The organism is Microbacterium sp. BG28 (assembly GCF_034044005.1).
GTDB lineage: Bacteria > Actinomycetota > Actinomycetes > Actinomycetales > Microbacteriaceae > Microbacterium.
On record NZ_JAXCHA010000003.1, the window covers coordinates 1 to 56,428 of the forward strand.

General features: G+C 69.7%; 57 protein-coding genes (1 of these 57 cut by a window edge). 38 read left to right on the top strand and 19 right to left on the bottom strand.

The window, feature by feature from the left end; translation table 11 throughout:
• Nucleotides 1-608: hypothetical protein (locus SK224_RS11125; protein ID WP_320434756.1), on the top strand; the 608-nt coding region annotated here is incomplete at its 5' end.
• Between the two features lie 362 nt (nt 609-970).
• On the opposite strand, the gene SK224_RS11130 is transcribed toward SK224_RS11125, so the two are convergent.
• A complete protein-coding gene (locus SK224_RS11130; protein ID WP_320434757.1) occupies nt 971-1,243 on the bottom strand; it encodes a hypothetical protein in 273 nt (90 codons plus the stop codon).
• Between the two features lie 68 nt (nt 1,244-1,311).
• Nucleotides 1,312-1,761 carry a hypothetical protein gene (locus SK224_RS11135; RefSeq protein ID WP_320434758.1) on the bottom strand — a complete coding sequence of 150 codons (450 nt, stop codon included), beginning with the start codon at nt 1,759-1,761 and terminating at the stop codon, nt 1,312-1,314.
• Between the two features lie 277 nt (nt 1,762-2,038).
• Between SK224_RS11135 and dcd the strand changes: the two genes are divergently transcribed.
• A complete protein-coding gene (dcd, locus tag SK224_RS11140; protein WP_234073992.1) occupies nt 2,039-2,644 on the top strand; it encodes a dCTP deaminase in 606 nt (201 codons plus the stop codon).
• A 6-nt stretch (nt 2,645-2,650) separates the two neighbouring features.
• On the opposite strand, the gene SK224_RS11145 is transcribed toward dcd, so the two are convergent.
• On the bottom strand, nt 2,651-5,200 hold the full coding sequence (locus SK224_RS11145; protein ID WP_320434759.1) for a rhomboid family intramembrane serine protease: 2,550 nt from the start codon (nt 5,198-5,200) through the stop codon (nt 2,651-2,653).
• Between the two features lie 105 nt (nt 5,201-5,305).
• Between SK224_RS11145 and SK224_RS11150 the strand changes: the two genes are divergently transcribed.
• The 4 genes from SK224_RS11150 (at nt 5,306) to SK224_RS11165 (ending at nt 9,363) form a co-directional block, all read left to right on the top strand.
• The gene (locus SK224_RS11150) at nt 5,306-6,487 is read left to right on the top strand and encodes a sensor histidine kinase (RefSeq protein ID WP_320434760.1); all 1,182 of its coding nucleotides are present in this window, start codon (nt 5,306-5,308) and stop codon (nt 6,485-6,487) included.
• A 73-nt stretch (nt 6,488-6,560) separates the two neighbouring features.
• Nucleotides 6,561-8,234, top strand: coding sequence for a BCCT family transporter (locus tag SK224_RS11155; RefSeq protein ID WP_320434761.1), 1,674 nt, complete (start codon nt 6,561-6,563; stop codon nt 8,232-8,234).
• Nucleotides 8,231-8,689, top strand: coding sequence for a GNAT family N-acetyltransferase (locus SK224_RS11160; protein ID WP_320434762.1), 459 nt, complete (start codon nt 8,231-8,233; stop codon nt 8,687-8,689). The genes SK224_RS11155 and SK224_RS11160 overlap by 4 nt, the downstream gene beginning before the upstream one ends.
• A gap of 38 nt (nt 8,690-8,727) precedes the next feature.
• On the top strand, nt 8,728-9,363 hold the full coding sequence (locus SK224_RS11165; protein WP_320434763.1) for an NADPH-dependent F420 reductase: 636 nt from the start codon (nt 8,728-8,730) through the stop codon (nt 9,361-9,363).
• Between the two features lie 157 nt (nt 9,364-9,520).
• On the opposite strand, the gene SK224_RS11170 is transcribed toward SK224_RS11165, so the two are convergent.
• Complete coding sequence (locus SK224_RS11170) at nt 9,521-10,882, bottom strand: MFS transporter (protein WP_320434764.1); 1,362 nt, start codon at nt 10,880-10,882, stop codon at nt 9,521-9,523.
• A 261-nt stretch (nt 10,883-11,143) separates the two neighbouring features.
• On the opposite strand from SK224_RS11170, the gene dnaK reads away from it, so the two are divergent.
• The 16 genes from dnaK (at nt 11,144) to SK224_RS11250 (ending at nt 29,149) form a co-directional block, all read left to right on the top strand.
• Entirely contained in the window at nt 11,144-13,015 is a 1,872-nt protein-coding gene (gene dnaK / locus SK224_RS11175; protein WP_309733928.1) for a molecular chaperone DnaK, read from the top strand.
• An 11-nt stretch (nt 13,016-13,026) separates the two neighbouring features.
• Nucleotides 13,027-13,599 (top strand): nucleotide exchange factor GrpE, encoded by a 573-nt coding sequence (locus SK224_RS11180; RefSeq protein ID WP_320434765.1) that lies wholly within the window; start codon nt 13,027-13,029, stop codon nt 13,597-13,599.
• Between the two features lie 9 nt (nt 13,600-13,608).
• A complete protein-coding gene (locus SK224_RS11185; protein WP_320434766.1) occupies nt 13,609-14,601 on the top strand; it encodes a DnaJ C-terminal domain-containing protein in 993 nt (330 codons plus the stop codon).
• A gap of 82 nt (nt 14,602-14,683) precedes the next feature.
• Complete coding sequence (locus tag SK224_RS11190) at nt 14,684-15,127, top strand: heat shock protein transcriptional repressor HspR (RefSeq protein ID WP_307320963.1); 444 nt, start codon at nt 14,684-14,686, stop codon at nt 15,125-15,127.
• A 77-nt stretch (nt 15,128-15,204) separates the two neighbouring features.
• Nucleotides 15,205-15,864 (top strand): GntR family transcriptional regulator, encoded by a 660-nt coding sequence (locus tag SK224_RS11195; protein WP_234073982.1) that lies wholly within the window; start codon nt 15,205-15,207, stop codon nt 15,862-15,864.
• Nucleotides 15,865-16,012: 148 nt separating this feature from the next.
• Nucleotides 16,013-17,005, top strand: coding sequence for a phosphoglycerate dehydrogenase (locus SK224_RS11200; RefSeq protein ID WP_320434767.1), 993 nt, complete (start codon nt 16,013-16,015; stop codon nt 17,003-17,005).
• A gap of 41 nt (nt 17,006-17,046) precedes the next feature.
• On the top strand, nt 17,047-18,354 hold the full coding sequence (locus SK224_RS11205) for a sugar ABC transporter substrate-binding protein (protein ID WP_320434768.1): 1,308 nt from the start codon (nt 17,047-17,049) through the stop codon (nt 18,352-18,354).
• Between the two features lie 57 nt (nt 18,355-18,411).
• On the top strand, nt 18,412-19,338 hold the full coding sequence (locus tag SK224_RS11210; protein ID WP_320434769.1) for a sugar ABC transporter permease: 927 nt from the start codon (nt 18,412-18,414) through the stop codon (nt 19,336-19,338).
• Nucleotides 19,335-20,228, top strand: a complete 894-nt coding sequence (locus SK224_RS11215) for a carbohydrate ABC transporter permease (RefSeq protein WP_320434770.1) — start codon at nt 19,335-19,337, stop codon at nt 20,226-20,228. Before SK224_RS11210 ends, SK224_RS11215 begins: the two co-directional genes overlap by 4 nt.
• A 1-nt stretch (nt 20,229) precedes the next feature.
• Entirely contained in the window at nt 20,230-20,967 is a 738-nt protein-coding gene (locus SK224_RS11220; RefSeq protein ID WP_320434771.1) for an SDR family oxidoreductase, read from the top strand.
• Nucleotides 20,964-21,872 (top strand): dihydrodipicolinate synthase family protein, encoded by a 909-nt coding sequence (locus SK224_RS11225; RefSeq protein ID WP_320434772.1) that lies wholly within the window; start codon nt 20,964-20,966, stop codon nt 21,870-21,872. Before SK224_RS11220 ends, SK224_RS11225 begins: the two co-directional genes overlap by 4 nt.
• A gap of 7 nt (nt 21,873-21,879) precedes the next feature.
• On the top strand, nt 21,880-22,785 hold the full coding sequence (locus SK224_RS11230) for a ribokinase (protein WP_320434773.1): 906 nt from the start codon (nt 21,880-21,882) through the stop codon (nt 22,783-22,785).
• Nucleotides 22,782-24,413, top strand: coding sequence for a fucose isomerase (locus tag SK224_RS11235; RefSeq protein WP_320434774.1), 1,632 nt, complete (start codon nt 22,782-22,784; stop codon nt 24,411-24,413). The genes SK224_RS11230 and SK224_RS11235 overlap by 4 nt, the downstream gene beginning before the upstream one ends.
• Nucleotides 24,414-24,442: 29 nt before the next feature.
• A complete protein-coding gene (locus SK224_RS11240) occupies nt 24,443-25,216 on the top strand; it encodes a potassium channel family protein (RefSeq protein ID WP_320434775.1) in 774 nt (257 codons plus the stop codon).
• A 91-nt stretch (nt 25,217-25,307) separates the two neighbouring features.
• Nucleotides 25,308-27,035 (top strand): ABC transporter ATP-binding protein, encoded by a 1,728-nt coding sequence (locus tag SK224_RS11245; RefSeq protein WP_320434776.1) that lies wholly within the window; start codon nt 25,308-25,310, stop codon nt 27,033-27,035.
• A complete protein-coding gene (locus SK224_RS11250) occupies nt 27,032-29,149 on the top strand; it encodes an ABC transporter ATP-binding protein (RefSeq protein WP_320434777.1) in 2,118 nt (705 codons plus the stop codon). Before SK224_RS11245 ends, SK224_RS11250 begins: the two co-directional genes overlap by 4 nt.
• A gap of 32 nt (nt 29,150-29,181) precedes the next feature.
• Here SK224_RS11250 and SK224_RS11255 read toward each other — a convergent pair whose 3' ends face one another.
• Nucleotides 29,182-29,775, bottom strand: a complete 594-nt coding sequence (locus tag SK224_RS11255) for a hypothetical protein (protein WP_320434778.1) — start codon at nt 29,773-29,775, stop codon at nt 29,182-29,184.
• Between the two features lie 107 nt (nt 29,776-29,882).
• Here SK224_RS11255 and SK224_RS11260 point away from each other — a divergent pair, with 107 nt between their 5' ends.
• The gene (locus SK224_RS11260) at nt 29,883-31,100 is read left to right on the top strand and encodes a glycosyltransferase (protein ID WP_320434779.1); all 1,218 of its coding nucleotides are present in this window, start codon (nt 29,883-29,885) and stop codon (nt 31,098-31,100) included.
• On the top strand, nt 31,097-32,230 hold the full coding sequence (locus tag SK224_RS11265) for a glycosyltransferase family 1 protein (protein WP_320434780.1): 1,134 nt from the start codon (nt 31,097-31,099) through the stop codon (nt 32,228-32,230). The genes SK224_RS11260 and SK224_RS11265 overlap by 4 nt, the downstream gene beginning before the upstream one ends.
• A gap of 174 nt (nt 32,231-32,404) precedes the next feature.
• Here SK224_RS11265 and SK224_RS11270 read toward each other — a convergent pair whose 3' ends face one another.
• Nucleotides 32,405-32,785: a hypothetical protein gene (locus tag SK224_RS11270; protein WP_320434781.1), complete on the bottom strand. Its 381-nt coding sequence runs from the start codon at nt 32,783-32,785 to the stop codon at nt 32,405-32,407.
• Between the two features lie 85 nt (nt 32,786-32,870).
• Here SK224_RS11270 and SK224_RS11275 point away from each other — a divergent pair, with 85 nt between their 5' ends.
• The gene (locus tag SK224_RS11275; protein WP_320434782.1) at nt 32,871-33,848 is read left to right on the top strand and encodes a helix-turn-helix domain-containing protein; all 978 of its coding nucleotides are present in this window, start codon (nt 32,871-32,873) and stop codon (nt 33,846-33,848) included.
• 90 nt (nt 33,849-33,938) lie between these two features.
• Nucleotides 33,939-36,146, top strand: coding sequence for an ATP-dependent Clp protease ATP-binding subunit (locus SK224_RS11280; RefSeq protein WP_320434783.1), 2,208 nt, complete (start codon nt 33,939-33,941; stop codon nt 36,144-36,146).
• 48 nt (nt 36,147-36,194) lie between these two features.
• Here the strand turns inward: SK224_RS11280 and SK224_RS11285 are convergent, their stop codons facing one another.
• Nucleotides 36,195-36,701 carry a small multidrug efflux protein gene (locus SK224_RS11285; protein WP_320434784.1) on the bottom strand — a complete coding sequence of 169 codons (507 nt, stop codon included), beginning with the start codon at nt 36,699-36,701 and terminating at the stop codon, nt 36,195-36,197.
• Nucleotides 36,702-36,852: 151 nt separating this feature from the next.
• On the opposite strand from SK224_RS11285, the gene SK224_RS11290 reads away from it, so the two are divergent.
• From SK224_RS11290 to SK224_RS11310, 5 genes are read left to right on the top strand one after another with little or no spacing between them, the layout of a single operon-like run.
• Complete coding sequence (locus SK224_RS11290; protein ID WP_320434785.1) at nt 36,853-38,025, top strand: sensor histidine kinase; 1,173 nt, start codon at nt 36,853-36,855, stop codon at nt 38,023-38,025.
• Nucleotides 38,022-38,624: a response regulator transcription factor gene (locus SK224_RS11295; RefSeq protein ID WP_320434786.1), complete on the top strand. Its 603-nt coding sequence runs from the start codon at nt 38,022-38,024 to the stop codon at nt 38,622-38,624. Before SK224_RS11290 ends, SK224_RS11295 begins: the two co-directional genes overlap by 4 nt.
• 39 nt (nt 38,625-38,663) lie before the next feature.
• A complete protein-coding gene (locus SK224_RS11300) occupies nt 38,664-39,014 on the top strand; it encodes a hypothetical protein (RefSeq protein ID WP_413816798.1) in 351 nt (116 codons plus the stop codon).
• Nucleotides 39,015-39,023: 9 nt separating this feature from the next.
• Entirely contained in the window at nt 39,024-39,557 is a 534-nt protein-coding gene (locus SK224_RS11305; RefSeq protein ID WP_320434788.1) for a putative immunity protein, read from the top strand.
• A gap of 58 nt (nt 39,558-39,615) precedes the next feature.
• Entirely contained in the window at nt 39,616-40,461 is an 846-nt protein-coding gene (locus tag SK224_RS11310; RefSeq protein WP_320434789.1) for a UbiA family prenyltransferase, read from the top strand.
• A gap of 6 nt (nt 40,462-40,467) precedes the next feature.
• On the opposite strand, the gene SK224_RS11315 is transcribed toward SK224_RS11310, so the two are convergent.
• The 5 genes from SK224_RS11315 to SK224_RS11335 form a co-directional block, all read right to left on the bottom strand.
• Complete coding sequence (locus tag SK224_RS11315) at nt 40,468-40,989, bottom strand: hypothetical protein (RefSeq protein WP_320435631.1); 522 nt, start codon at nt 40,987-40,989, stop codon at nt 40,468-40,470.
• A 54-nt stretch (nt 40,990-41,043) separates the two neighbouring features.
• Nucleotides 41,044-42,174 carry an NAD(P)/FAD-dependent oxidoreductase gene (locus tag SK224_RS11320; RefSeq protein ID WP_320434790.1) on the bottom strand — a complete coding sequence of 377 codons (1,131 nt, stop codon included), beginning with the start codon at nt 42,172-42,174 and terminating at the stop codon, nt 41,044-41,046.
• On the bottom strand, nt 42,167-42,859 hold the full coding sequence (locus tag SK224_RS11325) for a methyltransferase domain-containing protein (protein ID WP_320434791.1): 693 nt from the start codon (nt 42,857-42,859) through the stop codon (nt 42,167-42,169). The genes SK224_RS11320 and SK224_RS11325 overlap by 8 nt, the downstream gene beginning before the upstream one ends.
• On the bottom strand, nt 42,856-43,938 hold the full coding sequence (locus SK224_RS11330; protein ID WP_320434792.1) for a type III polyketide synthase: 1,083 nt from the start codon (nt 43,936-43,938) through the stop codon (nt 42,856-42,858). The genes SK224_RS11325 and SK224_RS11330 overlap by 4 nt, the downstream gene beginning before the upstream one ends.
• 174 nt (nt 43,939-44,112) lie before the next feature.
• Entirely contained in the window at nt 44,113-44,694 is a 582-nt protein-coding gene (locus tag SK224_RS11335) for a nitroreductase family protein (protein ID WP_320434793.1), read from the bottom strand.
• A gap of 164 nt (nt 44,695-44,858) precedes the next feature.
• Between SK224_RS11335 and rraA the strand changes: the two genes are divergently transcribed.
• Nucleotides 44,859-45,326 (top strand): ribonuclease E activity regulator RraA, encoded by a 468-nt coding sequence (gene rraA / locus SK224_RS11340; RefSeq protein WP_320434794.1) that lies wholly within the window; start codon nt 44,859-44,861, stop codon nt 45,324-45,326.
• 70 nt (nt 45,327-45,396) lie between these two features.
• Nucleotides 45,397-45,780: a VOC family protein gene (locus SK224_RS11345; RefSeq protein WP_320434795.1), complete on the top strand. Its 384-nt coding sequence runs from the start codon at nt 45,397-45,399 to the stop codon at nt 45,778-45,780.
• A gap of 6 nt (nt 45,781-45,786) precedes the next feature.
• Here SK224_RS11345 and SK224_RS11350 read toward each other — a convergent pair whose 3' ends face one another.
• Entirely contained in the window at nt 45,787-47,148 is a 1,362-nt protein-coding gene (locus SK224_RS11350; protein ID WP_320434796.1) for a glucose-6-phosphate dehydrogenase, read from the bottom strand.
• A gap of 76 nt (nt 47,149-47,224) precedes the next feature.
• Between SK224_RS11350 and SK224_RS11355 the strand changes: the two genes are divergently transcribed.
• A complete protein-coding gene (locus SK224_RS11355) occupies nt 47,225-49,018 on the top strand; it encodes a glycoside hydrolase family 15 protein (protein WP_320434797.1) in 1,794 nt (597 codons plus the stop codon).
• 41 nt (nt 49,019-49,059) lie between these two features.
• Here the strand turns inward: SK224_RS11355 and SK224_RS11360 are convergent, their stop codons facing one another.
• The 4 genes from SK224_RS11360 to SK224_RS11375 all read right to left on the bottom strand — a co-directional run bounded on the left by SK224_RS11360 (nt 49,060) and on the right by SK224_RS11375 (nt 53,076).
• A complete protein-coding gene (locus SK224_RS11360; protein ID WP_320434798.1) occupies nt 49,060-50,181 on the bottom strand; it encodes an ABC transporter permease in 1,122 nt (373 codons plus the stop codon).
• A complete protein-coding gene (locus SK224_RS11365) occupies nt 50,178-51,059 on the bottom strand; it encodes an ABC transporter ATP-binding protein (RefSeq protein ID WP_320434799.1) in 882 nt (293 codons plus the stop codon). Before SK224_RS11365 ends, SK224_RS11360 begins: the two co-directional genes overlap by 4 nt.
• A gap of 116 nt (nt 51,060-51,175) precedes the next feature.
• A complete protein-coding gene (locus tag SK224_RS11370; RefSeq protein WP_320434800.1) occupies nt 51,176-51,838 on the bottom strand; it encodes a response regulator transcription factor in 663 nt (220 codons plus the stop codon).
• Nucleotides 51,835-53,076 carry a sensor histidine kinase gene (locus SK224_RS11375; protein WP_320434801.1) on the bottom strand — a complete coding sequence of 414 codons (1,242 nt, stop codon included), beginning with the start codon at nt 53,074-53,076 and terminating at the stop codon, nt 51,835-51,837. The genes SK224_RS11370 and SK224_RS11375 overlap by 4 nt, the downstream gene beginning before the upstream one ends.
• A 129-nt stretch (nt 53,077-53,205) precedes the next feature.
• On the opposite strand from SK224_RS11375, the gene SK224_RS11380 reads away from it, so the two are divergent.
• Entirely contained in the window at nt 53,206-53,607 is a 402-nt protein-coding gene (locus SK224_RS11380; protein ID WP_320434802.1) for a VOC family protein, read from the top strand.
• 188 nt (nt 53,608-53,795) lie between these two features.
• Here SK224_RS11380 and SK224_RS11385 read toward each other — a convergent pair whose 3' ends face one another.
• Entirely contained in the window at nt 53,796-54,641 is an 846-nt protein-coding gene (locus SK224_RS11385; RefSeq protein ID WP_320434803.1) for an exodeoxyribonuclease III, read from the bottom strand.
• A gap of 118 nt (nt 54,642-54,759) precedes the next feature.
• Here SK224_RS11385 and SK224_RS11390 point away from each other — a divergent pair, with 118 nt between their 5' ends.
• Together SK224_RS11390 and SK224_RS11395 are read left to right on the top strand one after the other, a co-directional pair.
• A complete protein-coding gene (locus tag SK224_RS11390) occupies nt 54,760-55,242 on the top strand; it encodes a hypothetical protein (RefSeq protein WP_320434804.1) in 483 nt (160 codons plus the stop codon).
• Between the two features lie 45 nt (nt 55,243-55,287).
• On the top strand, nt 55,288-55,632 hold the full coding sequence (locus SK224_RS11395; RefSeq protein ID WP_320434805.1) for a DUF4190 domain-containing protein: 345 nt from the start codon (nt 55,288-55,290) through the stop codon (nt 55,630-55,632).
• Between the two features lie 36 nt (nt 55,633-55,668).
• On the opposite strand, the gene SK224_RS11400 is transcribed toward SK224_RS11395, so the two are convergent.
• Nucleotides 55,669-56,064, bottom strand: coding sequence for a GNAT family N-acetyltransferase (locus SK224_RS11400; RefSeq protein ID WP_320434806.1), 396 nt, complete (start codon nt 56,062-56,064; stop codon nt 55,669-55,671).
• A 76-nt stretch (nt 56,065-56,140) separates the two neighbouring features.
• Between SK224_RS11400 and SK224_RS11405 the strand changes: the two genes are divergently transcribed.
• A protein-coding gene (locus SK224_RS11405) for a hypothetical protein (RefSeq protein WP_320434807.1) crosses the window boundary here: on the top strand, nt 56,141-56,428 show its 5' portion. The gene runs 129 nt beyond the window's last position; only the first 288 of its 417 coding nucleotides appear in the window; its start codon is at nt 56,141-56,143; its stop codon lies off the right edge, out of view.

Here is a 56,428-nt window from a genome sequence, read left to right on the forward strand (position 1 = left end):
CACGCTGGATCGCTGCGGACATCGACGGCGCTGACGGCACCGCGGTCACGTCGTGGCGAGACATCGTCAACGGGCGCCTGCTGAACGTGCTCACCGGCTCCCCGACGCTGCGCGTCGCATCCGGCGACAAGTACGTGCAGCTGGACGGGGACGACGTCCTCCAGCAGGCCGACACGTTCGCGTCAGCTCTGAAGACGCTGATCGTGCTCGCTCGGATCCCGACGGCCACAAGCCCGAACGGGTCGCTCGGCATCTACGGATCGTCCGGGTACGTGTGGCAGTACGGGTCGGGTTCCACGTTGGACGTGAACGCTGGATCCGGCGGCGGCGGCGTCACGGTGCAGGCGGGTGGTCTCGTCCGTGACGCGTGGTCCATGCTCGGCGCGGTGCAGAACGGTGCCTCGTCGATCGTCGCGAAGGACGCCACACAGGTCACGGGCACGCTCGGAACCGGGGCCTTGTCGCAGCTGGTCGTCGGCCGGCGTGTGTCGGGCGGCACGATCTACCGTTTCGACGTGGCCGAGATCATCGGCTACACCGACATCCTCACCGGCTCGCAGCTCAACGCCATCCGAGCGGCGCTGCAAGCCAACTACGCGCTGTACTGACCTCACCAAAGCACGAAATACTCACCCCCTTCCGGCTCCGGCCGGGAGGGGGTGCATCGTGGCGTCTGGGGTGCATGCGATCCTTGCCGCGTGGCTGAGTGGCACCCGATCATGACTGCGCAGGAGGTTGAGCCTGGCGTGTGGGTGCTCAGTGATCCCGCGGGGAAGCCGTACGGCAGCATTCAGATCCGCCGGACGGTGGACGGGCCGCGCTACCGCACCGAGTATCGCGGTGAGCTGATCGGGTGGGGGGCGACCCTTCGCGAGTCGTGCATGAGGCTGCATCAGATGATGCTCCGCTCGAGCACGCCGAGCTTGCCGGCGACGAGCCCGTGGCCGGATCGTGACGGCCGGAAGCTGCCTTAGAGTCGACGCACGCTGAGCAGGCGCCAACCCTCCGGCACCTTCGCTTCGAGCGCGGCCATGTCGTCGGCCTCGATCTCTTCGACGGTCGTCGCGGTGTAGGTGCCCGTGGCGGATAGCTCAGTGGTGGCTTTCGCCATGCGCACGGGGCCGGCGGCCAGCATGAAGCCCGGAGGAGTCTTCGCGACGAGCTGCTGATGTACGTCCTCGAGCGTGTGCCCGGTGACGTCGACCGTCTGGGTTTTCCGAGGTTGAACGAGTCCGGCGAGCATTCTCTCAGCCTATGCGGGGGCGTCGTGGGGATCCGCGCGAAGCGTCGTTGGTGGCCGCCGCCTACGCGTCACCAATCCCAGCGGGCCGCCGTATGAATCTCGGCGGCGAACTGTCGAGCCTCTGCGCCGAGCTTCGGGTCGATCGACTCGACCCAGTAGAAGTCGGGGCCTTCGACGTGCACGTACAGCTCGCGCTCATCCTGCCGCTTACGTGCGATGGCGCCGACGATCGCGCCCGGTGCGCCGCCGACGATCATGCCTCCGATGACGCGGGTCGCGGTCGTGCGCTTCGTGACTTGCCCGGTGGCTTCCACGGATGCGCGGATGCCGTCGAGCGACTGGCGCTCGTCGCCGCGCGTGATGTACGACGCGTACAGCGTGAAAGGCCCGAGGTCGGCAAGTCGGTTCCCGGCGCTGAGCCCTGCGGGCGCGCTCGACGGGCGAGGCGCTGAGGCGCTGAAGCGCTCAGGCTGCATTGCGCGAGCCCATGCCCCGGCGTCTTCTGGCGTGCGTGTCATGGTCTGAGGCTAGCGGAGGCGCACGACTGAATAGGTTGCCGATTAGTCTCCGAATTGGAGCAAAGACGCCTATCTAACCCGGTCAAACTCAGTGGACGTCGATCAACCTCGCGACGGGGTGTTTCGCCTAGAGAACGCTGGCATCGGGTCTAAGCCGATCCAACCCCGTCAAACTCCATCTAATGAGAGTCGCAGATGCAGAAGTTCTGCCATTGAACTACAGCCCCGGGGGTACGCGGCCAGCATAGCAAAGGGCATTGCTCGCTAGGCTGGGCCCGTGCTGCTCTCGGATCGCGACATCAAGCAGGAACTCGCCGACGGACGCATCGGGCTGGAGCCCTCCGACCCTGAGATGGTGCAGCCCTCCAGCGTCGACGTGCGTCTCGACAGGTACTTCCGGCTGTTCGACAACCACAAGTACCCCTTCATCGACCCGGCGGAGGATCAGCCCGAGCTCACCCGGTTGATCGAGGTGCGCCCCGACGAGCCCTTCATCCTGCATCCCGGTGAGTTCGCGCTCGGCGCGACCTTCGAGCGGGTCACGCTGCCCGACGACGTCGCCGCCCGCCTCGAGGGCAAGTCGTCGCTCGGCCGCCTCGGCCTGCTGACGCACTCGACGGCCGGCTTCATCGACCCCGGCTTCACGGGTCACGTGACCCTCGAGCTCTCCAATGTCGCGACCCTGCCGATCAAGCTCTGGCCCGGCATGAAGATCGGCCAGCTCTGCTTCTTCCGCCTCAGCTCGCCGGCCGAGAACGCCTACGGGTCCGGCCCCTACGGCAACCGCTACCAGGGCCAGCGCGGACCCACCGCGTCCCGCTCCTCGCGCAACTTCCACGTCACCGACGTGGGCATCACGGATGCGGGAGCCGCCGGCAGCTGACCCGGTTCAGCCCCGTGCGCGGTCGCGGCCGAGGGTGGCCGCCATGCGCGCGGCCTGCCGCAGCGTGAGCTGGGGCAGGTAGCACCGCACGAGTGCCAGACCCGTCGCCGGCAGCGCCGCCGAATCGGCCACCACGAGCCAGACGGGGGCGAAGTCGGGCTGGAACTTGCGCTTGAAGCTGTGCAGCGAGCGGAACCCGTAACCCGGCTCCAGCAGCGACCCCGCGAGATCGAGCATGCGCTGCACCGCATCCGATTCCGCTCCCGCCTCCGCCGTGTACGCGAGGGGCGCACCCGACAGGCTCAACGTCTGCAGCCCCTCCGCCTTGAGCTGCACGACCACCGCGCCGATGACGAACTCCATCACGCCGTTGAACGCCTCGTGCCGCCGACGCATCACATCCAGCACATAGCCACGGAGTCCGTCGGGACCGTACAACGGCAGCCAGCTCGTGATCGCCTCGATGCGGCCATCCTCGGCAATGGCGAGCATGAGGCGCACATCGGGATCGTCGACCTGGTCGAGGCCGCCGAGCGTGAACTCCATCTCGGGGAGCTCCTTATCGGCCAACCATGACTCCGACAGCGTGCGCAGCTGGAGATGCTGCGCGATGGACAGATCGGCCCAGCGCGTCCACACCGCCGTCACGCCCTCGCGCGCCGCCTTGTTGGTCGCCGTGCGGATGTCCTGCCGCTTCTTGCCCGCGGGGGTCCACTCCTGCGCGTCGAGCAGTGCTTCCTCGGCGATCCGCAGACGGTACCAGCCCCGCGACGCGAGCTCGGCGCTGGGCCCATCGCTCACGCTGTAGAACACCGGCCGCCATCCATTGTCTCCGCAGAATGCCGCGAACTGCTCGAACACGCGCACGTCCGCGAACGCCGGGCCGAACGGACCGCCGACCGTCACGGCGACGTTGTGGTGCACCTGATACGCGATCGCGGCGGTGCCGTCGGGGGAGAACCAGTAGGAGTTGCCGGGCCAGGTCGACATGAAGCTGAACGAGTCGCCGCCGCCCGCGCGCAGCAGCTCGCGTGCACGGATGCGGTCGTCGCGCTCGCCGACGGCGGCCGGCGCGAAGATCAGGTACGCCGTCGCGAGCACCGCCCCCGCCCAGAAGATCGCGGGCGGCAGATACCAGAAGATGCGCGCCTCGAAGGTCTCCGGCACGAACGACACCACGTCGGGCGGCAGCAGCGTCGGAGGGATGAAGCGCAGCGGCAGAGCGAGCAGGATGTCGCCCAGATCGATCACCGGGTCATGGCCTTGGCGGGTGAGCACCTGTCCCGCGGTCGCGACGAGAGCGGTGAGCACCGTCGCGGTTCCGAGCACCACGAGGTAGCGCCGCCGCGCGGCGGGGCTCGACGTCACGCGGAGGTGCCGTCGGAACACCAGCAACGCGACCGTCGTGCCGAGCGGCGCGACGGCGGCCAGCAGCGCGCCGGAGATCGTCTGCCAGACGTAGGTCTCCGCATCCGTCCCCTGGTACGCCGCGATGTCGGCGACCGTCTCGGGCTGCAGCGTGATCCACTGCACGAGGATCCAGCCGAACACCGCGGCGTTGAGAACGACCGCGATCCACAGCGCCGCCCGCCGGCCGCGGAGGATGCCCCACGCCGCGATCAGCGCGATGATCATCGGCAGCAGCGCGATCCAGCCCGCCGCCGGGAACACCTCGGCCGCCGTCGTGTACTCGGAGGGGCAGTCGACGGCGGAGCCGAACGCGCACGTCGTGCCGTCGACCACGACGACCGGGTCGATGCTGAGGAACCCGTAGAACGACAGCAGACCGGTGCCCGATCCGAACCACGTCGCGATGACGGGGCCGATGCCGCCCACGGCCACGAGCGACGCGAGCAGCACGCGGATCTCGTGGTGCGAGCTGCGCACGACGAGGGTCTTCGCCCGCCGGCCGCCGAGCAGGAAGCCCACGCCGAGTCCGACCGGAAGCGCCACGAGGATGAAGAGGCTGTCCGCATCGCCGCGGTAGAGGAAGAGCACGCACACGGCGAGAAGGGATGCGAGGCGCACCCGCCTCCGCCAGAGCGCACCGATGAAGCAGCTGGCCGCCATCGCCGTGCAGACGATCGCGGCCAGCGGGGTGAGCGTGAAGAAGAAGACGTCGTTGAGCGGGAGGAACGCGAGGAAGCGTTCCTCGAGCAGCCCCACCACGATCGAGACGGAGGTGACCAGCAAGCCGCCGGCTATGTAGGCGATCGCCGCCCGCGCCGTACCCATGACCCGTTCCGCCTGGCTCACCACGACGGCCGCGAGAACGAGTGTCGTCAGCAGCTCCGGCACGGAGCCCGTGACGAACATCGGGGTGATCGCCGACCACCAGCGGAAGTCGTCGAACGAGTCGTTCCACGGCGGCAGCAGCCCGGTATCGGCATCCGGCGGTGAGGTGATGACGATCTGCGCGATGCTCGTCACCAGCATCACGAGAAGCAGCACGGTCGTGAACGGATGCCGCCGCAGCCACGCGGCCACCATCGCCGCGATGCCCCGCATCCTGCTCAGAGGCGATTCCGAGACGGATGCGGGTGGAGCCGTGGACATGGCGTCATTGTCGCAGGGCGACCTTTCGACCCTCTGCGCGCCACAGTGCCGGGCAGCACCCTAACCTGGATCGAGAACGCGACCACGGGGCCGGGAGACGACACGATGACTGTGCAGGAAGTGATCTCGGAGTACGACGTGCTGGGAAGCCCTCCCGACGCGCTGCGCTCGGTGGTCGAGCTCGCCGCGTTCGTCGCCGAGGTCCCGATGGCGACGATCAACATCATCACCGACGACGCGCAGCACCAGCTCGCCGCCGTCGGGTTCGACGCGGACATCTGCCGCCGCGAGGACTCGATGTGCGCGCTCAATCTGCACCTCGGCCAACCCGTCGCCGTCCAGGATGCGAGCGAGGATCCGCGCTACCGCTCGAACCCGTTCGTCACGGGCGATCTCGGGGCCGTCCGCTTCTATGCCAACCATCCGCTCGTGCTCGCGGGCGAAACCATCGGCACGCTGTGCGTCTTCGATACCGTGCCGCGCGAGATCGACGAGCACCGCACAGCACTGCTGGCCGTTCTCGCCGCGCGGATCGTCGACATCCTCGAGCTCGAGCGCCGCACGCGCTACTTGCATACCGTGCTCCAGCGCGCGGATGAGCTGAGCGACGAGTTGCGTCGCTCGAACGATCACCTCTCGGCCTTCGCCGGGCAGATCAGTCACGACCTGGCAGGGCCCCTCACCTCCGTCACGATGTCCTTGCACCTGCTGCAGGAGCAGTTCGAGGAGGAGCTGAAGGTTCCTCCGTCCGTGGAGAACTGGGTCGCCACCGGTATCCGCGGCACGTCTCGGATGCAGGAGATGATCCGCGACATCCTCGCCTTCGCACGCCTCGGCGGAGTGCTGAACCTCGCCCCCACCGACCTCGGTGCGCTCGCGCACGACGTGCGCGCCGACCTGGGTATCACCGCCGACGACCCCCGCATCACGATCGGTGACCTTCCCGTCGTGGCGGGCGATGCCACCCAGCTGCGCGCGGTGCTGCAGAACCTCGTCTCCAACGCGCTGAAGTTCGGCGGGCCTGATCCTCGGGTCGATCTGCGAGCGCAGCGCACAGAGGAGGGATGGCGCATCGAGGTCGGCGATCTCGGCCCGGGCATCGACCCCGACGACGTCGAGCGCGTCTTCGATCCGCTCGTGCGCGCGAACACGGAGGTCGAGGGCACCGGCATCGGCCTGTCCACCTGCCGTCGCATCGTGCAGGCTCATGGCGGCACGATCGGCATCCGGCCGCGGGAGGGCGGCGGCACCACCGCGTGGTTCCAGTTGCCCGCATCCCGCGACTGACGCGGCCATTACCTCGCGGCGCCGCGCAGCACAAGAGGCGAGGGGGCCTCTCGCGCGACCTGACTACGGTGAGGTGGTGAGCACCGCACCCGAATCGGCCACCCCGCCCGCATCCGCGCCCACGCGAGGAATCGCTCGGTGGGTCTTCTGGCCCGCCGCATCCGTCGTCTTGATCGCCGCGGCATTCGCGATCATCTTCCCGAGTGCGGCGGAGGTGTTCTTCGGCACCATCCAGACCGGCATCGTGAACACCTTCAACTGGTACTACGTCCTGATCGCGGCGTTCTTCGTGGCCTTCGCCCTGTTCATGGGCTTCAGTCGCTTCGGCGACATCAAGCTGGGCAAGGACACCGACGAGCCCGAGTTCTCGCTCGGCGCCTGGTTCTCGCTGCTGTTCGCGGCCGGGATGGGCATCGGTCTCGTGTTCTACGGGGTGAGCGAGCCGCTCAGCCACTATGTCGATCCCCGCCCCGGTGTCACCGGAACGCCGGAGCAGCTCGCGCAGGGCGCGCTCACCCAGACCTACCTGCACTGGGGTGTGCAGGCCTGGGCGATCTACGTCGTCGTCGGACTCGCTCTGGCGTATGCGATCCACCGACGCGGGCGCCCCATCTCCATCCGCTGGGCGCTGGAACCCCTGCTCGGGCGTCGCGTGCGCGGCGGGTGGGGCAACGCCATCGACGCGATCGCGTTGTGCGGCACGATCTTCGGCGTCGCGACCTCGCTCGGTCTCGGTGTGCTGCAGATCGGCTCGGGGTTGCAGGCGACCGGTCTGCCCGAACCCGACACCCTCATGAACGTGCTGATCATCGCGGTCATCACCGTCTTCGTGCTCTTCTCGGTTCTCTCCGGCGTCACCAAGGGCATGAAGTGGCTCTCGAGCGCCAACCTCATCCTCGCCGGGGTGCTGCTCGTCTTCGTGCTCGTCGTGGGTCAGACCGAGTACCTGCTGCGCGAATGGGTGCAGTCGATCGGGGCCTACCTGCAGAACTACATCGGCCTCAGCTTCACCGTCAGCGCATTCCAGGGCTCCGCCGGCGAGGCGTGGCAGGCGTCCTGGACCTCGTTCTACTGGGGCTGGTGGATCGCCTGGGCGCCGTTCGTCGGGGTCTTCATCGCGCGTGTCAGCCGCGGTCGCACGGTACGTCAGTTCGTGATGGGCGTGCTCCTGGTGCCCACGCTCGTCGGCATCCTGTGGTTCGCCGTACTCGGCGGGTCGGGCCTGTACCAGGAGCTGCACAACCCCGGTTCGATGCTCACCGACGGCGGAGTCGATCTGCAGGGCGCCTTGTTCCGCCTGTTCGAGTTCCTTCCCGGCACTCCCGTGCTGACGATCGGCGCGATCGTGCTGATCACCATCTTCTTCGTCACCTCCGCCGACTCCGGGGCCCTCGTCATGTCGATCCTCGCCACCGGCGGCAACCCCGAGCCCAAGCGGTGGGTGCGCGTGTTCTTCACCCTCGCCACCGCGGTGCTCGCCATCGCGTTGCTGATCGCCGGCGGCCTCACGGCCCTCCAGTCCGCCGCCATCCTCATCGCGCTGCCGTTCAGCGTCGTGATGCTGCTCATGTGCTGGGCCACGATCGTCGCCTTCCAGCGCGAGAGGCGCGTGTACGACCGGGTGCAGCGTGCGCAGCTCCTCGAGCAGATCGGCGACCACTACGGGCTGGAGGTCGAGCAGGAGAACGAGGGCGGCCTGCGGATGCCCGCGTGGATGCGGCGCCCCCGCATTAACGTGAAGGAGTGACACAGCTCTCGTACCGCTCCGCCCGTCTCACGGACGTTCCCGCCGAGACCCTGTACCGGCTGATGTGGCTGCGCGTCACGGTGTTCGTGGTCGAGCAGGCCGCTGCGTACCCCGAGCTCGACGGACGCGACCTCGAGCCGGATGCGGAGCTGTTCTGGGCCGAGCAGGAGGGGGAGGTCGTCGCGACCCTCCGCCTGCTGCACGATGACGACACGGATCACGCACGCATCGGACGCGTCGCGACGGCCGAGGCCGCGCGGGGGCGGGGCGTTGCTGCCGGGCTCATGACGCGCGCCGTGCTGCGCGCGGGGGAGCGCTGGCCCGGTGCGGCGATCGTCCTCGACGCGCAGGAGCACCTCGCGCCGTGGTACGCGCGCTTCGGGTTCGTCGTCGACGGTGAGCGCTTCCACGAGGACGGCATTCCTCACGTGCCGATGCGGCGGATCGCCGACTGAGCGGGAATGCGCCGCATCCGTCGGCGTTGTCCTTCACCATGACACGCGTCGGAATCATCGGAGCAGGACACATCGGATCGGCCCTCGCGAAGGGTCTCGTCGACCGGGGATACGAGGTGGCGATCGCCAACTCCCGCGGGCCGGAGACGCTGGCAGACCTCGTGGCGGAGCTCGGCCCGAACGCCCACGCCGCCACGGCAGCGGATGCGGCAGCCTTCGGTGAGTGGGCGATCGTCACGGTGCCGCTGAAGGCCATCGACCAGGTGCCGGTCGCGGAGCTCGCGGGCAAGATCGTCGTCGACACGAACAACTACTACTGGGAGCGGGACGGCCGCATCCAGGCGCTCGAGGACAAGCAGACCACGACGAGCCAGATGCTGCAGGAGCGTCTGCCCGGATCCACCGTTGTGAAGGGCTTCAACCACATCATGGCCGCCCAGATCAACACCGACGGCACCGCCGCGGGCACCGAGAACCGCCGGGCGCTGGCGACGGCGGCCGACACGGACGAGGGCCTCGCGTTCATCACGGCCCTCTACGACGAGTTCGGTTACGACACGGTCACCGTCGGTCCGCTGGCCGAGAGCTGGCGCGTCGAGCGCGACCAGCCCGCCTACGTCGTGCGCCAGAACGCCGACCAGCTGCGCGCCAACCTGGCCCGCGCCACGCGCTGACCCGCATCCCGCATCGGGCCGAGACGCGGCCACGCCGCATCCGCTCATCGCCCTACTAGCCGCGAGACTGCACTTTCAGCACGAGATCACGGGTAAACACAGTGATCTCGTGCGAAAGATGCAGTCTCGCGGTCCGGGGAGGGGGGAGGAGGGCCGGTCACGCGGAGGAGGCGGTGAGGCGGCGGGATGCGGCGCGCACCGGGATGAGCATCGCGAGGCCGATGGCCAGCACCAGCACGATGCCGAGGATGCCCCAGTACTGTGCGCCGCCGATGACCACGAACAGTCCGAACGCGCTGGGTGCCAGGAACACCGCGGCGCGGCCGGTCGTGGCGTAGAGGCCGAAGACCTCGCCCTCGCGTCCGGGCGGGATGAGTCGGGCGAGGAAGGTGCGGGATGCGGACTGCGCCGGCCCGACGAATAGGCACAGGATCAGGCCGAACACCCAGAACATGCCCGCGCCGCCGGCGTGGAAGATGAAGATGCACGAGCCGCTGACGATGAGTCCGATGAGCGCGACGAGGATCAGCGGCTTCGGGCCGAAGCGGTCGTCGAGGGGGCCGGAGGCGATGGTCGCGAGGCCGGCGACGACGTTCGCCGCGATGGCGAAGATGATGACCTCGCCGGGGCTGAAGCCGAAGGTGCCCGCCGCCAGCACGCCGCCGTAGGTGAAGACGCCCGTTAGACCGTCGCGGAAGACCGCGCTGGAGAACAGGAAGTACACCGTGTGGCGGCTCTCCCGCCACAGCTTCGCGATGTTGCGGAACAGCAGCCCGTACGACGCGAAGAACCCGACGCGTTCTGTCGCGATCGGACGCAGGAGCGTGTTCTCCGGCACGGCGATCAGCACGGGGATCGCGGACAGACCGAACCACACCGCGGCGACGATCATCGAGACGCGCACGGCCCAGCCGTTCTCGCTCGTCACGCCGAACAGCCCGACCTCCGGGTTGATGAAGCCGAAGTAGACGATGAGCAGCAGCACGATGCCACCGAGGTAGCCCATGCCCCAGCCGAAGCCCGACACCTTGCCGACGGTGTTCGGCGTCGAGACCTGGGCGAGCATCGCGTTGTAGTTGACGGACGCGAGTTCGAAGAACACCGTGCCGACCGCGAGCAGCACCAGGCCCAGCCAGAGATATGCCGGGTCGGGCGCGACGAGCGACATGAGAGCGAGCATCAGCACGACCACGGCCGTGTTGATGGCGAGCCAGCGCTTGCGGTGCGCCGATACGTCGGAGCGCTGACCGGTGACCGGCGCCGTGAGCAGCACGACGATGCCGGCCGCGGCGAGGGCGAACGACATGGCCGCCGAGGTGCCTGCCGTGCTCCCGAATGAGCTGCTGGTCAGGTAGACCGTGAACACGAAGGTCGTGGCGACCGCGTTGAAGGCCGCCGATCCCCAGTCCCACAGTCCCCAGGCGATCACCGGTCCGCGCCGCGTGCGCTCTGGGGCGGGCGTGCCGGCGACGGAGGCCGCCGCAGCTTCCGCGGGGGCGGGGACAGGCGAGTCGGACATGTCGGGCACGGTAGGACCTCTCGGTGAACAGCCGGTGCCGCGGATGCGCCGGCCCGCATCGTCGCGGTGCGCTCAGCGTAACGGCTGACGGCCGCCGCCCCGGCGAACAAAGTTGAGCGCATTCATATCAAGTTCACTTGACGCTCAGGTTCGATGTGTCTATCCTTGAGTCATCGCGGCTCAACCTGAGTCGGCGAGCAGATTTCACACACATCGGGCCGTCGCATCCGCGAGGGTCCTTGCAAAGGGAGAGGGAAACACATGCCCCGTGCAGTAGGTATCGACCTCGGTACGACGAACTCCGTCGTCAGCGTCCTCGAGGGCGGCGAGCCGAAGGTCATCGCGAACGCCGAAGGCTTCCGCACCACCCCGTCCGTCGTCGCCTTCACCAAGGACGGCGAGGTTCTGGTGGGTGAGACCGCCAAGCGTCAGGCCGTCACGAACGTCGACCGTACGCTCACCTCGGTCAAGCGCCACATGGGCACCGACTGGAAGACGCAGGCGATCGACGGCAAGCAGTACACGCCGCAGGAGATCTCGGCCCGCATCCTCCAGAAGCTCAAGCGCGACGCCGAGCAGTACCTCGGTGACAGCGTCACGGATGCGGTCATCACCGTCCCGGCGTACTTCAACGACGCCGAGCGTCAGGCCACGAAGGAGGCCGGCGAGATCGCGGGCCTGAACGTCCTGCGCATCATCAACGAGCCGACCGCTGCGGCTCTGGCCTACGGTCTCGACCGCGGCAAGGAGGACGAGCTCATCCTCGTCTTCGACCTCGGTGGCGGAACCTTCGACGTCTCCCTCCTCGAGGTGGGCAAGGACGACGACTTCTCCACCATCCAGGTGCGCTCCACCGCCGGTGACAACCGCCTCGGTGGTGACGACTGGGACCAGCGCGTCGTCGACTACCTCATCACGCAGTTCCGCCAGACCACCGGTGTCGACGTCTCGGGCGACAAGATCGCGCTGCAGCGCCTCAAGGAGGCCGCTGAGCAGGCGAAGAAGGAGCTGTCGAGCTCGACCTCGACCTCGATCAACCTCCCCTACCTGTCGCTGACCGACTCGGGCCCCGTGTCGCTGAGCGAGACCCTTTCGCGTGCCAAGTTCGAGGACCTCACCAAGGACCTCCTCGACCGCACGAAGAAGCCCTTCGACGACGTCATCCGCGAGGCCGGCATCAAGGTCGACGACATCGACCACGTCGTGCTGGTCGGTGGTTCGACCCGCATGCCGCAGGTGACCGAGCTCGTCAAGAAGCTCACCGGTGGCAAGGAGCCCAACAAGGGCGTCAACCCGGACGAGGTCGTCGCCGTCGGCGCCGCCCTGCAGGCCGGTGTGCTGAAGGGTGAGCGCAAGGACGTGCTGCTCATCGACGTCACCCCCCTGAGCCTCGGCATCGAGACCAAGGGCGGCATCATGACCAAGCTCATCGAGCGCAACACGGCCATCCCGACCAAGCGCAGCGAGACCTTCACGACCGCCGACGACAACCAGCCGTCGGTCGCGATCCAGGTCTTCCAGGGCGAGCGCGAGTTCACCCGCGACAACAAGCCGCTCGGTACATTCGAGCTGACCGGCATCGCTCCCGCCCCCCGCGGCATCCCGCAGGTCGAGGTCACCTTCGACATCGACGCGAACGGAATCGTCCACGTCTCGGCGAAGGACAAGGGCACCGGCAAGGAGCAGTCGATGACCATCACGGGCGGCTCGTCGCTTCCCAAGGAGGACATCGAGCGCATGGTGCGCGAGGCCGAGGAGCACGCCGCCGAGGACAAGAAGCGGCGCGAGTCGGCTGAGACCCGCAACCAGGCCGAGACCCTCTCGTACTCCGTCGACAAGCTGATCTCCGAGAACGCCGACAAGCTGCCCGCCGAGGTCAAGGACTCCGTGCAGGCCGACGTCGACGCGCTGAAGGCAGCGCTCGCCGGTGAGGACGACGACGCGGTCAAGACCGCGTTCGACAAGCTCAACCAGAGCCAGAGCCAGCTGGGCGAGGCCCTGTACCAGGCCGCCCAGGCCGAGGGCCAGCCCGCAGACCCGTCCGCCACCGACCCGGGCAGCGGCACCACGCCGAACCCCGAGGAGGACGTCATCGACGCCGAGGTCGTCGACGACGAGGACGAGAAGAAGTAAGAGATACGACCATGACGGACAAGAACTTCGCACAGCCGGACGACGGCGACGAGGTTCGGCCCGGCGAGGAGGGGTCGGAGGCACACGCCTCCGACCCCGCTTCGCAGGAGCCGGAGCTGACGGTCGACGACATCCTGGGTGCCGAGCAGAACGCGGATGCGGCCGCGGAGGACCCCGACCTGCTGGGAGATCTCAAGCGCCTGCAGGCGGAGTACGCCAACTATCGGCGCCGCACGGAGGAGCAGCGGGAGGTGGAGATCGAGCGCGCGAAGGGCTCGGTGGCCAAGAACCTGCTGCCTGTGCTCGACGATCTCGACCGCGCGGCCAAGCACGGCGACCTCGCCGAGGGCACCCCGTTCGCGGCGATCGCCGAGAAGCTGCGCGGCGTGGCCGAGCGCATGGGTCTGGTCACCTACGGTGCGGCCGGCGAGGCGTTCGACCCGCAGCAGCACGAGGCGATCTTCCAGCAGCCGACACCCGGTCAGACCGAGGCGACGATCCTCGAGGTGGTCGAGGTCGGTTACCGACTCGGCTCCGTCGAGCTGCGCCCCGCGAAGGTCGTGGTCGCCGTGCCGGCGGACTAGGAGGAGAACGTGGCCAGTCAAGACTGGTTCGACAAGGACTTCTACGCGGTGCTCGGCGTCGCGAAGGACGTCTCCGATGCCGACCTGAAGAAGACGTACCGCAAGCTCGCCCGGCAGTACCATCCGGATTCGAACCCCGGGGATGCGGCGGCCGAGGCGCGCTTCAAGGAGATCAGCGAGGCGTACTCGGTGCTCAGCGACAAGGAGCAGCGCGAGGAGTACGACCAGATGCGCGCCATGGGCTCCGGCGCCCGCTTCACCGCGGGCGGCGCGGGTGCGGGCGGCTTCGAGGACGTGTTCTCGCGCTTCGGCCAGGGCCGCGGCGGCAGCCAGTTCGATGCGGGCGGCTTCGAGGACTTCTTCACGATGTTCGACCGCGGCGGATCGAGCTCGTTCGGGTCGGGCCGCTTCGGTCAGACCTCGGGCGGCTACCGCGGCTTCGGCGGACCCACCAAGGGGTCCGACGTCACGGCGCGCACCACGCTCGATTTCGCCACAGCCGTGGGCGGCGAGACCATCACGCTCCAGGGCGAGGACGGCAAGCCGTTCAAGGTGAAGATCCCCGCCGGCGTCGCGGACGGGCAGAAGATCCGACTCCGCGGCCGCGGGCGCCCCTCGCCCGACGGCGGCGAGGCCGGCGACATCGTCGTGCAGGTCTCGGTGCGTCCGCATCCGGTCTTCACGCGTGACGGGCTCAACCTTCGCCTGACCGTGCCGATCACCTTCACCGAGGCCGTGCTCGGCGCGACGATCGAGGTCCCCACCCTGGGCGGCGACCCGGTGCGCCTGCGCGTGGCTCCCGGCACGCCGTCCGGCCGGGTCCTGCGGGTCAAGGGGCGCGGCGTGCACACCCAGAAGGGCACAGGCGATCTGCTCGCCGAGGTGCAGGTGGCGGTTCCCGCCCACCTCGACGATGCGGCCAAGGAAGCGCTCGAACGCTTCCAGGAGCTCGAGCCCAAGGAGAACCCGCGCGCTGAGTTGATGGCCAAGGCGCGCAATTGACGAACGATTCGCGGGTGCCGCATCCGAACCCGGATGCGGCACCCGCGGATGACGAGATGATCGGGGCAAGGAGGTGAGCGGGATGGACGAGAACGAGATCGACGACGAGGCGCCGGTGTTCGCGATCGCGACGGCCGCGGAACTCGCCGGCATGCACCCGCAGACCCTGCGTCAGTACGACCGGCTGGGACTGGTCGTGCCGGGACGTACGAAGGGCGGCTCGCGCCGGTACTCGGTGCGTCACATCGAACAGCTGCGCGAGGTGTCGCGCCTGTCGGCGGACGGCATGAGCCTACCCGCCATCGCCCGCATCATCGAGCTCGAGAACCGCGTGCGAGAGCTTCACGGCCGCGTGCGCGACCTGGAGAACGCGATGCGCGCTGAGCTCGATCGCCGGCCAGGGGCGCGCGTGTTCGCCGCCGGCCCCTCGGGCTCCGTGGTCCCGCTGCGCTCGGGTACGCGCGTGCGTCGCTCCACCGAGATCGTGGTCTGGCGACCCCGGCGCGAACTTCCTCCCGCGGACTGATTCCGCGCCTGCGTGGATTTGACCCGCGGGGAAGCGCGGTGCAACGCTGACTGTTAACCGACGACAGTGAGGTGCTCGTGTCCGATCTCCGCCCCCTTGCGATGGGTGACCAGATAGCCCATCGCCTTCGCGTCGAGATCATCAAGGGGATCATCCCCGCCGACACGCACCTTGCCGAGGATGCCCTCGCCACACGTTTCGACGTCAGCCGCGGTCCGGTGCGCGATGCCCTGCGGCACCTGGAGGCGGAGGGTCTGGTCGAGGACCGCCGCAAGCGCATTTACACCCGCGCGGTCGGCATGACCGACATCGAAGAGCTGTACATGCTGCGCGAGGTGCTGGAGTCCCTTGCGATCCGGCTCGCCATCGCCAACGCCAGCTCGAAGGACTGGGACCGCGTGCAGGCGATCGTCGATGATATGGCTGCGGCCGCCGAGAGCGACGACGGCGAGCGCTTCGCGGATGCGGATATGCAGTTCCACACGAGCTTCTACGTCAACGCGCGCAACCGCCGGCTGATGGAGGCGTGGCGCCCGTATCAGCGCATCTTCGCCATCCTGTTCGAGCTCAGCGACACGAGCGACATCGCCTCGGCAACCGCCGATCATCAGGGCTTTCTCGATGTCATCCGCACCGGCGACGCCGATGCCGCCGTCAAGCGACTGCACCTGCACCTGACCCTCGCCAAGGGCCACGTGCGCGACGCTCTGCGCAGCCTGCCCGACGCCGCTCACTGACGCCTTCGTCGTCGATGCCCGCTCGGGGGGCATTTGACACGGCCCACCTACTGTCCTATGTTGACTGTTAACAGAAAACAGATCGTTCAACGGTGACCGGTCGCTCCGCCTGGAGCAGCCCTGACCCGTTTCGAGGAGGGGCTCCCAGATGGCAGGACACGATTCGACCGCACCGGTGGGTGCAGGTCGCACCGTCATCGTCGGACCGGTCCGCTATCCGGCCCTGTGCGCCTCCGGCCGTGCGCTGCTTCTCGAGCACGGCTTCACGCTCGTCGAGAACGAGTCCACCGTGCCGTGGACCGCTGAGGAACTGCACGCACGCATCGCGGATGCGGATGCCGCCGTCGCCGGCGTCGAGGTCTACGACGCCGACGCTCTCGACCGCGCCGGCCGGCTGCAGATCATCTCCCGCCTCGGCGTGGGACTCGACAACATCGACCTCGACGCAGCCCGAGCGCGCGACATCCGCGTCGTGAACGTCCCCGGCGGCAACGCCGCGGCGGTCGCCGAACTGGCGATCGGTTTCATGCTGGCGCTGCTGCGCCGCATCCCCGAGCTCGACGCCGCGACGAAGAACGGTCGTTGGGATCGCTACGTCGGCCGCGAGCTCGCGGGAAAGAGCATCGGCCTCATCGGCTTCGGCGCCATCGCGCAGACCGTCGCCCGTCGCCTCGCCGGCTTCGAGGTCGACCTCGTGGCCTTCGACCCGTTCGCCGACCGCCAGGCGGCCGAGCGTCTGGGTGTGCGCATCGTCGACCGCGTCACGGATGTCGTGCGCGACGTCGACATCGTCTCGGTGCACGCTCCGCACACGCCCGACACCCACCACACCGTCGACGATGAGCTGATCGCCGCGATGCGTCCCGGCACCCTCCTCATCAACACGAGCCGCGGCGGCCTGGTCGACGAGGCGGCGCTGGTGCGCGGACTCGCGTCCGGCCGCATCGGCGGGGTAGGACTGGACGTGTTCGAGGTGGAGCCCGTCGCCGCGGACAACCCCCTCTTCTCCTTCGCCAACGTCGTCGTCGCCCCCCACGCCGCCGCCGACAGTGCGGAGGCGTACGAGCGCATCGGCCTCGCGACCGCGCAAGCCATCGTCGACGTCTTCGCGGGCCGCGTGCCCGCCGCCCTCGCTTTCTGACCCGAACCCCACGCACCACCCACCTCCTGAAAGGAACAACGATGTTCACGACACGCAGACCCCGTCGGCTGGTCATCGGTATCGCCGCCGGCGCCGTCGCGGCCCTGGGCCTCACTGCCTGCGCCAGCGGCACAGGCGACGCGGGCGACTCCGCCGACGTCTCCGAGATCACGGTCGTCGCCGCAAACAGCCCCTGGGTCGAAGGTCTGAAGACCCTCGGCACCCAGTACGAGCAGGAGACCGGCGTCAAGGTCAACATCGAGGCCTACGGCAACGAGCAGCTCAACGACAACTACAAGGTCAAGCTCAACGCACAGTCCGCCGACTTCGACGTCATGGCCTTCCAGGTGCAGGACGTCATGCGCGAGTTCTCGCGCAACGGCTGGCTCACCGACATGACCGAGCAGGTCGAGAGCGACGCCGACTGGAACTGGGAGGACTTCCAGTCCGCCGCCCGTGACGCGGTGGAGCTCGACGGGGTCGTCTACGGCGTTCCCGTCATGACCGAGCGCCAGATCGTCTACTACCGCACCGATCTACTCGAGGCCGCCGGCATCCCCGTGCCCAAGACGCTCGACGAGCTGAAGTCGGCCGCCGCCGCCCTCAACGACCCGGATAACGGGATGTACGGAATCGCCATGCGCGGCTCCCGCGTGCCGCTGGTCACGCAGCTGTCGTCGTTCCTCTACAGCTTCGGCGGCGACTTCCAGGACAAGGACGGCAACGCCAGCGTCGACACCCCGGCGGCGAAGAACGCCTACGAGTTCTACGGCGACCTCCTGCGCCAGTCGGGCCCTCCCGGAGCCACCAACATGGGCTGGGTCGAGGCATCCGCCCTCTTCGCTCAGGGCAAGGCGGCGTTCTACATCGACGCCGACAGCCAGGCCTACACCTTCCTGGACGCCGACAACAGCGCCGTCGTCGACACGGTCGGCTTCGCGCAGTTCCCCGAGGGACCCGCCGGCTCGAAGTTCTACAACATCGTGCCGCAGACCGTCGGCATCAACGCCTTCTCGAAGAAGAAGGAGGCCGCGTGGGAGTTCATCAAGTGGGTGACCAACGAGGAGAACACCAAGTGGCTGCTGGCCAACGAGACGGTTCCCGGCGCGCGTGAGTCGGCCTGGAACGACGCGGAGGCCACCGCATCCTTCCCCGCCGGTCTCGTCGAGATCATCCAGAACGTGGGCGACCACGGCGTCGGCCACGACCGTCCGCAGCTCGAGCAGGTCGCCGCGGCCCGCGAGATCGTCGGCGGTCCCGCCATCACCGCGATCGAGGGAGGCGACGTCGCAGACGCCGCCAAGACCGCGAACACCCAGTTCCAGGAACTGCTCGACTCCGAGAAGTGATCTCACGGCCCCGGGCGGCGCTCGCCGCCCGGGGCCACCCCGGACCAAGGAGGCTCCGTGTCCTCGCTCACCGCGCGCAGGTCGACGTTCGGCAACCGCGCACTCAACTGGATCGACGCTCGTCTGAAGTGGATCCTGATCGTCCCGTCGGTGCTGTTCATCGCGCTGCTGATCGCCTTCCCGATCGGGTACACGGTCTTTCTCTCCCTCACCGACTCCGCGGGCGCCGTCACCCGGCCCTTCTCGTTCGTCGGCCTCGACAACTACGTCACCTGGCTCAGCGACACCGACCGGTTCTGGCCGGCCGTCGGACGTACCGCCTACTTCACGATCCTGGCGCTGGGCATCGAGCTCATCCTGGGCCTGGCGATCGCGCTCCTGCTGCGTAAGACCTTCCGTGGCCAAGGCCTGGTGCGCGTGTTCATCCTGCTGCCGCTCGTGGCGACGCCCGTCGCCGTCGGCATGATGTGGCTGCTGATCTTCGAGCCGTCCATCGGCTTCGCCAACAGCGTCATGCAGTTCCTCGGCCTTCCGCGCCAAGGATGGCTGAGCGACCCCTCGACCGCGTTGAACACCCTCATCTTCATCGACGTCTGGCAGTGGACGCCGATGGTCATCCTGATCCTCCTCGCCGGCCTGTCGACCCTGCCGGAAGAGCCTGACGAGGCGGCGCGGGTGGATGGCGCCAACGCATGGCAGCGCTTCCGTCACATCACCCTGCCGCTGCTCGCACCCGTGATCGGCGCGGCCGCCATCCTCCGCTCCATCGATGCGATGAAGACCTTCGACATCATCTACGCCACCAAGGGCATCGGCGGCGGCTCGAGCCATGAGGCCGAGACGCTCAACATCCTCGCCTACGGCCAAGCGTTCCAGTTCTCGCAGTACGGCAAGGCATCGGCGCTGCTGATCCTCTTCTTCCTGCTGATCGTGGTGGTGCTGCTGGCCCTCGCGATCCTTCGCAAGAAAGGAACCCGGGTATGAGTGAGACCCGCGCCCTCGTCCAGCCCGTCGGCCGTCGCGGCCTTCGCGCTGCCGCCCCGAAGCGCCGCCCCCGCCGTCCGATCGACATCGCCGGCCAGACCGCGCGCGTCGTCGGAATCGTCCTCGTCGTGCTCGCCTTCCTCGTGCCGCTCGTATGGATGCTGCTCGCCAGCTTCAAGCGCAACCTCGACGTCGTGAACCCGGACAAGATGTTCGCGTTCGAGCCGACGCTCAAGAACTACGAGACCGTCTTCACCGTGCAGAACTTCCTGCCGGTCATCGGCAACAGCCTGCTCGTCGGCGTCGGGGCGACCCTGCTCGCGCTCGTGATCGGCGTACCGGCGGCCTATGGCATCGCCCGGTACAAGGTGCGCAGCACGACCGGCTTCCTGCTGATGGCGCGTGTGATCCCCGGTGTCAGCCTGCTCATCCCGTGGTACTTCCTCTTCTCGCAGGTGCAGCTCGTCGGCAGCTACACGGTGCTGATCCTGACGCACCTGTTCGTGACGATGCCGCTCGTGGTGGCCATCATGTCGAGCTTCTTCGACGGCATCCCGACGGAGCTGGAGGAGGCCGCGCAGATCGACGGCTCGAGCAAGATCGGCGCCTTCGTCCGCGTCGTGCTCCCCCTGTCGCTGCCCGGCATCGCGACGGCGTCGATCCTGTCGTTCATCTTCAGCTGGAACAACTTCCTGTTCGCCCTGGTGCTCTCCAGCCAGTCCACCCGCACACTGCCCGTCGCGATCGTGAACTTCACGAGCTACGCGTCCGTCGACTGGGGCGGGCTCATGGCCGCCGCAGTGGTCATCACCGTGCCGGTCATGATCGTCGCGCTGTTCGCGCAGCGCTACGTCGTCAGCGGTCTGACCGCCGGCGCGACCAAGGGCTGAGATGGGCGAGGCATCACGCACCGCCTGGGTCGTCGGCGGCGGAACCGGCATCGGCCGCGCCGCGGCCCAGGCGCTCGCCCGCGACGGCTTCCACGTCGTCGTCTCGGGCCGCCGGGCGGCGGAGCTGGACGCGACCCTCGACGCGGTGCATCGCAGCGGCGGTGCCGCATCCGCACTCGTGCTCGACGTCACCGATAACGCCGCCGTCCAGGATGCGGCCGCGCGTCTCACCGCGGCCCATGGCCGCATCGACACCCTGGTCTACTGCGCGGGCACGAACGTCGCCCGCCGGTTCTGGGACCAGGTGTCGGCGACCGACATCGCGCACGTCATGGACGTGAATCTCCAGGGCGCGGTGCGCGCGGTCCACGCGGTCCTGCCCGGGATGCGGGCGGCCGGCGCGGGGCTCGTCGTGCTGGTCTCCTCCTGGGCCGCGTGGCGCCACTCGCCCGGCGCGGGCGCCGCCTACGCGATGAGCAAGACCTCGCTCGGCGTGATGGCGGAGACGCTCAACGCGCAGGAGAGGCTGCACGGCATCCGTGCCACGCACCTCTGCCCCGGCGAGGTGGCCACCGACATCCTCGACACCCGACCCAGCCCGCCCTCCGCCGAGGCGCGCGCGCTCATGCTCGCGCCCGATGACGTGGGCGACGCCGTCGCCTGGATCGCCCGTCAGCCCGCGCGCGTCTGCGTGAACGAGCTGGTCCTGACTCCCACCGCCAACACCTCCTACGCGTGAGCGGCTCGCTCCGCATCCTCTCGAAAGGCATCGACATGACCCGTCGCGACATCGTGACCGCCATCCCCACCAGCTTCCACGCCGACGGCTCGCTGGATCTCGACGGCAGCCGCTCGATCTTCCGGTACGTCGGCGAGTCCGGCAACGAGGGCGCCTTCGTGCTGGGCACCACGGGCGAGTTCCCCGCGGTCGACGACGACGAGTTCGCGCAGCTCATCAGCGCTGCGGTCGAGGAGCTCGCGGGACGCATGCGCGTCATCGCCCACGTCGGCCAGCCGAGCGCCTACGAGGCCGTGCGCCGCGTGAAGATCGCGAAGGATGCGGGCGTCACCGAGTTCGCCGCTCTCACGCCCTACTACCTGCCCGCCGCCGAGTCGGCGGTGTACGACTACTTCGTGCAGGTCGCTGCGGCGGTCGGCGACGGCGCCCTCTACGTCTACATCTATCCGCGACGCAGCGGCATCACGGTGAGCCCGGAGCTGCTGGCGCGCCTCGCCGAGCTTCCCGCGGTGGTGGGGGCCAAGGTCAGCGAACTCAGCCTCGACGAGCTCGCCGCCTACCGCCAGGTCGTGCCGGACGACTTCATCCTCTACACCGGTGCCGACAAGGACCTCGTGGCCGCCGGTGAGGTCGGCGCGCAGGGCGTCGTCTCCGGCGTGTCCTCGGTGCTGCCGAAGCCTTTCCGGGCCCTCGCCGCCGCGGCGGACACGGGCGATGCGCAGAAGATCGCCGACGCGCAGGCGGCCGTCGACGACATCGTCGCGGTCATCGGCGGGGACATGGCCCGGATGAAGGCCGCCTACCGGTCGATGGGTGTCGCCGACGGCACCTGCCGCATGGCTCTCGTGCAGCCGGACGAGGCGGCGCTCGCCGACATCGAGCGCGTCATCGCGACGTACCGCTGACCCCGCCATGGCTTCGTCGATCGCCGTGCTCGGCAGCGCCAACATGGACCTCGTCGTCCGCGTCGCGGCCGCGGTGCGTCCGGGCGAGACCGTCAGAGGCTCGTCGTTCGCGACGGGACCGGGCGGGAAGGGGCTGAACCAGGCCGTCGCCGCCGCGCGCGCCGGGGCGAGCGTCTGCTTCCTCGGCGCGGTCGGCGCGGACGAGTTCGGTGGGCGCCTGCGCGGCTTCCTCCTCGCGCAGGGGATCGACGTATCCGGGCTCGTGCCGAGCCCGGAGCCCACCGGGATCGCCGCCATCACGGTCACCGACGACGGCGAGAACGCCATCGTCGTCGTCGCGGGCGCGAACGCGGGCGACCGGCTGTCCGACTCGGACCGGGCCGCCATCGCCGGCGCCGGCCACCTCGTCGTCCAGTTGGAGCGGCCGGTCGCGCTGGTCCTGGAGGCGATGCGCTGGGCGCGCGGACACGGGGTGACGACGGTGCTGACGCCGGCCCCCGTGCCCGGTTCCCACGTCGACGAGCTCGTCTCGCTGAGCGACGTCCTTCTGGTCAACGAGCACGAGGCCGCCGCGCTGAGCGGTGAGGCGGATGCGGCGGACGCTGCCCGCATGCTCAGCCGTGCCGCCCGGACGGTCGTCGTGACCCTCGGTGCCGAGGGCGCGCTGGTCGCGCAGCGCGGCGACGTCACAGCCGCCGTGGCCGCGCGTCCCGTCGCCGCCGTCGACACCACCGGCGCGGGCGATACGTTCGCCGGGGTGCTGATCGCCTGGCTCGCCGCCGGCGCCACACTCCACTCCTCACTCGAGGCCGCATCCGCCGCGGCCGCTCTCACCGTCACCCGTCCGGGGGCCGCGGCGTCGATGCCGCAGCGCGCCGACATCCTCACCGCTCTGCAAGGAGATCGATCATGACCTACACCCTCCCCACTGCTCCCGCCGCTCTCGTGGCGCCGCCGCGCACCGCGTACCTGATCTCGTCGGGCGACCTCCGTGAGTCGGCGAACGTCGCCGGCTGGCCCGCGCAGGTCGAGCTGGAGGCCGCCGTGACGCGCGTGCTCGGCGAGCTCGGCTGGAGCGTGGTCAGGGCCAACGACATCGATCCCGCGACCGGGCACGGATTCATCTCGAGCCAGCGCATGGGCATGGAGGTCTTCAAGAGCATCCCCGCCGAGGCGCCGCTCATCGTCGCCGAAGCGGTGTGGCAGTACTCGCACCACGTGCTCGCGGGGCTGCGCACCCACCGCGGTCCGATCCTCACGGTCGCGAACTTCGCCGGCGAATGGCCGGGCCTCGTGGGTCTGCTGGGGCTGAACGCGGGCCTCACGAAGATGGGCACGCCCTACGCCACGATCTGGTCGGTCGACTTCGCGGACGACTGGTTCCGCGACGGGCTGCTCGAGTGGACGCGCACCGGCCGCATCACGCACGACACCTCCCACGTGCGGGCGCTGCCGACGCTGCCCGAGAGCCCGGAGCGGGAGCTCGGCGAGGCGATCGGTCGACAGCTGCGCGAGGAGAAGGCCATCATCGGCGTCTTCGACGAGGGCTGCATGGGCATGTACAACGCGATCTTCGACGACGAGCTGCTGAACCCGACCGGCATCTACAAGGAGCGCTTGTCTCAGTCCGCGCTCTACGCCGAGATGCTCGCCGTCACGGATGCGGACGCCGATGCCGCGTTCGACTGGCTGATCGAGCGGGGGATGACGTTCCGCTTCGGCGAGGACCCGGCCACCGAGCTCACCCGCGAGCAGGTCCAGTGGCAGCTGAAGATGTATATCGCCGCGCTGCGCATCGCGGACGACTTCGGTCTGGATGCGGTCGGCATCCAGTACCAGCAGGGCCTGAAGGACCTCGTGCCCGCATCCGATCTCGCCGAGGGCATCCTCAACACGAGCGAGCGGCCGCCGGTGTTCTCTCGCGACGGACGGCGTGAACTGCACGCGGGCCGGGCGCTGCCGCACTTCAACGAGGCCGACGAGGGTGTCGCGGTCGACGCGCTCGTGACCGATCGCGTGTGGCGCGCCATGGGGCTCGTGCCCGACAACACGCTGCACGATGTGCGGTGGGGCGAGGAGTTCGACGGCGAGTTCGTGTGGGTCTACGAGATCTCGGGGTCGGTTCCCGCATCTCATCTCGGCGGCTGGGACAAGGCCGAGGGCTGGCGACAGGGACACGTCTTCTTCCCCGCGGGCGGCGCGACGATCAACGGCGTGAGCAAGCCGGGCGAGCTCGTCGTCTCGCGCGTGTTCATCGCCGACGGGGTGCTGCAGGCCGACATCTTCCGCGCGAGCGCGGTGGAGCTGCCCGAGGCGGAGACGCGCCGTCGCAAGGAGGCGACGAACCCCGAGTGGCCCATCGCCCACGTCGTGCTGCACGGCATCGGCCGCGACCAGTTCATGGCCCGTCACAAGGCGAACCACGCCCAGGTCGTCTACGCGCCGGATGCCGACACGGCCGACCGTGCCCTCATCGCGAAGGCCGCGGCCTTCGATGCGATGGGCATCCGGGTCAACCTGGTCGGCGACGTCGCGGTGTGAGGAGGCCGGGTGCGCTCTAGAGTGCAGGTGTGCACGGGGATGGGCAGCAGCGCGGCGCGGGAGTGAACCCGCGCGGTGAGACCGCGGCGACGGCGCGGTGGGAGCGGATGACCTACTGGCCGCTGACGATCGCGGCGCTCGTGTTCATCCTCACCCAGACGGTGCACGTCATCGCCGACGTGTCGGGCGTCGCCGAGATCATCACCTCGTCGATCCTCTCGATCATCTGGGTGATGTTCATCGTCGACTACCTCGCACGCCTCGCGATGTCGCGACCGAAGGGCCGATGGTTCCGGACGCACCTGTTCGACCTCGCGGTGGCGCTGCTGCCGATCCTCCGGCCGGTGCGCCTGCTCGGCGCGCTCACCCGCATCGCCTCGTTCACCCGCACCGCGGCCAGCTCGCTGCGGGCGCGGATGCTCGTATACGGCATCGCGGCGGCGCTGCTGCTGATCTGGACCGCGGCGCTGGCCGTGCTGGAGGTCGAGCGCCACGCGGCGGACAGCAACATCCGCAGCTTCGGGGATGCGGTGTGGTGGGCGTTCTGCACCGTGACGACCGTGGGGTACGGCGACTTCACCCCGGTCACGGTGCCGGGACGGGTCGTCGCGGTCGCGCTCATGGTGGGCGGTGTGGTGCTCGTGGGGCTCATCGTGGCGACGTTCTCGTCGTGGGTCATGGAGCGGGTCACCCGACGTCACCAGGAGCAGCTGCCTGCCACGCGGGCCGATGTCGCACGGCTCGAGCAGGAGCTCGCCGCAGCCCGCGCGGCGCTCGCCGCCGCGGAGAAGTCCACGCCCTGAGCGAAATCCGACCGCGGGCGGATGCGGGGTGTCGGAAGTCGGGCCTAACCTGTGCACGGCGTGTGAACCGCGCTCCGCCTGGGGAGGCACCGTGCTCGTAAAACTCCTGGTGCGCTATCTCGCGCCCTATCGCTGGTGGCTGCTGGCTCTGCTGGTCTTCCAGTTCGCCTCCGCCATGGCATCGCTCTATCTGCCGCGACTGAACGCCGACATCATCGACAAGGGCGTCGCCCGAGGCGACACCGGCTACATCTGGTCGACCGGCACGATCATGCTGGTGATCTCTCTCGGGCAGATCACCGCATCCGTCATCGCGACCTTCTTCGCCGCCCGTGCCGCGATGTCGGCCGGCCGCGACATCCGTCGTGACGTGTTCCAGAAGGTCAGCGGCTTCTCCGAGCGCGAGGTGTCGCAGTTCGGCCCGGGCTCGCTCATCACCCGCAACACGAACGACGTCCAGCAGGTGCAGATGCTCGCGATGATGGGCTCCACGATGCTCGTCACCGCACCCCTGTTGGCCATAGGCGGCATCGTGATGGCGGTGCAGCAGGATGTGGGGCTGAGCTGGCTGATCGCCGTGGCGGTGCCCGCGCTGCTTCTCGTGGCGGGGCTCATCATCGCCCGCATGGTGCCGTTGTTCCGGCAGTTCCAGAAGAAGCTCGACGCCGTCAACCGTGTCATGCGCGAGCAGCTGACCGGCGTGCGCGTGGTGCGTGCGTTCGTGCGCGAGTCGATCGAGGCCGAGCGCTTCCGCCTCGCCAACACCGACATCATGGTCATCGGACGCAAGGTCGGATCGCTCTTCGTCCTCCTCTTCCCGCTCGCGATGCTCGTGCTCAACGTCACGGTCGTCGGAGTGATCTGGTTCGGCGGCCGTCAGATCGACGCCGGCGGCGTCGAGGTCGGAACGCTCTTCGCCTTCATGCAGTACGTCGGGCAGATCCTCATGGGCGTGCTCATGGCGAGCTTCATGACGATCATGATCCCGCGCGCCGCGGTGTCGGCCGAGCGCATCGGCGAGGTGCTCGACGCCGAGGGAGGCCTCGCCCGCCCGACGCGACCCGTCACGGTCTTCCCCGCGCCCGGCGCCCTCGAGCTCGACGACGTGTCGTTCAGCTACCCCGGCGCGCACGCCCCCGTGCTTCAGGGCATCTCGTTCCGCGCTGAGCGGGGTGAGACGGTCGCCATCGTCGGCTCGACCGGCTCCGGCAAGTCCACGCTCGTCTCGCTCATCCCGAGACTGTTCGACGTGACGGGCGGTGCCGTGCGGGTTGCCGGCGTCGATGTGCGCGAGGCCGATCTCGATGTGCTGTGGAAGGGCATCGGCCTCGTGCCGCAACGTCCTTTCCTGTTCACCGGAACCGTCGCGTCCAACCTCCGCTTCGGTCGCGAGGATGCGAGCGACGACGAGCTGTGGGAGGCGCTCGAGATCGCCCAGGCGAGGGATTTCGTGTCCGAGATGTCCGGCGGCCTCGAGGCGACCATCGCGCAGGGCGGCACGAACGTCTCGGGCGGCCAGCGTCAGCGCCTTGCGATCGCGCGGGCGATCGTGCACCGCCCCGACCTGTTCGTGTTCGACGACTCCTTCTCCGCGCTCGACCTGCGCACCGACGCGAGGCTTCGACAAGCGCTCTGGGAACGCCTGCCCGACGTCACCAAGATCGTCGTCGCGCAGCGGATCTCGACCGTCACGGGCGCCGACCGCATCGTCGTGCTCGACGGCGGTCGCATGGTGGGTGTGGGCACTCATGAGGAGTTGCTCGCCGACAACGACACGTACCGCGAGATCGTCGAATCGCAGCTGGGGGTGGACGCATGAGCACGCCCGACGCACTGACAGAAGAAGAGCGCCTCGAACTGGAGCTCGCCGAGCAGGCGCGCCAGAACTCGGGCAGCTGGGACTCCGTCGCACCCGGCAAGGCCGCGAACTTCAGAAAGTCGTTCCTGCGGCTCGTCGGGTTGCTGAAGCCCCATGCCGTCGCCTTCACGCTCGTCTCCCTGGCGGGTGCCGCGGGCGTCGTGCTGGCCGTCATCGCCCCGCGGGTGCTCGGCGAAGCGACCAACGTCATCTTCGAGGGCGTCGTCTCGGCCGGCCTGGGCGGTCAGTTCCCCGCGGGCACCTCGCAGGCCGATGTGGTCGCGGCTCTGCAGGCGGCGGGGCAGGGAGACATCGCCAACATCGTGGGCGCGATGCCGAACTTCGCCGTGGGCGCCGGCATCGACTTCGAGCGACTGCGGGTGGTCACCATGGCCGCTCTGGCGATCTACATCGCATCCGCCGTACTCACCTGGTTCCAGGGCTACGTCATCAACGTGATCATGGTGCGCACGATGTGGCGTCTGCGCGAATCCGTCGAGGCGAAGATCAACCGTCTGCCGCTGTCGTACTTCGACCGCGTGCAGCGCGGTGAGCTCATCTCCCGCGTCACGAACGACATCGACAACATCACACAAACGATGCAGCAGTCGCTCTCCACTGTGGTGACGTCGGTTCTGACGGTCGTCGGCGTGCTCGTGATGATGTTCTCCATCTCCTGGCAGCTCGCCCTCGTCGCGCTCGTCTCGCTGCCGCTCATGGCGGTCATCTTCGGCGTGATCGGGCCGAAGTCGCAGAAGTCCTTCGCGCTGCAGTGGCGGAAGGTCGGCAGGCTCAACGCCCGCGTCGAGGAGTCCTTCTCGGGCCACGCGCTCGTCAAGGTCTACGGCCGCGAGGCGGATGCGCGCGAGAAGTTCCAGGCCGAGAACGAGGAACTGTACCGCGCGAGCTTCCGGGCGCAGTTCCTCTCGGGCATCATCATGCCGGGCATGATGTTCGTGGGAAACCTCACCTACGTGGGCATCGCGGTGCTCGGCGCCCTGATGGTGGCATCGGGACAGCTGCGTCTCGGCGACGTGCAGGCCTTCATCCAGTACTCCCAGCAGTTCACGCAGCCGCTGTCGGAGCTGGGCGGGATGGCTGCCGTCATCCAGTCGGGCACCGCATCCGCGGAGCGTGTGTTCGATCTGCTCGACGCCGAAGAGCAGGAGCCGGACTCCGACGACGCTCCCGCGCCCGCCGGTGGCCGAGGTGTCATCCAGTTCCAGAACGTCGCCTTCTCCTACTCGCCCGACAAGCCCCTCATCACCGACCTGTCGTTCCGGGTGGAGCCGGGACAGACGGTGGCGATCGTCGGGCCCACCGGCGCCGGCAAGACCACGCTGGTCAACCTGATCATGCGCTTCTACGAGCTCGACGGCGGCCGCATCCTCCTCGACGGGCAGGACATCGCCGAACTCACCCGTGACGATGTGCGCTCGCGCACCGGCATGGTGCTGCAGGATCCGTGGCTGTTCGCGGGATCCATCCGGGAGAACATCCGCTACGGTCGCGCGAACGCCACTGACGAAGAGGTGGTCGAGGCCGCCGTCGCGACCCGCGTGGATCCGTTCGTGCAGACCCTCCCCGACGGGTACGACACGGTGCTCGATGAGGATGCGGCGAACGTCTCGGCAGGAGAGAAGCAGCTCATCACGATCGCCCGCGCGTTCGTCGCCCGCCCCGAGGTGCTCATCCTCGACGAGGCCACCAGCTCGGTCGACACCCGTACCGAGCTACTGCTGCAGCATGCGATGGCGGCGCTGCGCGAGGGGCGCACCTCGTTCGTGATCGCGCACCGGCTCTCGACGATCCGCGACGCGGATCTCATCCTCGTGATGGAGCACGGCGACATCGTCGAACAGGGCACGCATGAGCAGCTCATCGCCGCTGAGGGCGCGTACTGGCGTCTGTACCGCTCGCAGTTCGAGCAGGCGGCCGCCGAGCTGGTCGAAGAGCCCCCCGCGGCGCCGGAAGCGACGACGGATGCGGCGGCCGAAGCCGTCAACGCGGAGGAGGTCCCCTCCGCCCCGGTTCCGCCGACGGCGCCGCCCGCCCCGGGCGTGCCCTCGAACTGAGCCCAGCCGCCCGGTCCGTCGTGACCGGGCGGCTAGGCCGGGTCGATGCGCAGGATGTCGGGTGACTCGCCGATCGGCAGGTCATCGACCGCTCGCAGCGTGCGGGCGAGGGCGTCCACGGCGGGGACAGCGGTCTTCACGCGCTCGCGGTCGCCGAAGACCGCGGTCAGCGTGACGAGGTGGGTGCCGATGTCCCACGTGTAGGTCGCGAACGGCGGTGCCTTGGGGTTCGACGGCAGGTCCATGAGCAGACGCTCGCCCGTACCGAGGTGCGGATTGCGGAAGTCCTCGGTGTCGTCGTACTCCATCGGCATCATGGCGCGAGCGGTGCGCAACTGCGGCGTCGCCTCCTGCACCTGCGCGAGCACGACGACGAGTGCGGGGTCAGCGCGCCACATCCACGCCAGGACGCGTCCCGCGGCACGCCTCATGAGCAACGGCGTCGCCTGGCTCACGAGCCAGGCCGCGAAGCCGCTGCCGGTGCGCTGCTCGGTGCCCGCGGCGAGCGAGCCCTGTGCCATCAGCATCCGCAGCGCCTTCTTGCGGTGGCGACGCCCGCGCAACCCCAACGACTCGGTGACGGCAACCCACTGGGCCCCATCGGCGTCGGCCTGCAATCGCATCATGACAACCAGAGTAGGCGGGGTGCCTCGGTGGCGCTCGGGACGGCTCCGGTAGACTCGGCATGCCTGCGCACCCCGCAAACGACCCCCTAGAGAGGCAGCCACCACACGTGACTACCCCCTCGACGCCCGATGTCCCCGAACCGGCGCCGGATACCGAACGCCCCCTCACGATCGTCATGGGCTGCGACACGTTCGCGCCCGACGTGAACGGGGCCGCGCGTTTCGCCGAGCGCCTCGCCGCCGGTCTCACGAGCCGCGGCCATGACGTGCATGTCGTCGCCCCCGGACTCAAGTACCGCACCTACCCGCCGGCGACCGAGATCATCGAGGGCGTGCCGGTCACGGTGCACCGCCTGCCCGCTGTGCGCTGGAAGCCGCACGACTGGCTCCGCTTCGTCTGGCCGTGGCGCTCCAAGCACTACGCCAGGCAGGTGCTCGACAGCGTGAAGCCCGACGTCGTGCACATCCAGTCCCACATCGTGATCGGTCGCGGGCTCGCACGCGAGGCGCGAAAGCGGGGCATCCCGGTCGTCGCCACCAACCACGTCATGGCCGAGAACATCCTCGACTTCACGACGCTGCCGCCCGTGCTCGACAAGGTGTTCGTCAAGCTCGCGTGGGACGATGCGTCGCGCACCTTCGACATCGCTCGTGCTGTCACGACTCCCACGCGCCGCGCGGCCGATTTCCTCGAGGCGACGATCGACATCCACGGCGTGATCCCGATCAGCTGCGGTATCGACGCGTCGGGTTACACGGCGGATCTGTCGCCGCGCGACGGGAACCGCATCCTGTTCGTCGGACGCCTCACCACCGAGAAGCACGTCGACACGCTGCTGCAGGCCGTGACCAAGCTCGACCCGGCCCTCAATGCCACCGTCGAGATCGTCGGCGGCGGCGATCAGCGCAGGTCGCTGGACGCTCTCGTGCAGCAACTCGGGCTGGCCGATCGTGTGACGTTCCACGGTCGTGTGGAGGAGGAGGAGCTGCGCCGCATCCTCACCCGTGCGTCCGTCTTCGCGATGCCCTCGATCGCCGAACTGCAGTCCATCGCCACGATGGAGGCGATGGCCTCGGGTCTTCCCGTCGTGGCCGCCGACGCGCTCGCGCTGCCGCACCTCGTGCACGACGGTGAGAACGGCTGGCTCTTCCGGCCGCAGAACGCCGACGACCTCGCAGACAAGCTCACGCGGGTGCTCACCGCATCGCCCGAGGACTATCGCGCGATGCAGGAGGCCTCGCTGAAGGGCGTCGAGATCCACGACATCGCGCGCACCCTCGACACCTTCGAGAAGCTGTACCGGGGCCAGTCGGTCGCATCGTGACGGCCGGCGCGCCGCTTCGGCTGTTCTTCGACGCGCGGTACATCCGCACGGACTTCCACGACGGCATCAGCCGCTACTCCGCAGAGCTCGCGGCCGCGGTGTCGGCGGGCGCGGCGGATGCGGGAGTCGAGGTCACCTTCCTCGTGCACGACGCGCGGCAGATCGCGCTGCTCCCTGAGGCGGCGCAGACCCTCGCGATCCATGCGCCGACCTCGTGGCGTGAGCCGTTCGCCGCCCGGATCCTCAACCGCTTCGCGCCCGATGTCGTCTTCTCCCCGATGCAGACGATCGGCACGGGCGGACGCCGCTTCCGTGTCATCCTCACGCTGCACGACACGATCTACTACCGCCACCGCACGCCGCCGAAGGATCTGCCCGCTGCCGTGCGGCTCGGGTGGCGACTGTTCCACCTCAGTTACCTTCCGCAGCGGCTAACGCTCAACGCGGCGGATGTGGTCGCCACGGTCAGTGAGACGAGCAAGCGGCAGTTCGCGGGCGTGAACCTCACCTCGCGCCCGGTCGTCGTGATCCCCAACGCGCCGCAGCGCCTGGCCGACCGGCTCGACGGCGCTGCGGTCGACGCCAGCGGGCCCGTGCGCAACGTCGTGTACATGGGCTCGTTCATGCCGTACAAGAACGTGGCGAACCTCGTGCGCGCGATGGCGGGGCTGCCCGGGCGCACCCTGCACCTGCTCAGTCGCATCTCGACCGAGCGCCGCGCCGAGCTCGAGGCGATCACGCCCGACGGCGCCGACATCGTGTTCCACAACGGCGTGAGCGACGAGGCGTACGCGCGCCTGCTCGCCGACCGTGCGGTGCTGGCGACCACCAGCCTCGACGAGGGGTACGGCCTGCCGATCGCCGAGGCGCTGGAGCTGGGCGTTCCCGCGGTCGTCACCGACCTCGAGATCTTCCGCGAGGTGGCCGGAGACGGCGCCCTGTACGTCGATCCGCACGACTCGCGGGCGTTCGCCGCGGCCGTCGCGAAGCTGGACGATCCCGACGTGCGCGCCGCGACCATCGCTGCCGGACGGGAGCACGTGGCGCGGTTCTCCTGGGAGCGCTCGGCCCGCATCCTGCTCGACACGGTGCGCGCGATGACCCCGCATCCCCGCGCCGGGCGCGACTGACCCGCATCCGCCGGCCCCGCCTCCTGCGCGCGGCGTCTCCTGCGCGCGGCGGCTCGTGCCGTACGGGCTTCGTTGCGTTCCATGTTCGAGGGACGCGACATGCGGTGTTCCGGGCGTTGGGGCCGCAACTCGGGTCCCCCGAACGGGTGGGAGCGGGCGGCGGCTGATGCGGAGTCACGCCGGGGCGTGAGAACCCGCGTGTTCGGGGGACGTGATGTGCGGCGTTTCGGGCGTCGGGACCGCAGTACGGGTCCCTTGAACGGATGCGGCGGGTCTCGCTTCGTGTTCGGGGGACGCGATGTGCGGCGTTTCGGGCGTCGCGGTCGCAACGCGGGTCCCTCGAACGCGGGTCGAGGGCGCAACGCGGGTCGAGGGGGTCGCGGGCGCCTCGCGGGTCGAGGGGGCCGCGGGGGCGACGGGGGCGACGGGGTCGTCGCGGTCGGGGAGGCGGCTCCAGTCGGTGCGCACCGGACCGTAACCGTCTCGCGCGACGGCGATGACGGTGGCGGCGACAGCCACGATCGAGAGGATGCCGAGGACGATGAGTGCGATCATGGCAGAAAAGCTACGTGTTGTGCGATCGCGCCACGACTGGCAGGATTGCCCATAAGCGCGTTAATCCTGCCAACCCGGAGAGTCCATGAGAACCGTTGCCGTCGTCGTCCAGCACGGGTTCACCCCGTTCGAGTTCGGTCTGGCGTGCGAGGCGTTCGGCATCGATCGCACCGACGACGGCATTCCGATGTTCGACTTCCGCGTCTGCGCCATCGAGCCGGGCGCGATCATGTCGAACCTCGGCTTCTCGATCAATGTCGAGCATGACCTCACCTTCGCCGACGAGGCCGACCTCGTCGTGGTCACTCCCGTTCCGCGCGACACGTGGGGCACGATCGACGCGCGGCTCGCCGACGTGCTGCGTCGCGCCGAGCGTCGCGACGCGTGGTTGCTGAGCGTGTGCAGCGGCTCATTCGTGCTCGCCGCATCCGGTGTGCTCGACGGGCGCCGTGCCACGACGCACTGGAAGTACACCGACCGTATGGCCGAGCTGCACCCGAGCCTCGACATCGACCCGGACGTGCTCTACGTGCAGGACGGCAAGGTCATCACGAGCGCAGGGACGGCGGCGGGGCTGGATGCGTGCCTGCACCTGCTTCGGCAGGAGCTCGGTGCAGAGGCGACCAACACGATCGCGCGCCGCATGGTCGTGGCCCCGCAGCGAGAGGGCGGGCAGGCGCAGTTCATCTCGCGACCGCTCGCGCAGACGGCGTCGCTTTCGCTCGCGCCGGTGACGGAGTGGATGGTGCAGAACCTGCGCCAGGAGCTCTCGGTCGAGCAGTTGGCGGCCAAGGCACACATGTCGCCGCGCACGTTCGCACGGCGGTTCAAGGCCGACCTCGGCACCACGCCGGCATCCTGGCTCGCCCGCCAGCGGGTGCTGCACGCGCAGCGGCTGCTCGAGCAGACGGACTACGGACTGGATCGGATCGCCGCGGAGTGCGGGTTCGGCTCCGCGGCCGTGCTGCGGCAGAACTTCACGCGCGTGCTGTCGACGACGCCGACCGCCTATCGCGCCCGGTTCGCCTGTCCGGTAGATGAGGTGGTCGCCGCCGTCGCGTGACCGTCAGCACCTCTGGTGCCGCGGGGCGCGCGGTGCTAAACTTGAGCCTGTGAGACTCAAGTTTGAGTCCCGGAGATTTCAGGAGAACACATGAACGCCACGCAACAGCCCGGGCAGGAGGAGTCGCAAAGCGCCCTCGAGCAGTTCGGCATCAACCTCACCGAGCGCGCCCGCCAGGGCAAGCTCGACCCCGTGATCGGTCGCGACAGCGAGATCCGGCGCGTCAGCCAGGTGCTGACCCGCCGCACCAAGAACAATCCCGTCCTCATCGGCGAGCCCGGCGTCGGAAAGACCGCCGTGGTCGAGGGACTCGCGCAGCGCATCGTCGCGGGCGACGTCGCCGAGAGCCTCAAGAACAAGGAACTCGTCTCCCTCGACATCTCCGCGCTCGTCGCCGGCGCCATGTACCGCGGCCAGTTCGAAGAGCGCCTCAAGAGCGTGCTCAAGGAGATCACCGAGTCCGACGGGCGCATCATCACGTTCATCGACGAACTGCACGTGCTCATGGGTGCGGGCGGCGGCGAGGGCTCGGTGGCCGCATCCAACATGCTCAAGCCCATGCTCGCGCGCGGTGAGCTGCGCCTCATCGGCGCGACGACCCTCGACGAGTACCGCGAGTTCATCGAGAAGGATGCGGCCCTCGAGCGCCGGTTCCAGCAGGTCTACGTGGGCGAGCCCACGGTCGAGGACACCGTCGCGATCCTGCGCGGACTCAAGGAGCGCTACGAGGCCCACCACAAAGTGGCCATCGCGGACGGCGCGCTGGTCGCGGCTGCCGCGCTGTCGAACCGCTACATCCCGTCGCGGCAGCTGCCCGACAAGGCGATCGACCTGATCGACGAGGCCGCCTCGCGCCTTCGCATGGAGATCGACTCCGCACCGCTGGAGATCGATGAGCTGCGTCGCCACGTCGACCGCCTGAAGCTGGAGGAGCTGGCACTCAAGAAGGAGAAGGACGCGGCCTCGAAGGAGCGCCTCGAAAAGCTCCGGGAGGATCTCCGCGTCGAGCAGGAGCGCCTCAGCGGACTGCAGGCGCGGTGGGAGAACGAGCGCGCGTCGCTCAACCGCGTCGGCGAGCTCAAGACCCGACTGGATGCGGCGCGCATCGACGCCGAGCGCGCGCAGCGCGAGGGCAACCTCGAGCGCGCGTCCCGGCTGCTGTACGCCGAGATCCCCGCGCTGGAGCGCGAGCTCGGTGTGGCCGAACAGGCCGAGTCGACCGGCGACAGGATGGTGAACGATCAGGTCACCGACGAGGACATCGCCTCGGTGATCGCGGCGTGGACCGGCATCCCGGTGGGGCGCCTGCTGCAGGGTGAGAGCGAGAAGCTTGTGCATCTGGAGGCGGAGCTGGGCAAGCGCCTGATCGGTCAGAAGGAGGCCGTGAAGGCGGTCTCGGATGCGGTGCGCCGCTCGCGTGCGGGCATCAGTGACCCGAACCGGCCCACAGGCTCGTTCCTGTTCCTCGGCCCCACGGGCGTCGGCAAGACCGAGCTCGCGAAGGCGCTCGCGGAGTTCCTCTTCGACGACGAGCACGCCATGGTGCGCATCGACATGTCGGAGTACGGCGAGAAGCACTCGGTCTCGCGCCTCGTCGGCGCACCTCCCGGCTACATCGGTTACGAGCAGGGCGGTCAGCTGACCGAGGCCGTGCGTCGTCGTCCCTATTCGGTCGTGCTGCTCGACGAGGTCGAGAAGGCGCATCCGGAGGTCTTCGACGTGCTGCTGCAGGTCATGGACGACGGGCGTCTCACCGACGGACAGGGGCGCACGGTCGACTTCCGCAACGTCATCCTGATCCTCACCTCGAACCTCGGTTCACCGATCCTCATCGACCCGATGCTGACGCTCGAGCAGAAGCGCGAGCAGGTGCAGGTGCTGTTGCGGCAGGCGTTCCGGCCCGAGTTCCTCAACCGTCTCGACGACATCGTGATGTTCCAGGCGCTGAGCCAGGACGACCTCGCACAGATCGTGGAGCTGTCGGTGGATGCGCTGCAGCGCCGGCTGAAGGACCGCCGGCTCACGCTCGCGGTCACCCCGGACGCCCGCGCCTGGCTCGCCGAGCGCGGCTACGACCCGGTGTTCGGCGCTCGGCCGCTGCGCCGGCTCATCCAGTCCGAGATCCAGGACCGCCTGGCGATGGCGATCCTCTCGGGCGGCGTGCACGACGGCGACGTCGTGCGGGTGGATGTGGCCGCCGACGGCTCGCAGCTCGTGCTGACGAGCGCGGGCTCGGCCGCATCCGAGTCCGCTCCGGGCGATGACGACGTCATCGAGGCCGAGCTGCTCGACGACTGAGCACGAGAGAGGCCCCGCATCCCGACGGATGCGGGGCCTCTCTCGTGCTCAGAGGATGCCGGCGAAGGCCCAGACGCCCGTGACGATGAGGGTCGCGATCGTGGTCCACATCGTGATGGCGATGGCCTGCCACACCAGGATCCGACCTTTGGTGACACCGGCACCGGCGAGCATCGCGGAGGTGAGCTGCGTCGGAAGAAGCAGCGGCCCGAGCAGGCTCACGCCCGGAACGCCGTAGCGCACGAAGGCGCGCTGGAACTTCTCGCGCCGCGGCGAGGTCTCGGTGACCTGACCGCCGGCGGTGGCGACGCGCCCGGAGGTCACGGCGGATCGAACGCCCGCCCCCACCAGCACCACGATCGCCACGCAGACGAAGTTGCCGACGGCGGCGGCGACGGCGGCGACGATCGGGTGGATGCCGCCAACGATGCCGATGACGGCCGCGCCCTCGCCCTCGACGAACGGGACGGCGCCGGCCAGGGCGACGATCAGCGGCTGCACCACATCGGGAACGGTGGCGAGGAGGCTCTGGAATCCTGCGATGAGATCGTGCATGTCGGCTCCGTCGGGGATGGCGTGCTCGGTCGGGGGAACATCTCCATCCCACCGAGCGCGGCCCGTCGCCGGCAGTGCCGCCGCGTCACCTCCGCCGGGGAGGAAAGGGCGGGTCGGGCGTGACTTTTGTCATGCCCGTAGCCTGGTCGACGTGAGCGCTTCATCACCCCTGGCCGTCGCAGAGCCCGCCGTCGGCCGTGGCGTGCGCGCGACGTGGTGGTACACGTTCTCGTCCGCCGTCTTCTTCGCCCTCGGCACCCTGACGGTCTGGGCCATTCCGACCTGGGCCACGGCGTCCGCCGCGGAACGGGTGGTGTTCGTGGCCGCATCCGTCGCCTGGCTCGTGGCGTTCGTCATGACAGGTCTGGACTACTTCCGGGCGGATGCGGCGGGACGCCGCCGGTGGGTGCGTTTCGCCGCGTTCGCCCTGGGCGCTGCGGCGGCCATCGCGATCGCGTTCGTGACCGGTGGTATCACGCTGGCGCTGGCCCTGGTGGGAGCACTCGTGTGCACCCTGCCATGGCCGCCTGGCGTGCGGGCCCGGGTCACGGGGCTCGTCACCGTCGTGCTCGCCGCCGTCGCGGTGATCGAGTACCTGCGAGCGGTGGAGGGCGAGGCGACCCTCGTCTACGGCCCGATCTTCGTGCTCTTCATGTTCCCCGTGGCGTTGCCGATCACCGTCGTCAGCATGCTGTGGTGGTGGGACATCGTGCGTGAGCTCGACCGCGCCCGCCTCACCGAGGCGAAGCTCGCCGCGACCCAGGAACGGCTGCGCCTGGCGAGCGACGTGCACGACCTGCAGGGCCACCATCTGCAGGTCGTCGCGCTGCAGCTCGAGCTCGCCGAACGCCTGAGCGCCGATCCGCCCGCCGCCCTCGCACACATCCGCGCCGCGCGCCGCGAGGTGGACGAGGCGCGCGTGGGCACGAGGGCGCTCGCCGCCCGCTTCCGCGGCGTTCCGCTCCCCGACGAGCTGGCCAACGCCGCCGACCTTCTGCGCGCGGCAGGGCTCGACGTCGAGCTCGCCGTGAGCGCGGATGCCGCCGGCGCGCCGAGTGGCACGCTCGGCCCTGTCGTGCGCGAGAGCACGACCAACATCCTCAAGCACGGCGGCGGACGTTTCGCTCGGCTCTCGTTGGAGCGCGACGCGACCGGCTGGCGGTACCGGGCCGAGAACGACCGCGGCCACGCGGCCGTCGGCCGGGGCGCGGGGATCGACGGCATGACGGCTCGTCTCGCGGAGGCGCAGGGAGCGCTCGTGACCGAGCTCGACGGCGACGTGTTCGTTCTGGACGTGCGCGTGCCGACGGGGGCCGGCGCATGATCCGAGTGCTCCTCGCCGACGACGAGGACATGATCCGCACCGCGCTCGCCGCGCTGCTTCGGCTGGAGGAGGACATCGAGGTGGTCGGCGAGTGCGTCGACGGAGAGCAGGCGGTGGCGGCGGCGCTGCGCTTGCAGCCCGACGTCTGCCTGTTCGACGTCGAGATGCCGGGCCTTGACGGCATCGACGCCGCCGCGCGCGTGCGCAAGCAGACGCGCTCGCGGGTCGTCGCCGTGACGCGGCACGCGCGGCCGGGTGTGCTCCGGCGCGCGCTGCAGGCGGGCGTCGACGGATTCCTGCCGAAGTCCCGGCCGGCCCAGGATGTCGCCGACGTCATCCGCCAGGTCGCCGCGGGGCGCCGGTACGTCGATCCGGAGATCGCCGCCGATGCGCTCGCCGACGAGCGGAGTCCCCTCACCGATCGGGAGCTCGACGTGCTGCGGGCGGGGGCCCAGGGGCAGACGATCGCCACGATCGCCCGCACCCTGCACCTGTCGCCCGGCACCGTGCGCAACCACGTCTCATCGATCCTCGGCAAGCTGCACCTCGAGACGCGCCAGCAGGCGCTGCTGCGCGCGCAGGAGCGCGGCTGGATCTGAGGCGGTGGCGGGCGGTGGGCCCGAGCGACCCACCCCGGCATCCGGTTCGATCTCGGAACCATCGACGCGATCGACGAGCCGGATGCGGCGCTGGGCGGTGTCCTCGCGTGGTTCTCGACCATCCACCACGCGCCGCAGGACATCGACGTGCCGTTCGCCGAGTTCGCACGGGTGCTGCGCCCGGGCGGTGCGCTCATCGTCGGATTCTTCGCTGCGGATGCGGTGGAGCCGTTCGATCACGCGGTCGTCGGGGCGTGGCGCTGGCCCGCCGAAGAGCTGGAACGGCGCCTGGAGCGCGCGGGGTTCGAGATCCTGGAGACGCACCGACGCGCGACCCGGGGCGAGCGCCCGGTCGGTGCGATCGTGTGCCGACGGCCGGGTGCGGTGTAGACAGGAGAGATGTCCTCCCCGCAGTCGCTCGACGACACCGATCGCCGGCTGGTCGCTGCGTGGGCGGCGGAGTGCGCCGAGCGCGTGCTCGCCCTGTTCGAGGCGGAGGCGCCCGATGACGACCGGCCCCGCGACGCCATCGCGCGTGCCCGTGCGTACGCCCGCGGCGAGCTGGATGCGGCGGGGGAGATCAAGCGACGGTTCGTCGCCGGCCGAGCCGCGCACGCGGTGACCGGCGCCCCGGCGATCGCGGCCGCCCGTTCCGCAGCACAGGCGGCCGGTGTCGCGCACATGGGCGCGCACGCGCTGGGCGCGGCCGCTTATGCCGCGGTGGCGGCGGATGCGGCGGCGCCGGGCTCGTTCGACACCGAGATCGACAGGCAGCTCGCTCTCCTCGCACCCGACGCGCGCGCGGCGCTGCGCCTGCTGCCGCCGGTCGGTCGCGACGCATCGGGGCCGCTTGTCGCGGGTGGCCTGCTCGCACGGGGCCGCCTGGGCGAGGCGATCGCCCGCATCCAGGTGCAGATCACCGCGACCGGATGAGCGGCGCGTCGTCGTCAACCCGCGGGGTGACACGGATGCGGCGGCTTACGGTCGGAGCATGACCCGTGCGCTGGCGACCGTGCGCGCCCTGTGGGCGTCCACGCATCCGGGCCCTGCGCTGGTGGTGACGGTGCTCGCCCTCGCGCTCGGTGTCTCGGCAGGTCTCGACGCGTGGCGCATCGCACTGCTGACGGCCGCGGTCTTCGCGGGGCAGGTCTCGATCGGCCTGTCCAACGACGCGATCGACGCCGGCCGCGACCGCGCCGTGGGCCGCACCGACAAGCCGCTCGCGCGCGGCGACGTGAGCCTGCGCATCGCCTGGGCGGTGGCGACCGCATCCGTCGTCGGCGCGCTCCTGCTGTCCGCGCCGCTCGGATGGGGACTGCTGGCCGCCCAGTCGGTGACGATCGCTTCCGCGTGGCTGTACAACGCGCCGCTGAAGGCGACGCCGTTCTCGATCGTGCCGTTCCTCGTGAGCTTCGGCCTGCTGCCGTCTCTCGCGACGCTCTCGGCCGCGGAGCCGGCGCTCGCGGCGCCGTGGGCCAGTGCCGCCGGCGCGTCGCTGGGGGCTGCGGTGCATCTGGCCAACGTGCTGCCGGATCTCGACGACGATCAGCGCACCGGCATCCGCGGGCTGCCGCATCGGATCGGCGCGCGCTGGTCGGGCGCGCTGGCGGGTGCCGGGATCATCGGCGGGGCGGTGGCCGTCCGGTTCGGGCCGGTGAGGGATGCGGTGCCGATCGTCTCGTGGATCTTCTTCGCCGCCGTGGTCGGCGTGGCGGTGGTCGCGGTTGCGTGCGCGTGGGCGCGCCGCCCGGGGCGCATCGTGTTCCGCCTCGTGATGGGCGCGGCGCTCCTGCTCGCCGTTCAACTCGTGGCGACCGGCGGTTCGCTCACCGCCTGAGGACTCTTACCGTGCGCACTCGCGCGATTCGTCCGTGATGATCCAGGACGCGGCGTCGCGGTGCATCACGACCGTGCCGCAATCGCCTGAGGCGCCGTAGGTGACGAACAGCGTGGCGTCGGTGGCCGTCTCGGACCGCACGTCGACGTCGACGTCGGCGCTCTGGCCGGTCGACCGGTAGAGCTCCGAGGTCGCCTGGATCATCTCCTCGCAGGTGGTGAGAGCGAGCCCGTTCTGGTTCAGCTCGGCGAGCATGCGCTCCGCCAGAGCGGGTGACAGCGCCGCGCACGCCGCGGCGGGATCGGGGGTCCGGGTGGCCTCGAACCACGCGCGGAAACTCTCGACGGGACCGTCGGCGGTGCCATCGGATGCCGCGGGAGCGGGTGTCGTCGAGGGTGCCTGCGAGGCGATCGGCCTCGACGAGCCGGCCGGCTCGTCCGGCTCGTCCGGTGCGGCGGTGCACGCCGTCAGCACGAGCGCTGCCGCGGCCAGGGTCATCGCGCCGAGGATTCCGGACCGTCGCATCATCACGGTTGAATGCTGTCAGATCGGCTCGCGCTCCGTCGGCGCCTGTGGACGAGCTCAGCGGGCGTCGGCGTCGAAGCCCATGGCGTAGGCGCGCGTGAGCACGGCCCCGACAGGGCCGCGCAGCAGCATCCCGAGCGCCACACCGCGGATGCGGTGAGCCACCGCACCCGCCGGGCGTCCGATCGCGGTGTTCACGCTCGCCATCCCGGCTGCGATGCGCGCGGAGCGGACCCGCCGGCGCTCCCAGTGGTCGAGAGCGGCGGAGGCGGGTGAGCCGGTGCGGATCCGCTCGGCCACGAGCGGGGCGAGTGTCGCCGCATCCAGCAGCCCGAGGTTCATGCCCTGCCCGCCGATCGGGCTCACCTCGTGCGCCGCGTCGCCCACGACCACGAGAGCGCCCCGGTGCAGGCGCGGAGCGACGAGGCGTCGCACCCGGAAGGCGGTCACGACCTGCATCCGTTCGGCGGCCTCCTCCTCGCCGCGCTCGCGCAGCGCGCGCCGCATCCGCTCGTATCGGGCGTCGGGCACGTCCGGGCCGCCTTCGGCGTCGTGCAGCACGAAGCGGCGTGCGGAGCCGGGCAGCGGGAAGGACTCCATGACACCGGCGGCGTCGAGCCGGATCACCGCCACCGGGTCGGAGGCGCTGAGCACGGTGTCGGTCATCAGGTAGCGGTCGCGGTACTCGTGCGCCCGCATCGCGGCGGGGCGGTATGCGAGGGCCCGCCCGCCCCAGCCGCCGGCCACGATGACCACGCGCGCGGTGAGCTCGCGCCCCTCGGCCGTATGCACCCGCATCCGGTCGCCCTCGTCCTGAACGGAGGCCACCGTGACCCCGCGCTCGATCGGCCCGGCGAGATCGGCCAGCACTCCCTCCGTCACACGCTGGGGAAGTGTCGCGACGAAGGGGAAACGGGCGGACAGGCGACGGAAGTCGACGGCGCCCACGAGTCGGCCGTCAGTGCGCGCTTCTCCGCGCTCGACACGCACAGCGTCCGCGAGCAGGCGCTCCGTCGCGCCGGAGGCCTCGAGCGCGGCGAGCGCGGGCGGATGGATGCCGATCGCCCGCGTGCCGTCGCCGGGACCGGGACGCTTCTCGAGCGTGGTGACCTCCACGCCGAGCCGGCGCAGCTCCGCGGTGAGCAGGAGTCCCACCGGTCCCGCGCCGACGACGATGACCTCACGCACGGGGGTCCCTCACAGCCAGCACCCGGAACCGGCCGGGGCGCTCCACCCGCCATCCTTCGGGCAGACGCGACGCGAGCTCGGCGGCTCGATAGCTGCGCCGGATGGAGCGGAGCCCGTCGGTGCGCAGGAAGGTGCCGGGCGCCAGCGGCAGGATTCCGATGCCGTACAGCGCGTACGCCAGACGGCCGCGCTCGATGTCGCCGTGCAGGACGAGACCGGTCGAGAGCGCGGCGGAGTCGTCGACGAACGCGGCGAGCTCCGCCGCATCCAGGTGATGCAGTACGTGGTTCGAGAGCACCGCGTCGAAGCGCTCCCCGCTCTCGCGCAGAGCGTCCGAGCCGGTGCAGAGGAAGGACACATCGGATGCGGCCCGCGCGGCTGCAGCCTCGATGGCGCGCGGGTCGGGGTCGGCGCCGATCCACTGCACCCGTAGCCCGTCGGCGCGGGCGAGCGCGGCGAGGTGCGCCGCCACATCGCCCCCGCCGCATCCCAGATCCAGGACGCGTGCCGGGCGTCCGAGGCCGGACAGATACGGACGGAGCGTGTGCCGGTACACGCCGGTCCATCCCGCGACCAACCGGTTCACGAGACCGAAGCGGCGGTACGTCGCCGCGAGCAGCCGCGGGTCGCAGTCCGCGTCGTCCATCAGCTCGCGGAGCGACGCATCGCGCTCCGCGAGGTTCACGCGTCGCCTCGCACGAGCAGACGTCCGGACTCGACCGTCAGCCCGGGCCCGAAGGCCAGCAGCCCCAGGGTGGTCCCGTCAGCGAGGACGGGGTCGCGCCGCATCCGGTCGAGGATGAACAACACCGTCGCGCTGGACATGTTGCCGAACGCGCGCAACACCTCGCGCGACGGCGCCATCTGCGCCTCGGTGAGTCCGAGCCCGGTGGCCACCCGATCCAGCACGCTGCGCCCGCCCGGGTGGATCGCCCAGGCCGTGGCATCGTCGAGGTAGGCGACCGCACCGGCGACCTCGCGCCCCACGATGCGGGGCACCTCGGCGGTGAGCGTCATCTCGAAGCCGTGGTCGCCGATGGTCCACGCCATGTCGTGCTCGCCGTCGTCGCTCAGCGCAGTGCGGAACTCGGCCAGCTCGAACCGGCGCCCCGCGTGCTCCCGCGAGGTCACGACGGCGGCTGCGGCGCCGTCGGCGAAGAGGGATGCGGCGACGATCTGCTCCGGGTCGTCGCTGACGCGCAGGTGCAGCGAGCACAGCTCGGCGCACACGACGAGCACGACGGCGCCCGGCTGGGCGACGGCGATGCGGTGTGCCGCGCGCAGCGCCGGCACGGCCGCTGCGCAGCCGACGAACCCGTGGTGGTAGCGCTCGGTCTCCGGGCGCAGCCCCAGGTCGCGCACGAGAAGCATGTCGGGGCCGGGGGCGAACAGCCCGGTGCAGCTGACGGTGATGACGTGCGTCACGTCCCCGGCCGCGACTCCGGCATCGGCCAGGGCGGCTCTGCCTGCCCGCGCGAACAGATCGGGCGCGAGCCGGCGGAACTCGGCGTTGCGCGCGGAGGTGCTCGGGTCGAGAAGCAGGTCGCCCTCGCGCACCACGAGAGCCTCGGGCGGGGCATCGCCGGTGAGGGATGCCAGCACGGTGTGGCGCGTGTCGATGGCCGCGGCGTCGAACGCGGCGCCGAGGATCCGTTGCGCGCGGCGGTCGAGACCCGGCTGCGCGAGGAAGAGGTCGCGGATCTGCGACTGGGTGAGCCGGGTGTCCGGCACAGCCGTGCCCACTCCGACGATGCTCGGGACCATGCCTCACGATAGACACGTCGTGCGCTGAGGTCGCGCAGGCTGGTGCCCGGATGTGGCGGCGTCTAGAGTGCCGGGCTCGGAACGCCCCTCTGCCACACGTTCAAGACACAGCTCGCCTGTCACAGATCGAGCCGTGAGAGGCGATCTGTGACAGGCGAGCTGTGGGCCGGAGGGTCAGTCGTTGACGACGACCGACTCCTCGATGGGACGGCGGACGCGCGGGGCGCGCTCGCCGTCACGGGCGAACTCGGGGGCGTCCTCGATGGTGCCGAGGTTGCCGACGGCCATGATCGAGAAGGGCGTGAACTCGGGGGCGAGGCCGAAGGCCTCGGCGACCGCGGCCGCGTCGAAGCCGGTCAGCTGGTGGGTGTACAGACCGTTGGCGTGGGCCTGCACGGTGAAGTGCGCTGCGGCCTGGCCGAGGTCGTAGAACGCGGAGGGGAACTGGTGCTCGCCACGCGAGGTCTCGGCGATGAAGACGACGAGCGCGCCGGCGGGAGCGGCCCACGCCTGGTTGAACTCGACCATGCTCGCGACGACCTTCGCGTGGGTCTCGGTGCCGCGGCGGGCCACGATGAAGCGCCAGGGCTGGTTGTTGTAGGCGGAGGGGGACCAGCGGGCCGCCTCGAGCGCGCCGCGCAGCGCGTCCTCGTCGATCGGGGTCACGCTGTCGTAGGCGCGGGTGCTCCAGCGCTGCGAGAGCACGTCCAGAATGGGGGCGTCCGTGGGGGCGGTGCGGTCGAGAGTGTCAGACATGAGGATCTCCTCGGGGTCGAATATGCGGGGGGACGTCATCGGCCCGATCCATGCAACGGTATACAGAGGTGGAATGTTCCCGGATCCGAGCCGGGTGTGAATGTGGAAAGAACTTCACAGCGCACAGCGCGAGCACCCGGCATCCGGCGTCCTAGCGTGGATGCATGGTGATCGCGACAGCAGACGTGTACGACGAACGGGGTGAGCAGCTCGATTCGCTCCCGCTGCAGCTGCGCGACCTGGGGGGACGGCAGTCGTTCGACGGTCCCGTCCGCACGGTGCGCTGTCATCGCGACAACGCCCTCGTGAAGGCGGTGCTGCAGACGCGGGGAGACGGCGCCGTGCTGGTCGTGGACGGCGGCGGCTCGTTGGAGTCGGCGCTGGTCGGCGACATCATCGCCGGCGCCGCGGTCGACAACGGCTGGGCCGGCATCATCGTGTTCGGGGCGGTCAGGGACGCGGCCGTGCTCGCAACCCTCCCGCTGGGAGTGAAGGCGCTCGGCACGAACCCGCGCAAGAGCGCGAAGGACGGCGTCGGCGACGTCGACGTGCCCGTCGAGATCGCGGGCATCGTGTTCGCCCCCGGCCGCCACGTCTGGGCCGACGCGGACGGCGTTCTCGTCGAGCGCTGAACCCGCATCTGCTCTCGACAGTCGCCCGCGTCGGGAGCAAGCTGGGGCGTGACGATCGAGGGGGATCACGATGTTCACACCGGATGCCGCGTTCAGCGGTTTCAGCATCGACGACACGGATGCGGCCCGCACGTTCTACGCGGACGTGCTCGGCCTGACGGTCGTCGACAACCCCATGGGCTTCCTGGAGCTGGAGCTCTCGTCGGGGGCGCGGGTGCTGCTGTATACGAAACCGAATCATGAGCCGGCGAGCTACACCGTGCTGAACTTCCCCGTCACCGACATCGACGCGGCCGTCGACGACCTCCGTGCTCGCGGGGTGGAGACGAAGATCTACGCCGACGAGGAGTTCGCCACCGAAGAGCGAGGCATCATGCGCGGCGGCGGGCACGGCCCCGACATCGCATGGTTCACCGACCCGGCGGGCAATGTGCTGGCGGTGCTGCAGCCCTGACGCGCCTCAGGGCAGCTGCGGCCAGGTGGCGGGGCCCGCCGATCCGGCGGGGTACTCGTCCAGCGGCGTCTCGCCGCGTCGCCACGCGTCCAGCACCGGCTGCACGATGCGCCAGCACTGCTCGGCCGCGTCGCCGCGAACGGCGAGAGCCGCATCCTGATCGAGGATGCTGGAGAGCACCTCGCTGTAGGCGAGGAGTGCGCCGTCGCCGAGGGTCACCTCCACGTCCTCCCGCACGAGCGAGAACGGTTCGTGCCCGTTGACGTTCAGACCGAGCGAGATCTTGTCGGGGCCGAGCGAGAACCGCAGGGTCGAGCCGGGAGCGTGCCCGGTGAAGCCGGCCGGCAGGTGGCGCACGGGCCGGAACGTCAGCACGATCTCGGTGTCCTTGCGTCCGAGCGCCTTGCCCGAACGCAAGGTGAAGGGAACCCCCTCCCACCGTGCCGTGCGCACCTCGAGGGTGACCTCCGCGAGCGTCTCGGTCTGGCGGGCGGGGTCGACGCCCGGCTCGTCGACGTAGGCGGGGAGTTCGTCGTCGCCGACGGTGCCCGCGGTGTAGCGGGCGCGGCGGGCGGAGCGCACGGCGTTGTCCTCCCACAGCGATGTCGCCCGGAGCGCGGCCGCGGTCGCATCGCGCAGATCGGTCTCGTGCAGCGTCGCCGGGGGCTCCATCGCCACGATCGCCATGACCTGCAGCAGGTGGCTCTGGATCATGTCGATCAGGGCGCCCGCCTGGTCGTAGTAGCCCGCGCGATCCTCGAGTCCGAGCGTCTCGTCGAAACGGATGACGACGGACTCGACGTCTTCCGCGGACCATGCCGGCTCGAACAGCCGGTTGGCGAAGCGCAGACCCAGGACGTTGAGCACGGTGGAGCGGCCGAGAAAGTGATCCACGCGGAAGATCTGGTTCTCGGGCACGACACGGCGCAGGGTCTCGTTCAGCGAACGGGCGCTCGCCTCATCCGTGCCGAAGGGCTTCTCGAGCGCGAGGGTGAGTCCTTCGGGGATGTCCATGTTCGCGAGCTGCTCGCACGCGGCCTCGGCGACCTGGGGCGGGACGGCGAAGTAGAACACCGGGCGGCCCTGGACCGCGTCCAGCACGCTCTTCAGGTCTTTGGCGTCGGTCGGATCGGCGACGATGTAGCGCGCGTCCGCCACCAGCCGATCCACCGCCTCTCCGTGGCCGTCGCCGACGCCCGCCTTCAGCAGGTCGCGCCACTGCTTTTCGCTGAGCTCGCGGCGTGCCGCTCCGAGCAGGTGCACGGTGCGGCCGGGTTCTCGATCCAGCAGCTGAGCGAGCGCGGGAAGCAGCAGCCGCGACGTGAGGTCGCCGGTCGCGCCGAAGATGACGAGTGTGGTGTCAGTCACGCAGGCCACGTTAGTCCCCGCTATGAGTTGCCGCGCCGGACGCGGCGCGGGCCCCGTGACACGGCATGATCGGAGCATGAGCGTCCCGATCGAGGACTACGCCGTCCTCAGCGATTGCCGCACCGCCGCCCTGGTCTCGCGCGAGGGCAGCATCGACTGGTTCTGCGTGCCGCGGTTCGACTCCGCATCCGTGTTCGGCGCGATTCTCGGCGACAACGAGCAGGGCGCGTGGCATCTGCGGCCGGAGGACCGGGACGCCCTCGCGAGCCGGCACTATGACGGCGACACCTTCGTGCTCGTGACCCGGTGGGAGAGTGCGAGCGGCGTCGCCGAGGTGCACGACTTCCTGCCCATCGACGGAGGGCGCGTCGACATCGTGCGCCGCCTCGTCGGCATCAGCGGCACCGTCGAGTTCACGACGCATCTGCGCATCCGTTTCGACTACGCGCGCGCGATCCCCTGGGTGCGTCAGGTGGGGGATGCGGCGGCTCCCGCGCTCCACGCGATCGCCGGCCCCGACGCGCTCGTCGTCCGCGGCGTCGCGCTCACCCCGCACGGACGCGCGCACCGCGGGCGCGTGAGCGTCGCCGCCGGCGAGACGGCCGACCTCGTCGCCACCTGGAACCCCTCCTACCTGCCCACGCCCGCCCCACTGGACGTGGATGTGGCGCTCGAGCGCACGCGCGCCTGGTGGACCGGCTTCGCCGCATCCATCGATCATGACGGACCGCATCGCGACGAGGTCGTGCGTTCTCTGCTCGTTCTGCGGGCGCTGAGTCACCAGGACACCGGCGGCATCGTGGCGGCGGTCACCACCTCGCTCCCGGAGCAGATCGGGGGAGAGCGCAACTGGGACTACCGGTACGTGTGGCTCAGGGATGCCGCCCTCACCCTCGAGGCGCTCGTCGCGCACGGCTTTCTCCAGGTCGCTGAGCAGTGGCGGTCCTGGCTCATCCGCGCGATCGCGGGGGATCCTCGCCAGATGCAGATCATGTACGGCGTCGCGGGGGAGCGCGACCTGCCGGAGCGACAGCTGACGAGCCTGCCCGGGTACGAAGGATCGGCCCCGGTACGGGTCGGAAACGGTGCCGTCACGCAGTACCAGGCCGACGTGGTGGGTGAGGTCATGGTGTCGCTCGAGGCGGCCCGCGTGGCCGGGGTGCCCGACGACCCGCTCGCGTGGGCGCTGCAGCGGGCGTTGCTCGACGGTGTCGAGGCCCGCATCGACGAACCCGACAACGGCATCTGGGAGGTGCGCGGCGATCCGCAGCGCTTCACCCAGTCCCGCGCGATGATGTGGGCCGCCTTCGACCGCGGCGTACGGGCAGTGCGCAGGTACGGGCAGGACGGACCGGTCGAGAAGTGGGAGGCGCTGCGTGACCGGCTGCGCGAGGAGATCGACACCCACGGCGTGGATGCGGCATCCGGAGCGTTCGTGCAGCACTACGGCTCGACCGAGGTCGACGCCTCGCTCCTGCTGCTGCCTCAGGTGGGCTTCTGCGAACCGGATGATCCGCGCATGGTCGCCACGGTCGCCCGTATCGAAGCGGAGCTGATGCCCGACGGTCTCGTCAACCGATATCGCACGCAGACGGGTGTGGACGGGCTGGCGGGCGGCGAGCATCCGTTCATCGCGTGCACGTTCTGGCTCGTGGAGCAGTACGCCCGCATGAGCCGGGTCGGCGATGCGCAGACGCTCATGGACCGCGCCTGCGCCACCGCGAACGATCTGGGGCTGTTCTCCGAGGAGTACGACCCCACGGCCCGCCGACAGATCGGCAACACACCCCAGGCGCTGTCCCACCTCGCTCAGGTGCGCGCCGCCGATGCGATGGGCGGGCACGGCGGCCGCGCCGCCCATCGCACCTGAGGTGCCCCTGAACCGCGAGTCTCGGTGGTGCGGATGCGGGATCAGCTGCGCGAGAGCGCCTCGGACAGCTTCACGCGTGCCCCCATCCGCAGCAGCGAACGGCTGTAGATGCGCGAGCCGATCCAGATCGCCAGGACGCACGTGATCGCGAGGACGACGAGCGAGACCAGCGGCTCCCACCACATCGCGTCGCCCAGGTAGAGCCGCAGCGGCATCGCGACCGGAGCAGAGAACGGCACGTACGACATGATCGTCAGCACGAGCTGGTTGTCGTTGAAGAAGATGACCAGGAAGTACGGCAGCATCACGAGCATCGTCAGAGGCGCGGTGGTCGAGCCGATGTCCTCCATGCGCGACACCATGGCCCCGGCCGCGGCGAATAGGGCGGCGAGCAGGATGAAGCCCAGCAGGAAGAAGATCGCGAACCACACGATGGGTCCGCCGAGGCCGGTGAGTACGAGATCCTGCCCCGTCACCGAGAGCCCGACGATCGCGATCGCCGCCAGCACCACGATCTGACCCATTGCGAGGATCGTGTTGCCGATGACCTTGCCGGCCAGCAGTGCCCGCACCGGGATGGCCGAGATCAGCAGCTCGACGACCCGGGTCTGCTTCTCCTCGACGACCGACTGCGCGATCGTGCCGCCGAAGGTGGAGGCGGCCAGCAGGAACACGATGCCGAATCCGAGGGCCACGAAGTACCGCAGCAGGAAGTCGGTGCTCGAGGGGTCGAGCAGGTGCACCGGCGGCGACTGGCTCAGCATCGACAGGAGCCCGGACGGCAGATCGTCCTTGCCGACCACGGCGTAGTCGAACGAGCCGGAAGCGGTCGCGTCCGGCACATCCGCGGTGGGCACGAGAGCCGCCTCGACGGTGCCGTCGGTCACCAGCGCCATGGCGGCTTCGGAGGAATCCGCATCCGTCACGTCGAGTCCTGAGACACCGGAGATGACGGATGCGGTCGCCGGGGTCACAGCCACCTTGATGCCGCTCGTGTCGCTCGCCGTGAACCCGCCCCAGACGACCGCCCCGAGGGCGAGCACGAAGAGGATGACGGTGGAGATCACGAACGACTTGCTGCGCAGCTTCGAGCCGATCTCGCGCTCGGCGACGAGCCAGACGCTCTGCGCGGTGGTGGGGGCTGCGGGGGTGTGCGCGTTCATCGGATGACCTCCCGGAAGATCTGCGTGAGTGTGGGACGCTGCGGCGAGAAGGCGTCGACGTCTCCGGATGCCGCCGCACGGGAGAGGACGGCGCGGGCGACGTCGGGAGAGGCCTCGAACACGGCCTCACCGCCGGCGAGCTCGACGACGGTGACCTCGGGCACGTCGCGGAGCCAGCCCAGGTCGCCGCCGGTGACGAGCTCGTAGCGCGGCGAGCTGTACTCGGCGCGAAGCTGCTCCCGGCTACCCGCCGCGCGGATGGTGCCGCCCGCGATGATGACGAGGTCGTCGCACAGGCGCTCGACGACATCGAGCTGATGGGAGGAGAACAGCACAGCGACCCCCGTCGCGGCGCGCTCGGCGAGCACTCCCGCGACGACCTCGACCGCCAGCGGATCGAGACCCGAGAACGGCTCGTCGAGGATGAGAACCTCGGGCTCGTGCACGAGGGCCGCGGCGATCTGCGCGCGCTGCTGGTTGCCGAGCGAGAGGGTCTCGACCGTGTCGCCGAGGCGCTCGCCGAGTCCGAGGCGGTCCAGCAGCTTCTCCGCGTTCGCGGTGGCGGCGGCCTTGCTGTAGCCGTGGAGGCGGGCGAGGTAGGCGATGTGCTCGCCGACCTTCATCTTCGGATACAGCCCGCGCTCCTCGGGCATGTAGCCGAAGCGGCGACGGTCCTCGCTCGTGATGGGCGTGCCGTCGATCTCGACCGTGCCCGCATCCGCCGCGAGCACACCCAGCGCGATGCGCATCGTCGTGGTCTTGCCGGCACCGTTGCCGCCGACGAAGCCGGTGAGCCGGCCGCTCTCAACCGTGAACCCGACATCATCGAGTACCCGGCGTGTGCCGTAGTTCTTTGTCACTCCTGACAGGCGCAGCATGCGTCCTCCTTGGTCCGTGCTCCGACGTTACGTCCGCCGCATCCCTGCGCGCCTCCCTCCCCGGACGGGTTCGTGACCTCCCCCTTCCGGCGGAGTGGGCCGCTGTGCTGGCCGGGTCAGGCGAGGCCGTGGCGGTGGGCCAGGACGACGGCCTGCACCCGGTCGCGGGCACCGAGCTTTGCCAGCACATTGGACACGTGGGTCTTCACCGTCGCCTCGCCGATGTACAGTCGCTCGGCGATCTCGCCGTTGGACAGGGCATCCGCCATGAGACGGAGCACTTCCTGCTCGCGCTCGGTCAGCGGGCTCGAAACCGGCAGGGGTTCGGGAGCGGATGCGGACACCGCGGAGTTCGCGAACCGGGCGATGACGCGGCGGGTGACCTCCGGAGCGAGCAGCGCATCGCCGGCGGCGACGACCCGCACCGCGGCCGTCAGCTCCTCGGGGCCGGCGTTCTTGAGGAGGAACCCGCTGGCGCCCGCATCGAGGGCGGCGAACAGGTAGTCGTCGCGGTCGAAGGTCGTCACCACCAGCACCGCCGAGGTGATGTCGGGGTCCGCGATGATGCGCCGGGTCGCCTCCAGCCCGTCGAGGTCGGGCATCTGCACGTCCATGCACACGACGTCGGGACGCAGCGCGCGGGCCTGCGCGATCGCCTCGGCGCCCGTGCCCGCCTCGCCGACGACCTCGATGCGATCATCGAGGGTCAGGATGGTGCGAAAGCCCGCCCGCATCATGGCGTGGTCGTCGGCGAGCACGACCCGGATGCGGCCGCTCACCGAGCGTCCGCCGTGACGAGCGGGGTGAGGGGAACGCGCACACGCACGACGAATCCTCCGCTGGATCGCGGCGTCGCCTCGATCGTGCCTCCGGATGCGGCGGCGCGCTCCCGCATCCCGATCAGCCCCATCCCGGGGGTGATCTCGGCCACCGGCCGTCCGGTGTTGGCGACCTCCAGCTCCACCCCTTCGGGGGCGTAGCGCAGGCGCACGTCGGCGTGCGCACCGGGGCCGGCATGGCGGCGGGCGTTGGTGAGCGCCTCCTGTGCGATCCGGTACAGATTCACCTGGACCGTGTCGGGCACGTCGCGCTCCTCTCCGATGATGCGCAGCTCGCAGGCGACCCCCGCCGCGCTCGCCTCGGTGACGAGATTCTCGAGACCTTCCAGGCCGACGGATGTCTCCTCGCTCGTGTCGCCGGGCGTACGAAGCGTCTCGAGCAGATGGCGCAGCTCGCTCAGCGCTGAGCGCGCCGACTCCTCCACGCGCGCCAGCGTCTCGCCCGCCGCCTGCGGATCCCTGCTCATCATCATGCGTGCCGCGCCCGCCTGCACCCCCATGAGGGAGACGTGGTGGGCGACGACGTCGTGGAGCTCGCGGGCGAGCCGCACCCGCTCCAGCGCCACCGCTTGCTCGGCGCTACGTTCGCGCTCGCGCTCGAGCTCCGCCGTGCGCTCTTCGAGCAGCGACCGCTGCTGCCTGCTCGTCCAGGTGCGCTCGCCGAAGAAGTAGGCACCGCCGAAGTAGAGCGCGTTGATGAGGAGCGTGAGCAGCATCGAGGCGACGTACGGCGAGAAGGCGCCCGCGCGCGAGACGCCCTCGACCTCGATGTCGCTCGTCGCGTCGACGAACATCGTCACCAGCAGCCACACCGCCATCCCGGCGATGATTCCGATGCGCGTCCACATCGCCCGGCGTCGGTTCGGCGACCAGGCGCCCACCGTGTAGATGGCGATGAACATGGCGATGTTGCCCGCGTAGATCTCGGGGACCCGGAGGGTCACGGCGGCGAAGTACGCGCCGCTGACGACGACGGCGACCGTGGCCGGCCAGCGTCGGCGCACCGCGAGCGGAACGGCGAGCACGAACGCGTAGACGACGGCGGCGGCCATCGAGCCCTGGTGCTCGCCGTAGATACCGGCGACAGAGGAGAGTGCAGCGCTGACCAGCGCGCCGATGCACATGGCGGCGGCCAGCAGGAGATCACCGCGCTGTTGCGCGGGCGTGAGCGGCAGCATCCTCCCAACCTAGAGCGGGCCATCGGATGCGGCATCCCCCGTCAGACGGAGAGCATTGACGCTCCGGGGCGTCGGTGCGAGCATCCACCCAGAGCGCGGCGAACGGCCTCGCCGATCGAAGGGCAGGGCATGGCCTCCACCAGCGTCTTCATCAACCTGGTCACCACCGATCTCGCGCGTAGCGTGGCTTTCTATCGGGCGCTCGGCTGCGACATCAACCCGGACTTCTCGGACGAGAACGCGGCGTGCGTGGTGTGGGACGAGAACATCTTCTTCATGGTCCTCATGCGGGACTTCTTCGCGTCGTTCACCGACAAGCCGATCGCCGATCCGCGCACGAGCGCGCAGGTGTCGATCTCCTTCTCGCTCGACTCACGCGAAGCGGTGGATGCGATCGTCGAGCGCGGCATCGCCGCCGGGGGCACCGAGCCGAAGGCGCCGCAGGAGTACGGATCCATGTACTCGCGCGATCTCGACGACCCCGACGGCAACTCCCTCGGCTTCCTCCACCTCGCCGACGACGCGGACTGATCGTTCCCCTGTCTCAGACCCACCTGTTCGAGGGACTCGTGATGTCATGTTCGGGCCGGAGGCGTGACGTTTCGGGTCCCTTCAACATCGGGAGGACCTGTTCGAGGGACTCGTGATGTCGTGTTCGGGCCGGAGGCGTGACGTTTCGGGTCCCTTCAACACCGGGAGGTTCGGTTCGAGGGACTCGGTCAGCCGAAGATCATGGGGCGGTCGTCGTCGTCCTCATCGCCCGCGAAGTCGAGGTCGACGACGACGGGGACATGGTCGCTCGGGATCTCGCCCTTGCGCTCGTCGCGGTGGATGGCGGCGCCCGCGACGGCATCCGCGAAGGCGTGCGAGCCGAGGATGAAGTCGATGCGCAGGCCTTCGTTGCGGGGGAAGCGGAGCTGCTTGTAGTCCCAGTAGGTGTAGCCGGTGGGCACGAGCGGTCGGACGGTGTCGCTGAGTCCCGCATCCAGCAGGGCACGGAACGCCTCACGCTCGGGAGGGGAGACGTGCGTGGTGACGCCTTCGACGACGGTCGGGTCGCCGTTGTCGGCGTCGGTCGGTGCGATGTTGAAGTCGCCGACGAGGGCGAGCGGCAGATCGGGGTTCGCCGCGAGGGTCTCGCGGGTGTATCCCGTGAGCGCGGCCAGCCAGTCGAGCTTGTAGAGGTAGTGCGGGTCATCGAGTCCACGGCCGTTGGGGACGTAAAGGCTCCAGACCCGCACGCCGTCGATCGTCGCGCCGATGGCGCGAGCCTCCTGCGGGAGGTCGGGGCCTTCGTGTCCCTTGAGGAAGCCCGGCATCCCGGGGAAGGCCGTCTCGACCTCGGCGATCGGCTCACGGCTGGCGATCGCGACGCCGTTCCACTGGTTCAGGCCGTGGGCGACGACGTGATAGCCGGCCTCCTCGAAGGCTGCGTAGGGGAACTGCTCCGGCTTGCACTTGATCTCCTGCATGGCCAGCACGTCGATGTTCTCGCGGACGCAGAACTCCACGGTGCGAACGACGCGTGCGCGGATCGAGTTGACGTTCCAGGTGGCCAGGCGCATGTCTCCAGCCTAAAACCCGGCCCCGACGCCGCACGCCGGCGACCGGGAACTGTACACCTTTGGACTGGTTGTCCACAGTGGTCGATCGTGCCTACTGCGGGCAGAGTATCTTCCTGGCATGCGCACGCCACTTGCCGAGCTGCTCACTCGCGTCGACGAGCTGAACTCTCCCGATTCGCCTTTCGTGTTCCGCGCCGTCGGTGACCGCATCCAGGGCACCTGGGACATCGCCCACGTGCAGTACGTCGCCCTGCTCGGGGCTGGTCAGATCGACGACGCCTACTCCATCGAGGTCACGTTCGACGAGGGCGAGGGCACGTTCGACGCGGACGAGACGCAGACCACCTCGAAGATGTCCGGCGGGTTCTCGACCGACGGGTCCTTCCATTTCGGCGGGAGCACCGCGACCTTCAAGGGCAAGCAGTCGCGGATGACGCGCAGCTTCGTCGCCGGCACCCGCGTCACGACGCCGGAGGGCGAGGGCACCTCCGCCAGCTGGTCCTTCGACACCGACCGCATCAAGCAGCCTCTGTTCGACTTCCTCGCCGCCAACGGCTGGGAGAAGAAGAAGGGGTTCTTCGGCCGTCTCTTCGGCGGCTGACCTCGCACTCCCCCCTCGCCCCGCAGAACCACCAGAAGGAGCATCATGACCCAGCCCATGCCCCCCATGTCCCAGCCGCCGCAGCAGCCCATGGCGGCCCCGAACGGCTCGTACCCCGGCAAGACCCTCGGAATCGTCGGGCTGATCGTCTCGTTCTTCGCGAGCCTGATCGGACTGATCCTCTCGATCGTCGCCTACTCGCAGTCGAAGAAGGCCGGATACAAGAACACGCCGGCACTCGTCGGCATCATCCTCGGCGCCGTCTTCCTGGTGATCGGAATCATCGTCGCGATCAGTCTGGGAGCGGTCTTCGCCAATCTCATCTCTCAGTGCGCGGACCTCGGGCCCGGAACCCACCTGGTCGACGGGGTGACCTACACCTGCTCCTGAGCGACAGGTGACCTCGCCTGAGTGCGCGGCTGCGCCTCAGGCGAGGTCCATTCCCGGCGCATCGGCGGGACGCGGGCTGAAGCCGTTGCGCTCGTAGAAAGCGGCGCGGCCGCGCGCGGCGAACAACTGCACGTCCTCGACTCCTCGCCGCCGTGACTCCCGCACGAGCGCGTCGAGGATGAGTGCCCCCGCGCCGTTGCCGCGCGCCTCGGCCGCCACGATGAGCTCGGTGACGAAGGCGTGCAGCACCCCGTCGCTGATGAGGCGACCCATTCCCACGAGCGAACCCGCGTCGTCGCGCGCGCAGCACACGAGCCAACTGCCCGCCAGCGCGGCGGCCAGCTGCTGCGCCGTGCGCTCGCCCCATCCGGTGCTCGCGTAGAGAGCCGCGAACTCGTCGGCCGTGGGTGGTGTCATGGTGAGCTGCACCATCGGACGCTATCGCGCTCGGCGTTAGTCCCGGCGCGCGCCGTGACGGATGCGGTGTCCCGCGGCGTAGCCTGCGCCCATGACGGTGCCTCGTGCGCTCCGCGTCACCCTCCTCGTCGTGGCGTGGTTCAACCTCGTCTCCGCGGTCGCGGGGATGATCGGTCTGACCGCGGGCGGCGGGATAGGAGTGCCTCTCGGGTGGCTCGAGGGCACCCCGTTCACCACGTACTTCTGGCCCGGCGTCATCCTGGGAGTCGTCGTCGGCGGGATGCAGGCACTCGCCGTCATCGCGCAGTACCGGCGCTACGCCCTGGCCTGGGGGCTGCAGGCGGCCGCGGGTCTCGTGATGATGATCTGGATCTTCGTC

Coding starts and splice junctions, on each gene's coding strand:
- SK224_RS11330 (WP_320434792.1), bottom strand. CDS start 43,938: ATGGTCCCGAGCATCGTCGGAGTGGGCACGGCTGTGCCGGACACCCGG.
- SK224_RS11270 (WP_320434781.1), bottom strand. CDS start 32,785: ATGATCGCACTCATCGTCCTCGGCATCCTCTCGATCGTGGCTGTCGCC.
- SK224_RS11150 (WP_320434760.1), top strand. CDS start 5,306: ATGACTGTGCAGGAAGTGATCTCGGAGTACGACGTGCTGGGAAGCCCT.
- SK224_RS11255 (WP_320434778.1), bottom strand. CDS start 29,775: ATGATGCGATTGCAGGCCGACGCCGATGGGGCCCAGTGGGTTGCCGTC.
- SK224_RS11275 (WP_320434782.1), top strand. CDS start 32,871: ATGAGAACCGTTGCCGTCGTCGTCCAGCACGGGTTCACCCCGTTCGAG.
- SK224_RS11365 (WP_320434799.1), bottom strand. CDS start 51,059: ATGCTGCGCCTGTCAGGAGTGACAAAGAACTACGGCACACGCCGGGTA.
- dnaK (WP_309733928.1), top strand. CDS start 11,144: ATGCCCCGTGCAGTAGGTATCGACCTCGGTACGACGAACTCCGTCGTC.
- SK224_RS11215 (WP_320434770.1), top strand. CDS start 19,335: ATGAGTGAGACCCGCGCCCTCGTCCAGCCCGTCGGCCGTCGCGGCCTT.
- SK224_RS11380 (WP_320434802.1), top strand. CDS start 53,206: ATGGCCTCCACCAGCGTCTTCATCAACCTGGTCACCACCGATCTCGCG.
- SK224_RS11190 (WP_307320963.1), top strand. CDS start 14,684: ATGGACGAGAACGAGATCGACGACGAGGCGCCGGTGTTCGCGATCGCG.
- SK224_RS11285 (WP_320434784.1), bottom strand. CDS start 36,701: ATGCACGATCTCATCGCAGGATTCCAGAGCCTCCTCGCCACCGTTCCC.
- SK224_RS11355 (WP_320434797.1), top strand. CDS start 47,225: ATGAGCGTCCCGATCGAGGACTACGCCGTCCTCAGCGATTGCCGCACC.
- SK224_RS11170 (WP_320434764.1), bottom strand. CDS start 10,882: ATGTCCGACTCGCCTGTCCCCGCCCCCGCGGAAGCTGCGGCGGCCTCC.
- SK224_RS11305 (WP_320434788.1), top strand. CDS start 39,024: ATGTCCTCCCCGCAGTCGCTCGACGACACCGATCGCCGGCTGGTCGCT.
- SK224_RS11295 (WP_320434786.1), top strand. CDS start 38,022: ATGATCCGAGTGCTCCTCGCCGACGACGAGGACATGATCCGCACCGCG.
- SK224_RS11250 (WP_320434777.1), top strand. CDS start 27,032: ATGAGCACGCCCGACGCACTGACAGAAGAAGAGCGCCTCGAACTGGAG.
- SK224_RS11315 (WP_320435631.1), bottom strand. CDS start 40,989: ATGATGCGACGGTCCGGAATCCTCGGCGCGATGACCCTGGCCGCGGCA.
- SK224_RS11400 (WP_320434806.1), bottom strand. CDS start 56,064: ATGGTGCAGCTCACCATGACACCACCCACGGCCGACGAGTTCGCGGCT.
- SK224_RS11145 (WP_320434759.1), bottom strand. CDS start 5,200: ATGTCCACGGCTCCACCCGCATCCGTCTCGGAATCGCCTCTGAGCAGG.
- SK224_RS11165 (WP_320434763.1), top strand. CDS start 8,728: ATGACACGCGTCGGAATCATCGGAGCAGGACACATCGGATCGGCCCTC.
- SK224_RS11135 (WP_320434758.1), bottom strand. CDS start 1,761: ATGACACGCACGCCAGAAGACGCCGGGGCATGGGCTCGCGCAATGCAG.
- SK224_RS11395 (WP_320434805.1), top strand. CDS start 55,288: ATGACCCAGCCCATGCCCCCCATGTCCCAGCCGCCGCAGCAGCCCATG.
- SK224_RS11280 (WP_320434783.1), top strand. CDS start 33,939: ATGAACGCCACGCAACAGCCCGGGCAGGAGGAGTCGCAAAGCGCCCTC.
- SK224_RS11235 (WP_320434774.1), top strand. CDS start 22,782: ATGACCTACACCCTCCCCACTGCTCCCGCCGCTCTCGTGGCGCCGCCG.
- SK224_RS11345 (WP_320434795.1), top strand. CDS start 45,397: ATGTTCACACCGGATGCCGCGTTCAGCGGTTTCAGCATCGACGACACG.
- SK224_RS11375 (WP_320434801.1), bottom strand. CDS start 53,076: ATGCTGCCGCTCACGCCCGCGCAACAGCGCGGTGATCTCCTGCTGGCC.
- SK224_RS11230 (WP_320434773.1), top strand. CDS start 21,880: ATGGCTTCGTCGATCGCCGTGCTCGGCAGCGCCAACATGGACCTCGTC.
- SK224_RS11360 (WP_320434798.1), bottom strand. CDS start 50,181: ATGAACGCGCACACCCCCGCAGCCCCCACCACCGCGCAGAGCGTCTGG.
- SK224_RS11130 (WP_320434757.1), bottom strand. CDS start 1,243: ATGCTCGCCGGACTCGTTCAACCTCGGAAAACCCAGACGGTCGACGTC.
- rraA (WP_320434794.1), top strand. CDS start 44,859: ATGGTGATCGCGACAGCAGACGTGTACGACGAACGGGGTGAGCAGCTC.
- SK224_RS11335 (WP_320434793.1), bottom strand. CDS start 44,694: ATGTCTGACACTCTCGACCGCACCGCCCCCACGGACGCCCCCATTCTG.
- SK224_RS11310 (WP_320434789.1), top strand. CDS start 39,616: ATGACCCGTGCGCTGGCGACCGTGCGCGCCCTGTGGGCGTCCACGCAT.
- SK224_RS11180 (WP_320434765.1), top strand. CDS start 13,027: ATGACGGACAAGAACTTCGCACAGCCGGACGACGGCGACGAGGTTCGG.
- SK224_RS11205 (WP_320434768.1), top strand. CDS start 17,047: ATGTTCACGACACGCAGACCCCGTCGGCTGGTCATCGGTATCGCCGCC.
- SK224_RS11385 (WP_320434803.1), bottom strand. CDS start 54,641: ATGCGCCTGGCCACCTGGAACGTCAACTCGATCCGCGCACGCGTCGTT.
- SK224_RS11200 (WP_320434767.1), top strand. CDS start 16,013: ATGGCAGGACACGATTCGACCGCACCGGTGGGTGCAGGTCGCACCGTC.
- SK224_RS11220 (WP_320434771.1), top strand. CDS start 20,230: ATGGGCGAGGCATCACGCACCGCCTGGGTCGTCGGCGGCGGAACCGGC.
- SK224_RS11390 (WP_320434804.1), top strand. CDS start 54,760: ATGCGCACGCCACTTGCCGAGCTGCTCACTCGCGTCGACGAGCTGAAC.